Annotated in this window: 31 protein-coding genes (1 of these 31 cut by a window edge); 10 read left to right on the top strand and 21 right to left on the bottom strand. The window is 67.1% G+C overall.

The annotated features are described in order from the left end of the window. Positions 1–153 precede the first annotated feature (153 nt). The 5 genes from gatB to gatC all read right to left on the bottom strand — a co-directional run bounded on the left by gatB (position 154) and on the right by gatC (position 5,003). Positions 154–1,614, bottom strand: a complete 1,461-nt coding sequence (gene gatB / locus AC07XB_RS07420) for an Asp-tRNA(Asn)/Glu-tRNA(Gln) amidotransferase subunit GatB (RefSeq protein ID WP_492376565.1) — start codon at positions 1,612–1,614, stop codon at positions 154–156. Positions 1,615–1,691: 77 nt separating this feature from the next. Continuing rightward, positions 1,692–2,642: a dienelactone hydrolase family protein gene (locus AC07XB_RS07415; protein ID WP_492809321.1), complete on the bottom strand. Its 951-nt coding sequence runs from the start codon at positions 2,640–2,642 to the stop codon at positions 1,692–1,694. After that, a complete protein-coding gene (locus AC07XB_RS07410; protein WP_492376563.1) occupies positions 2,639–3,106 on the bottom strand; it encodes a hypothetical protein in 468 nt (155 codons plus the stop codon). Before AC07XB_RS07410 ends, AC07XB_RS07415 begins: the two co-directional genes overlap by 4 nt. Further along, a complete protein-coding gene (gene gatA / locus AC07XB_RS07405; protein ID WP_253932840.1) occupies positions 3,103–4,608 on the bottom strand; it encodes an Asp-tRNA(Asn)/Glu-tRNA(Gln) amidotransferase subunit GatA in 1,506 nt (501 codons plus the stop codon). The genes AC07XB_RS07410 and gatA overlap by 4 nt, the downstream gene beginning before the upstream one ends. Positions 4,609–4,703: 95 nt before the next feature. Next, complete coding sequence (gene gatC, locus AC07XB_RS07400; RefSeq protein WP_492831523.1) at positions 4,704–5,003, bottom strand: Asp-tRNA(Asn)/Glu-tRNA(Gln) amidotransferase subunit GatC; 300 nt, start codon at positions 5,001–5,003, stop codon at positions 4,704–4,706. 652 nt (positions 5,004–5,655) lie between these two features. Between gatC and AC07XB_RS07395 the strand changes: the two genes are divergently transcribed. The 6 genes from AC07XB_RS07395 to AC07XB_RS07370 all read left to right on the top strand — a co-directional run bounded on the left by AC07XB_RS07395 (position 5,656) and on the right by AC07XB_RS07370 (position 12,871). Continuing rightward, positions 5,656–6,699 (top strand): rod shape-determining protein, encoded by a 1,044-nt coding sequence (locus AC07XB_RS07395; protein ID WP_035859663.1) that lies wholly within the window; start codon positions 5,656–5,658, stop codon positions 6,697–6,699. Between the two features lie 202 nt (positions 6,700–6,901). Continuing rightward, positions 6,902–7,966 (top strand): rod shape-determining protein MreC, encoded by a 1,065-nt coding sequence (mreC, locus tag AC07XB_RS07390; RefSeq protein ID WP_492831522.1) that lies wholly within the window; start codon positions 6,902–6,904, stop codon positions 7,964–7,966. Then, positions 7,963–8,475, top strand: coding sequence for a rod shape-determining protein MreD (gene mreD / locus AC07XB_RS07385; RefSeq protein ID WP_150992634.1), 513 nt, complete (start codon positions 7,963–7,965; stop codon positions 8,473–8,475). Before mreC ends, mreD begins: the two co-directional genes overlap by 4 nt. 72 nt (positions 8,476–8,547) lie before the next feature. After that, entirely contained in the window at positions 8,548–10,866 is a 2,319-nt protein-coding gene (gene mrdA, locus AC07XB_RS07380) for a penicillin-binding protein 2 (protein WP_492831521.1), read from the top strand. A gap of 12 nt (positions 10,867–10,878) precedes the next feature. Continuing rightward, positions 10,879–12,021, top strand: a complete 1,143-nt coding sequence (rodA, locus tag AC07XB_RS07375; RefSeq protein WP_492376560.1) for a rod shape-determining protein RodA — start codon at positions 10,879–10,881, stop codon at positions 12,019–12,021. An 82-nt stretch (positions 12,022–12,103) separates the two neighbouring features. Further along, a complete protein-coding gene (locus AC07XB_RS07370; RefSeq protein WP_492376559.1) occupies positions 12,104–12,871 on the top strand; it encodes a ParA family protein in 768 nt (255 codons plus the stop codon). Between the two features lie 953 nt (positions 12,872–13,824). Here AC07XB_RS07370 and AC07XB_RS07365 read toward each other — a convergent pair. The 6 genes from AC07XB_RS07365 to AC07XB_RS07340 form a co-directional block, all read right to left on the bottom strand. After that, on the bottom strand, positions 13,825–14,763 hold the full coding sequence (locus AC07XB_RS07365; protein ID WP_492387268.1) for an alpha-E domain-containing protein: 939 nt from the start codon (positions 14,761–14,763) through the stop codon (positions 13,825–13,827). A gap of 78 nt (positions 14,764–14,841) precedes the next feature. Further along, positions 14,842–15,768, bottom strand: a complete 927-nt coding sequence (locus tag AC07XB_RS07360) for a transglutaminase family protein (protein WP_492831524.1) — start codon at positions 15,766–15,768, stop codon at positions 14,842–14,844. 20 nt (positions 15,769–15,788) lie between these two features. Beyond that, positions 15,789–18,443, bottom strand: a complete 2,655-nt coding sequence (locus AC07XB_RS07355; RefSeq protein ID WP_492376276.1) for a circularly permuted type 2 ATP-grasp protein — start codon at positions 18,441–18,443, stop codon at positions 15,789–15,791. 26 nt (positions 18,444–18,469) lie between these two features. Then, complete coding sequence (locus AC07XB_RS07350; RefSeq protein ID WP_416050160.1) at positions 18,470–22,012, bottom strand: transglutaminase family protein; 3,543 nt, start codon at positions 22,010–22,012, stop codon at positions 18,470–18,472. Between the two features lie 131 nt (positions 22,013–22,143). Then, positions 22,144–22,890 (bottom strand): tetratricopeptide repeat protein, encoded by a 747-nt coding sequence (locus AC07XB_RS07345; RefSeq protein ID WP_492376274.1) that lies wholly within the window; start codon positions 22,888–22,890, stop codon positions 22,144–22,146. A 92-nt stretch (positions 22,891–22,982) separates the two neighbouring features. Further along, on the bottom strand, positions 22,983–23,570 hold the full coding sequence (locus tag AC07XB_RS07340) for a MarR family winged helix-turn-helix transcriptional regulator (RefSeq protein WP_492376273.1): 588 nt from the start codon (positions 23,568–23,570) through the stop codon (positions 22,983–22,985). A gap of 283 nt (positions 23,571–23,853) precedes the next feature. Between AC07XB_RS07340 and AC07XB_RS07335 the strand changes: the two genes are divergently transcribed. From AC07XB_RS07335 to AC07XB_RS07325, 3 genes are all read left to right on the top strand, one after another. Beyond that, a complete protein-coding gene (locus AC07XB_RS07335) occupies positions 23,854–24,801 on the top strand; it encodes a Bug family tripartite tricarboxylate transporter substrate binding protein (RefSeq protein WP_492376278.1) in 948 nt (315 codons plus the stop codon). A 142-nt stretch (positions 24,802–24,943) separates the two neighbouring features. Beyond that, complete coding sequence (locus AC07XB_RS07330) at positions 24,944–26,503, top strand: sulfatase-like hydrolase/transferase (RefSeq protein WP_492376272.1); 1,560 nt, start codon at positions 24,944–24,946, stop codon at positions 26,501–26,503. Between the two features lie 225 nt (positions 26,504–26,728). Then, positions 26,729–27,388, top strand: a complete 660-nt coding sequence (locus AC07XB_RS07325; RefSeq protein WP_492831520.1) for a response regulator transcription factor — start codon at positions 26,729–26,731, stop codon at positions 27,386–27,388. On the opposite strand, the gene AC07XB_RS07320 is transcribed toward AC07XB_RS07325, so the two are convergent. Further along, positions 27,355–29,391 (bottom strand): sensor histidine kinase, encoded by a 2,037-nt coding sequence (locus AC07XB_RS07320; RefSeq protein ID WP_492831519.1) that lies wholly within the window; start codon positions 29,389–29,391, stop codon positions 27,355–27,357. The genes AC07XB_RS07325 and AC07XB_RS07320 overlap by 34 nt on opposite strands. A 353-nt stretch (positions 29,392–29,744) precedes the next feature. Here AC07XB_RS07320 and AC07XB_RS07315 point away from each other — a divergent pair, with 353 nt between their 5' ends. Then, on the top strand, positions 29,745–30,914 hold the full coding sequence (locus AC07XB_RS07315; RefSeq protein ID WP_492831518.1) for an isoprenylcysteine carboxylmethyltransferase family protein: 1,170 nt from the start codon (positions 29,745–29,747) through the stop codon (positions 30,912–30,914). 56 nt (positions 30,915–30,970) lie between these two features. Here the strand turns inward: AC07XB_RS07315 and kdpE are convergent, their stop codons facing one another. From kdpE to AC07XB_RS07270, 9 genes are all read right to left on the bottom strand, one after another. Beyond that, positions 30,971–31,666 (bottom strand): two-component system response regulator KdpE, encoded by a 696-nt coding sequence (gene kdpE / locus AC07XB_RS07310; RefSeq protein ID WP_492376268.1) that lies wholly within the window; start codon positions 31,664–31,666, stop codon positions 30,971–30,973. A 1-nt stretch (position 31,667) separates the two neighbouring features. Next, the gene (locus AC07XB_RS07305) at positions 31,668–34,601 is read right to left on the bottom strand and encodes a DUF4118 domain-containing protein (protein WP_492809317.1); all 2,934 of its coding nucleotides are present in this window, start codon (positions 34,599–34,601) and stop codon (positions 31,668–31,670) included. 326 nt (positions 34,602–34,927) lie between these two features. Beyond that, a complete protein-coding gene (kdpC, locus tag AC07XB_RS07300; protein WP_492831517.1) occupies positions 34,928–35,545 on the bottom strand; it encodes a potassium-transporting ATPase subunit KdpC in 618 nt (205 codons plus the stop codon). Positions 35,546–35,593: 48 nt separating this feature from the next. After that, positions 35,594–37,813 carry a potassium-transporting ATPase subunit KdpB gene (kdpB, locus tag AC07XB_RS07295; RefSeq protein ID WP_174425654.1) on the bottom strand — a complete coding sequence of 740 codons (2,220 nt, stop codon included), beginning with the start codon at positions 37,811–37,813 and terminating at the stop codon, positions 35,594–35,596. 11 nt (positions 37,814–37,824) lie between these two features. Continuing rightward, a complete protein-coding gene (kdpA, locus tag AC07XB_RS07290) occupies positions 37,825–39,645 on the bottom strand; it encodes a potassium-transporting ATPase subunit KdpA (RefSeq protein ID WP_492831516.1) in 1,821 nt (606 codons plus the stop codon). After that, positions 39,645–39,734 (bottom strand): K(+)-transporting ATPase subunit F, encoded by a 90-nt coding sequence (gene kdpF, locus AC07XB_RS07285; RefSeq protein WP_006164365.1) that lies wholly within the window; start codon positions 39,732–39,734, stop codon positions 39,645–39,647. The genes kdpA and kdpF overlap by 1 nt, the downstream gene beginning before the upstream one ends. Further along, a complete protein-coding gene (locus AC07XB_RS07280) occupies positions 39,734–39,901 on the bottom strand; it encodes a hypothetical protein (RefSeq protein WP_170301836.1) in 168 nt (55 codons plus the stop codon). The genes kdpF and AC07XB_RS07280 overlap by 1 nt, the downstream gene beginning before the upstream one ends. A gap of 309 nt (positions 39,902–40,210) precedes the next feature. Next, positions 40,211–42,298: a hypothetical protein gene (locus tag AC07XB_RS07275; RefSeq protein WP_492831515.1), complete on the bottom strand. Its 2,088-nt coding sequence runs from the start codon at positions 42,296–42,298 to the stop codon at positions 40,211–40,213. 289 nt (positions 42,299–42,587) lie between these two features. Then, positions 42,588–43,513 carry the 3' portion of a magnesium and cobalt transport protein CorA gene (locus tag AC07XB_RS07270; protein ID WP_492376215.1) on the bottom strand. The gene runs 46 nt beyond the window's last position, so 926 of the gene's 972 nt are visible here — the last part of the coding sequence; its start codon lies beyond the right edge, outside the window; the stop codon is at positions 42,588–42,590.

The following is a 43,513-nucleotide window of genomic DNA, read 5'->3' as shown; positions in this document are numbered from 1 at the left end:
TCTCGTTAGTCTTCTTTGCCGACGCAAAGAAGAGTGACCGGCAGCCCCCGCAGGGGGATGTCGTACGGCTTTTGGGTGCAAGAGCCAACACCGCTCAAAGAAAAAGCGAAAGCCCCCCAAAAGCCACTACCCCCCCTACACCCCCTCCCCCCCTTACGCCCCCAACTTCCTCTTCAGCAACTCATTCACCTGAGCAGGATTCCCCTTGCCCTTGGTGGCCTTCATGGCCTGCCCCACCAGCGCGTTGAACGCCTTCTCCTTGCCAGCACGGAACTCCTCCACCGACTTCGCATTGGCAGCCAGCACGTCGTCGATGATCTTTTCCAGCTCGCCCGAGTCGGACATCTGCTTGAGGCCCTTGGCCGCGATGATGGCGTCGGCGTCGGCACCTTCTTCGCCTGCCCACATGGCCGGGAAGACATCCTTCTTGGCCGTGTTGTTGGACACCGTGCCATCGGCAATGCGCACCAGCAGCTTGGCCAGCTGGGCCGGCTTGACCGGGGCGGCTTCCAGCGCGATGCCTTCGCGGTTGAGCAGCGACGACACGTCGCCCATCAGCCAGTTGGCAGCCGGCTTGGCATTGGCCGCGCCAGCTTCAGCGACCACCGCCTCGAAATAGTTCGCGAGCGACTTGGAGGCGGTCAGCACGCTGGCGTCGTAGGCGGACAGGCCGTATTGCGACACCAGGCGCGCTTGCATGGCCACCGGCAGCTCCGGCAGCTCGGACTTCACGCGCGCGATCCAGGCGGCGTCGATCTCCAGCGGCAGCAGGTCGGGGTCGGGGAAGTAGCGGTAATCGTGCGCGTCTTCCTTGGTGCGCATGGCGCGCGTCTCGCCGGTGTCCGGGTCGAATAGCACGGTGGCCTGCTGGATTTCGCGGCCATCCTCGATCTCGGCGATCTGCCACTGGACTTCGTAGTCGATGGCCTGCTGCAGGAAGCGGAACGAGTTCAGGTTCTTGATCTCGCGGCGCGTGCCCAGCTTGGGACTGCCATAGGGGCGCACCGACACGTTGGCGTCGCAGCGGAAGCTGCCTTCCTGCATGTTGCCGTCGCAGATGCCCAACCACATCACCAGCGCGTGCAGGGCCTTGGCGTAGGCCACGGCCTCGGCCGAGCTGCGCATGTCGGGCTCGGTGACGATCTCCAGCAGCGGCGTGCCGGCGCGGTTCAGGTCGATGCCGGTCATGCCGGCGAAATCTTCGTGCAGCGACTTGCCGGCGTCTTCCTCGAGGTGGGCGCGCGTGAGCTGCACGGTCTTTTCGTAGGTTTCGCCCTTCTTGCCTTCGACCTGGATGCTGATGCTGCCGCCCTGCACCACCGGCAGCTCGTACTGGCTGATCTGGTAGCCCTTGGGCAGGTCGGGGTAGAAGTAATTCTTGCGCGCGAAGATGCTGCGCGGCGCGATGGTGGCGCCGATCGCCAGGCCGAACTGGATGGCGCGCTCGACCGCGCCGCGGTTAAGCACCGGCAACACGCCGGGCAGCGCCAGATCAACCGGCGAGGCTTGCGTGTTCGGCGCCGCGCCGAAGGCGGTGGAGGTACCGGAAAAAATCTTGGAGGCCGTCGACAACTGCGTGTGCGTCTCGAGGCCGATCACCACTTCCCATTGCATGGCGGTATTCCTGTTCGTGTGCTGTATGTGTTGCTACTTGTTTGCTACGTGTGGCTATGTATGGCTACGGTGTTCTTTCACGGATTCGGGCTGGCCAGCCATGAATCCAGTTGCGCCAGCGCCGCATCGCGCGAGATCGGGTCGCCGCCCACGGTCACGCCCTGGCCGTGACGCGAGCCGTTAGGCACATCGCGCCGCACCCGCAGCGGCTCGGTGCCATCAAAGCCGTGATACGCGCCGGGGTAGATCTCCAGGCGAAAACGCGCATCCGGCTGGCGCGCCGCGACCGCCTCGCGCAGCATGGCGCAGCGGGTGGCGGGGGTCCAGTCGTCGGCGCCGCCGGTCAGCAGCAGCAGGGGCGTGCGCAGGCGGTACTCATGCCGCTGCACCGCGCTCTTGCAGCCAGGGTAAAAAGCCACGGCGCGCTCGATCGCCGGTGCGCCCGCCGGCCAGTCGCGGCTGGCGTCGATGGCACTGAGCACCGCCTGCGCGCCGTTGGACCAGCCCAGCAGCACGATATGCGCGGTGTCCACGCCGGGCTGCTGGGCGAGCCACTGTAACGCCGCCAGCACATCGCCGCGCCGCGTGGCGTCGTCGATGTCGCGGCTGTCCATGCGTTCGGTGCAGATGCCATCCGGTTTGCCGCGCGGGCCGAAACTGTCGGGCAGCAGCACCGCGTAGCCGCGCGCGGTCAGCCACTGCACGTACTCGCGGTAACGGCTCTGGAGCGCTGCCGCATCCGCGCCGCCACTGCGGTGCAGCCCGCCGCAGCCGTGCAGCGCAATCACCACGCGTACGGCCGGGACCGGGGCCGCGGCGCTGCGCTGCGGCACGAACCAGTAGCCGCTGAGCGGCTGGCCGCCGTCGGCGCCCGGGAAACGCACCGTCTGCGCCGCCGGCATGGAAGCCTGCGCCAGCACGGCGTGGCTTGCCAGCAGCAAGGCGCATGCGCCCAGGCTGAAGAAGGCCTTCAGGCGAGCGGCGATGCAACCGTGGGCGGCTCGGGACATGGCGTTGAGCGGGTTCATCGGGTCTGCGCGCAACCGCCGCCGCCAGGCTCGAACATCACCGGCCAGGCTTCTTCGTAGATGCCCGGCGAGCAACGCGCCTCGCAATTGGCGTGCGCGAGCGTGACCCGGCGCGGATCCTGCCAGATCATCAGCTTGCAGGCGCTGCCGTCGTTGGCGCGCAGCTCGATATGCGGCTTCTTCTGGGTCTGGCGGAATTCGGCCAGGTTGAAGCTGCACGAGCCGCGCTTACCCACCCACAGCTTCCATGACAACTGCTGCACGGTGTTGTCCGTCACGCGCACCTGCGCATCCTCGCGAAAGCCGTCTTCCTCGGTGCGGCGGCAATCGCCGGCGAGGTCGATGTCGCGGCTGGCAATCGGCGGGGGCTTGCCGCCAAAGCGCGGCAGCGGGATGCAGGCCGCCAATGCAGCGGCCAGCCCGATGCCGAGCACGATGCGGGACAGCCAGCGCGCTGCGATCATGCCTGCGCGGGCCGGCGCAGGTGCCAGTCCGTTGCCTGCTGGAAGGCGTGCGCCGTTTGCAGCAGCTCGGCCTCGCCAAAGTAGTTGCCGATCAACTGCAGGCCAACCGGCATGCCACCCTCGCCCAGCCCGCAGGGCACGCTCATGCCGGGCAGGCCGGCCAGGCTGGTCGACAGCGTGAAGATGTCGGCCAGGTACATCTGCACCGGGTCCGCGCTCTTCTCGCCGAGCTTCCACGCCACCGTGGGTGCCACCGGGCCCATGATCACGTCGCACTGGGTGAAGGCGCGCTGGAAATCGTCAGCGATGATGCGGCGGATCTTTTGTGCTTGCAGGTAATAGGCGTCGTAGTAGCCGTGCGACAGCACGTAGGCGCCCACCATGATGCGGCGCTTGACCTCGGGGCCGAAGCCTTCGGCGCGGGTCTTCTTGTACATGTCCATCAGGTCGCGGTACTCGGCGGCGCGATGGCCAAAGCGCACGCCGTCAAAGCGCGACAGGTTGGACGATGCCTCGGCCGGCGCGATCACGTAGTACACGGGGATCGACAGCTCGGTCTTGGGCAGCGACACCTCGACCAGCGTGGCGCCCAGCTTTTCGTACTCGGCAAGCGCCGCGCGCACGGCTTGCTCCACGTCCGCTGCCAGGCCCTTGCCGAAATATTCCTTCGGCAGGCCGATGCGCAGCCCTGACAGCGGCTTGCCGGCGCTGGCGCCCACCCGCGCCTGGCCCAGCAGGCGGGTGTAGTCCTCGTCGACGCCGCCCAGGGCGGGCGCAACGCTGGTGGAGTCGCGCTCGTCGAAGCCGGCCATGCCGCCCAGCAGCATGGCGCAATCCTCGGCGGTATGCGCCATCGGGCCGCCCTGGTCGAGCGAGGAGGCGAAGGCGATCATGCCGTAGCGCGACACGCGCCCATAGGTAGGCTTGATGCCGGTGATGCCGGAGAACGAGGCCGGCTGGCGGATCGAGCCGCCGGTGTCGGTGCCGGTGGCGGCAGGCGCCAGGCCGGCGGCCACGGCGGCCGCAGACCCGCCCGAGGAGCCACCCGGCACGCGGCTGGCGTCCCAGGGGTTCCTGACCGGGCCGAAGTGCGAGTTCTCGTTGGACGAGCCCATCGCGAACTCGTCCATATTGGTCTTGCCCAGCGTGACCATGCCAGCGGCGGCGAGGCGCTCGACCACGGCCGCGTCGAACGGGCTTTCGTAGTTGGCCAGCATGCGCGAGCCCGCCGTGGCGCGCCAGCCACGGGTGACGAACACGTCCTTGTGGGCGATCGGCACGCCGGTCAGCGGGCCGGCTTCGCCGCGCGCGCGGCGCGCGTCGGCGGCGCGGGCCTGCGCCAGGGTGAGTTCGGGGTTGACGTCGACAAAGGCGTTGAGCGCACCCGCCTGCTCGATGCGGGCCAGGTAATCGCGCGCCAGTTCTTCGGCGGAGACGGAGCGTGCCGCCAGCGCGTCGGAAAGCTCGCGCAGGGAGGTCACGGAAGTTGCGGAAAAGGGCATGTCGGTCGGTTTGGCTTGGCAGGTGATGGCTGCCGGCGCAGCCTGGAGGCGGCGCGGCGCAGCCGCTGGGTCGAGGGCCGGGGTGCGTCTGACCTTTATTCGATGACCTTGGGCACCAGGTAGAGGCCGCCATCGGTGGCCGGGGCGGGACGCTGGTAGTCCTCGCGGCGGCTGGGCTCGGTGACCACGTCGTCGCGCAGCCGCTGCGACATCTCGCGCACCGCGGACAGCGGGTGGGCCAGCGGCACGATGCCGGTGGTGTCGACCGCCTGCATCTGTTCGACCAGGGAGAAGAATTGATTGAGCTGCACAAGCGTCTGCCCGGCCTCGGCATCGTTGATTTCGATGCGGGCAAGGTGGGCGATGCGCTTGACGTCGGATAGGTCGAGAGCCATGGCTTGGGGTCGGTGCGAAAGGCGATGCGGGCGCGGCCGGGGCGGGCCGGGCAAGTGCTGCCGGGAGCGCCCGGGAATCGTCAAAGTTACAGGTTTTTTCGAGGAAGAAGCCCCCGAAACAGGGGGAATTATAAGGTATCATTGCGCGTTGCCATCCTTTGGCCGCGCCTTCGTCACATTGGTGCAAAACCGCCTCCTCCGGAGCATTTCGAGACACTCCGGCGAGACACTCCGGCGGGACACCCCGGCGGCGCACTCCGGCACCCGGGCCAGCCAGCACTGGCCGCGTGGCCCGACCGGCCCGCGCCGGCGCAGGCTTGAAGGCCCCCAAGGGATGACAGACAGGTTCCTCCGATTAGGCCGCCCCCGCCAGCAATTAATTTGTAATTGCAGCGCCGTTCCACCGAACTTTCGCGCGTGGTCTAATCAAAGGTTCCCGTAGAGGCTGCTTTCGCCACCTGGCAAAGCGGCCTTGGCTGGCGGCCCTGGCCCTGGCAGTTCGCAGCGGATGACAACGCGGACTGGCAACGGCGCCGGCCCCACCGGACGACCGGGGGCCTTAATACTACCCGTCGCTATGAATATCGTGGCTGGCCCCGCAGCGGCGCCGGCCACTTCGCATACTCGCGAACCACCAGAAACAGGATTCCTGATGTTCGGATTTCTCCGCAGCTACTTCTCCAACGATCTCGCGATCGACCTCGGCACCGCCAACACCCTGATCTATATGCGTGACAAGGGCATCGTCCTTGACGAGCCGTCCGTGGTCGCCATCCGCCAGGAAGGCGGACCCAACGCCAAGAAGACGATCCAGGCAGTGGGCAAGGAAGCCAAGCAGATGCTGGGCAAGGTGCCGGGCAACATCGAAGCGATCCGCCCGATGAAAGACGGCGTGATCGCCGACTTCACGGTCACCGAGCAGATGCTCAAGCAGTTCATCAAGATGGTGCACGACACCAAGCTGCTGCGCCCCTCGCCGCGCATCATCATCTGCGTGCCCTGCGGCTCGACCCAGGTCGAGCGCCGCGCCATCCGCGAATCGGCGCTGGGCGCCGGCGCCAGCCAGGTGTACCTGATCGAGGAGCCGATGTCGGCCGCGATCGGCGCCGGCCTGCCCGTGTCGGAGCCGTCGGGCTCGATGGTGGTGGATATCGGCGGCGGCACCACCGAGGTGGGCATCATCTCGCTGGGCGGCATGGTCTACAAGGGCTCGGTGCGCGTGGGTGGCGACAAGTTCGACGAAGCCATCGTCAACTACATCCGCCGCAACTATGGCATGCTGATCGGCGAGCAGACCGCCGAAGCCATCAAGAAGGCCATCGGTTCGGCTTTCCCCGGCTCAGAAGTCCGCGAAATGGAAGTCAAGGGCCGCAACCTGTCCGAAGGCATCCCGCGTGCCTTCACGGTGTCGTCCAACGAAATCCTGGAAGCCCTGACCGATCCGCTCAACCAGATCGTGTCGGCCGTCAAGATCGCGCTGGAACAAACCCCGCCGGAACTCGGCGCGGACATCGCCGAGCGCGGCATGATGTTGACCGGCGGCGGCGCGCTGCTGCGCGACCTGGATCGCCTGCTGGCCGAGGAAACCGGCCTGCCGGTGCTGGTCGCCGAAGACCCGCTGACCTGCGTGGTGCGCGGCTCCGGCATGGCGCTCGAGCGCATGGACAAGCTCGGCAGCATCTTTTCTTACGAATAAAGCGTAAGCAGAGGATTCGCACGTGGCGCGACGCGGCCTGCCGGACTACCTGGTCGAGGCAGCGCCTTGCCGCGCTACCCTCCCGACCCCGCCAGTCCCCGTGCACCACACCGCGCCGCGACGCCCCAGCCACTCCGGCTGGCGTGCCGCGGCGCGGTCGTGCCTGTGGCACCGGGGGACCTTTCTGCCAGCGCACGGGTAAATGGATTACACTCCGCCGCCGCTCTTCAAGCAGGGCACTTCCGCCGTTGCGCGCCTCGTCTTCTATGTGACGATCGCGCTGGCGCTGCTCATCGTTGATGCGCGCTTTGACGCCCTGCGCGTGGTGCGCCAGGTTGCCGCCACCGTGCTGATGCCGGTGGAGCGCGCGGTGCTGGTGCCGCGCGACGCGCTGCGCGCCACCTTCGACTACGCCCAGTCATCCGCCACCCTCGCCAGCGAGAACCGCGAGATCAAGCGCCGCATGGTGACCGAGGCCGAGGGTTCGGTGCGCCAGTCCCAGCTCGAGGCCGAGAACAACCAGCTGCGCAAGCTGCTTGGCCTGGTACAGCAGTCGGCCACGCCGGTGACGGCGGCCGAGATCCTGTACGACGCCCGCGACCCTTACAGCCAGCGCATCGTGATCGACCGCGGCAGCCAGCATGGCCTGCGCGCGGGCTACCCCGTGATCGACGAACGCGGCGTGATCGGCCAGGTCACGCGGGTTTCGCCGTTCCAGTCGGAGGTCACGCTGCTGACCGACAAGGAACAGGCCATTCCCGTGCAGGTAGTGCGCAACGGCTTGCGTAGCGTGGCCTTTGGCGGCGCCCGCGCCGGCCTGCTCGACCTGCGCTTCATGGCCGCCTCGGCCGACCTGCAGCAGGGCGACCTGCTGGTGACCTCCGGCCTGGACGGCACCTACCCGCCAGGCCTGCCGGTGGCCAAGATCGTCCAGATCGAGCGCAAGGCCGATACCGCCTTCTCGCGCGTGTACTGCGAACCGGTGGCCGGCGTGCGTTCGCACCGCCAGTTGCTGGTGATCCGCTACGAAGCGCAGTTGCCGCCGCGCGAGTCCATCGACGGCCCACGCGACGCCAAGGAAGCGCGAAGCGTCAGGGCGAACCGCCCGGGCGTGCGGGATGCCGAACGCTCAGGAGAGCGGCCGGCCGACAAGCCCGCCGACAAACCCGCAGTAAAGCCCGCTGACAAGCCCGCTGACAAGCCCGCTGACAAGCCGGCGCAAAGGCCGGCCGACAAGCCCGCCCCGGCCAAGGAGCCCAAGCGTTGACCAATCCCCAATACCTGCTGCGCCCGGTCAACCCCGCGTTTATCGCGCTGAGTTTCGTGCTGGCCTTCCTGTTCAACCTGATGCCCTGGGGCACCACGCTGTGGGTGCCCGACATGGTGGCGCTGGTGCTGGTGTTCTGGAACATCCACCAGCCGCGCAAGGTCGGCATGGGTGTGGCCTTCGCGCTCGGCCTGCTGATGGACGTGCATGACGCGCGCCTGCTGGGCGAGCACGCCATGGCCTACTCGCTGCTGGCGTACTTCGCCATCACCATCCATCGCCGCGTGCTGTGGTTCACGGTCTATACCCAGGCGCTGCACGTGCTGCCGCTCCTGTTCATCGCCCACGCTGTGCCGGTGCTGATCCGCCTGGCCATGGGCGCGCCGCTGCCCGGCTGGCAATTGCTGCTGGCGCCGGGCATCGAAGCGCTGCTGTGGCCGCTGGCCACCGGCATGCTGCTGGCGCCGCAGCGCCGCAGCGCCGACGTGGACGAAACCCGGCCAATCTGACGCTTTACCCCAACCGAAGTCCCGCCGTGCCCCCTTGGGGGGCGCGGCAAACCGCAAGGCTGACGCAGTACCATGACCGAAATACGCAATGTCGAACAGGAGCTCGGCCGCTTCCGCATCCGCGTAGCGGCGGCGGGCCTGTTTGCCGTGATCTGCTTCGGCCTGCTGTTCAGCCGTTTCCTGTGGCTGCAGTGGTACAAGCATGACCAGTACTCGGCCAAGGCCGAGGACAACCGCATCTCGGTGGCGCCGATCGAGCCCAACCGCGGCATCATCATGGACCGCAACGGCGTGGTGCTGGCGCGCAACTATTCCGCCTACACGCTGGAAATCACCCCGTCCAAGCTGTCCGACACGCTCGACAACACCATCGAGGAACTGGCCCAGCTGATCGACATCCAGCCGCGCGACCGCCGCCGCTTCAAGCGCCTGATGGAGGAGTCGCGCAGCTTCGAAAGCCTGCCGATCCGCAGCCAGCTCACCGATGAGGAAGTGGCGCGCTTCTCCGCCCAGCGCTTCCGCTTTCCCGGTGTGGACGTGCGCGCCCGGCTGTTCCGCCAGTACCCGATGGGCGAGTCCGCCTCGCACGTGATCGGCTACCTGGGCCGCATCTCGCAGCGCGACCAGGAACGCATCGAGGCCATGGACGAGGCCAACAGCGCCGAAGGCGCCAAATACGATCCGCGCAAGGACGCCGACAACTACAAGGGCTCCAACTACATCGGCAAGATCGGCATCGAGCAAAGCTACGAGACCGAGCTGCACGGCCTGACCGGTTTCGAGGAAGTGGAAGTGAGCGCGGGCGGACGGCCCATCCGCACGCTGTCCACCTCCCCCGCCACGCCCGGCAACAACCTGATCCTGTCGCTCGACATCCGCCTGCAGCAACTGGCCGAGGCGCTGTTTGGCGACAAGCGCGGCGCGCTGGTGGCAATCGAGCCGGCCACAGGCGACATCCTGGCCTTTGTCTCCAAGCCGACCTACGACCCCAACCTGTTCGTCGAAGGCATCGACACCAATACCTGGAACGAGCTCAACGGCTCGCCCGACAAGCCGCTCCTGAACCGCCCGCTGCGCGGCACCTACCCGCCCGGCTCCACCTACAAGCCGTTCATGGCGCTGGCGGCACTCACCACCGGCAAGCGCACCGCGGCCTGGGGCTTCCACGATCCGGGCTCGTTCACGCTCGGCAACCATACCTTCCGCGACGACAAGCCGGGCGGCCACGGCTGGGTGGACATGAACGCCTCCATCATTCAGTCGTGTGACACCTATTACTACATGCTGGCGCGCGACATGGGCGTCAACGGCATCCACGACTTCATGAAGCCGCTGGGCTTCGGCCAGATCACCGGCATCGACATCGAAGGCGAGAGCCGCGGCATCCTGCCCTCCACCGACTGGAAACGCCGCGCCTACCGCAAGCCCGAGCAGCAGAAATGGTATGACGGCGAAACCATCTCGCTGGGGATCGGCCAGGGCTACAACAGTTTCACCATCCTGCAGCTGGCCAACGCCACCTCCATCCTGGTCAACAACGGCATCGCCATGAAGCCCCACCTGGTCAAAGCGGTGGAGGATTCGGTCAGCCGCGAGCGCGAGCTCACCGTGCCCAAGGAAAGCTACCGCCTGCCGCTCAAGCAGTCGGATATCGACGTGATCAAGCGCGCCATGGTCGGCGTGACGCACTCGGGCACCGCCGCCCGCGCGTTCGCCGGCGCCGCCTATGAGTCCGCCGGCAAGACCGGGACGGCGCAGACCTTCACCATGGGCAAGAACGAGAAGTACAACCACCACGCGCTGGACGAGCGCAAGCGCGACCACGCGCTCTATACCGCGTTCGCTCCCGCCGACAACCCGAAGATCGCGCTGGCGATGATCGTGGAAAACGCCGGCTTCGGCGGTGCCGTGGCCGCGCCGATCGCACGCAAGGTGATGGATTACTATTTGACGGGCAAGTGGCCGGAAGAACTGGCGAACATCGCCCCGCCCGCGTCCGAACGCGCCGGCGGCAAGCCGCCCGTGGATACGCCCAGCGTGTTTACCACCGGCCACACCGCCAGCATCGCCAGCGCCACCGTCATGGGCGCGAGCGAAGCCGCCGCCACCAGCGAAGGCGCCAGCGTGCCGGCGGCGCGGGTGGCAGCCCGCGCCGGCGCCTCCGCCACGGCCGCCTCTGCCGTGGTGGCGCCGGTGATCGACCCCGCCGCCATCCCGCCCGCCTCGGCGGTGCAGACGCTGGACCAGCGCATGGCGCAGGCCCTCGGCCACAGCCGCCCGGCGCCGCCCCCCGCTCCGGGCGCCTCGCCAGTCATGGCGCCCGCCAGTTCGAAACCCCGCGCCAAACCGGCAACCGCGCCCGCCGCGGCCGGCGGCAACGCTTCACGCTGAAGGAGACGCGCCATGGATCGCCGCCGCGTCCTATCGTTCATCAAGACGGCCCTGACCGGCTTTGACAAGCCACTCGCGCTCATCGTCTTCCTGCTGTTCGCCACCGGCATCGTGGCGCTCTACTCCGCTGCGATCGACATGCCCGGCCGGGTCGAGGACCAGTTGCGCAACATCCTGCTGTCCTACCTTGTGATGTGGGTCATCGCTTACCTGCCAACCCAGACGCTGATGCGGGTGGCGGTGCCGCTCTATACGATCGGCGTGGCCCTGCTGGTGGCGGTGGCCATGTTCGGCCTGATCCGCAAGGGCGCGCGGCGCTGGCTCTACGTCGGCATGGTGATCCAGCCCTCCGAGATCATGAAGATCGCCATGCCGCTGATGCTGGCGTGGTACTTCCAGAAGCGGGAGGGCTCGATCAGGTGGTTCGACTTTGTGCTGGCGCTGGTGCTGCTCGGCGTGCCCGTGGGCCTGATCGCCAAGCAGCCCGACCTCGGCACCGGCCTGCTGGTGATGGCCGCCGGCCTCTACGTGATCTATTTCGCCGGCCTGTCGTGGAAGATCATCCTGCCGCTGCTCGCCATCGCGGTGGTCGCCATCACCGCGCTGGTCAGCTTCGAGCACGATATCTGCGCCCCCGGCGTGAACTGGCCGATCCTGCACGACTACCAGCAACACCGCATCTGCACGCTGCTGGACCCCACCACCGACCCGCTCGGCAAGGGCTTCCACACCATCCAGTCCATCATCGCCATCGGCTCCGGCGGGGTGTTCGGCAAAGGCTGGCTCAAGGGCACGCAGACGCACCTCGAGTTCATCCCCGAGAAGCACACCGACTTCATCTTCGCGGTGTTCTCCGAAGAGTTCGGACTGATCGGCAACGCCGTGCTGCTAGTGCTCTACCTGCTGCTGATCTTCCGCGGGCTGTACATCGCGGCCAACGCGCCGACGCTGTTCTCGCGGCTGCTGGCGGGATCGATCACACTGATCTTCTTCACCTATGCCTTTGTGAACATGGGCATGGTGAGCGGCATCCTGCCCGTGGTGGGCGTGCCGTTGCCGCTGCTGAGCTACGGGGGAACGGCGCTGGTGACGCTGGGCATGGGCATCGGGATCCTGATGAGTATCTCGCGGCAAAAGCGGCTGATACAAACATAGCCTGGCGTGCGATTTGGCCGCTGAAATGACACCTTGCTAAGGTATCCTCTCTCCTTTGGAACGTTCACCTCCAAGGGCTCAAATGCGGCGCGTCGTATTCAATCAGAAAGGCGGAGTCGGTAAGTCGACCATCGTCTGCAACCTGGCGGCCATCAGTGCCAGCGAAGGCCTGCGCACCCTGGTCATCGACCTCGATGCGCAAGGCAACTCCAGCCAGTACCTGCTCGGCGCGCACGCTGCCGAGGCCACCCCGACGGTGGCCGACTTCTTCGAGACCGCGCTCACATACAGCTTCAAGCCGCTGGATGTCACCGCGTTCATCCACGCCACGCCGTTCGAAAACCTCGATGTGATGCCTGCCCATCCCGAGCTCGATACGCTGCACGGCAAGCTCGAATCCCGCTACAAGATCTACAAGCTGCGCGACGCGCTGATCGAGCTGGAAGACGCGTACGACGCCATCTACATCGACACCCCGCCCGCGCTGAACTTCTACACCCGCTCCGCGCTGATTGCCGTCCAGCGCTGCCTGATTCCCTTTGACTGCGACGACTTCTCCCGCCGCGCGCTCTACACGCTGCTCGACAACGTGAAAGAGATCCAGCACGACCACAACGCGGACCTGGAAGTCGAAGGGATCGTGATCAACCAGTTCCAGCCGCGCGCCACCTTGCCGGTGCAACTGGTGGAGGAACTGGTCGGCGAAGGGTTGCCGGTGTTGAATTCACGGTTGTCGTCGTCCGTGAAGATCCGGGAGTCGCATCAGCATGCGATGCCGATGATTCACCTGGATCCGAGGCATAAGTTGGCGTTGGAGTATTTGGCGTTGCATCGGGAGTTGGTGGGGTAGCTTTTTTGCTGCGGCGTTGGCCTTTGGACCCAAGGGCCATACGACATCGCCCTGCGGGGTTGGTCGCTGTTTCTTTGAGCGGCGATGGCTTTTGGACCCAACAGCCGTACGACATCCCCCTGCGGGGGCTGCCGGTCACTCTTCTTTGCGTCGGCAAAGAAGACTAACGAGAAGAAAGCCGACCCTGCCGGGCGCAGAGCAATCGCGGGTGCGAGGGACGCTGGTTTCGTCGTATGGCCTCAGTTCTGCGGGCATCTGCCGGTACCGGTTTGAAGGGCCACGACGCTGCCGATTTCCGGGATGCGTGGTGCGGCCCCCGGTAGTGGAGTCTGTGCCCATTCGCCAATCTGCCGTTACCGGCGCGCGCCATCACGATACATCGCCTACCAATGGTTTCGTGGTGGGGCGGGCGCGGTGGTCAAGGTCTCGGGCTAATCAAGGCGGTGCCACCGCGCCCACGACGGAACCGGTGCGCTTGCAACTTCGTGGCCAGCCACGCCGCGAGCGACAGACGGTTTGAAGCAAGTGATGTCTGCTACCGGGGGCCTCACCACACTCACGGCGCTCGTCCTCCGAGACAAAACCACGAAACCAGCCACGCCCGAAACGGCGCAGCCCCTCGCACCGCGAACGGCAGATCTGGGAATGGTCACCGCAAGCGAGGTCAGGGGCTGCACGACGTAACCCATGGGTCATGCAAGTGCGATGACCTTCGAGCCGATAGGATCCGCCAGCCAACACTCTGGGCCGTACGACGAAACCACCGACGCCAACAAGCCTGATTGCTCTGCCCCCGGCAGGGTCGGCTTTCTTCTCGTTAGTCTTCTTTGCCGACGCAAAGAAGAGTGACCGGCAGCCCCCGCAGGGGGATGTCGTATGGCCCTTGGGTCCAAAAACCATCACCGCTCAAATAAACAGCGAAAGCCCCCCAAAAGCCACTACCCCCTTACCCCCTACCCCCCCACCCCCTTCATCAAAAAATCCCGACTAACCCCACCCCCAAGCTCATGGATCCTGCGAAGAAAATCGCTAAGCCACCCATGAATCCCGACAGAAAAAATATCCTCGATCCGAGTGAATTTAAGCTCGGCATGCAGTTTCCCCGCCCGCCGCTCCGTCTCCACTGACTGCCCATTGCGCACCTGCGCCAGCAACGAAACCACCTCCCGCAAACTGGCCGCCAGCGACCGCGGCATATCCGGATGTACGATCAGCAACTCGGCCACGCGCTCCGGCGTGACCACCGAGCGATAGACCTTGCGATACATCTCCAGCCCCGACACGGAGCGCAATACCGCGGCCCACTGGTAGAAATCGTCTTGCTGCAGGCCGAGGTCGGTGGCCTGGAACTTGACGTCGAGAATGCGCGCGGTGTTGTCGGCGCGCTCCAGGAAGGTGCCCAGCCGCATGAAACAGTAGGCTTCGTCCTTGAGCATGGTGCCGGCTTCCACACCACGCGTTAAGTGGGAGCGGAACTTGACCCACTCGAAGAACTGCGCCGGATCTTGGCGCAGGATGCCGTCGGCAACCATCTGCTGGACATCGAGCCAGGTGGTGTTGATGGTCTCCCACAGCGGCGTGGTGAGTGCGCCGCGCACGGCGCGGGCGTTTTCGCGGGCGGCGCGCAGGCAGGACATGATCGACGCCGGGTGGCTCAGGTCGCGCACCATGAAATCGATCACTTCCTCGTGCACGACCGCGCCGTGGTGCGCGGCGAATACCGGCGTGAGCTCCGTCACGTCGAGCATCGCCAGCCAGCCTTGCTGTGCCACCTCGGGTGATTGCGGCAGCATCGAAGCCTGGTAGTTGACGTCGAGCATGCGGGCGGTGTTTTCCGCGCGCTCGGTGTAGCGGGCCATCCAGAACAGGTGGTCGGCGGTGCGGCTTAGCATGATGATTCCCCCTTTTCTCGGCAAACCCAGGCTACTGACAAGCAATTGGCTTGCCAGCCGCTGACCGCGGCGCGGTGCCTACTCGACCGGCAGCACGCTGACCTCCACTTCCACATCGTGCGCGCCGCCGCCCACGATGACGCCGCGCAGCAGCGAGACATCGCTATAGTCGCGCCCGAACGCCAGCGTGACGTGGCTGGTGTCGGCCAGCACGTCGTTGGTGGGATCGAGGTCGACCCAGCCGGCCAGCGGGCAGTACACCGACAGCCACGCATGGGAAGCGTCGGCGCCGATCAGCCTGGGCTGGCCGGGTGGCGGCTCGGTGCACAGGTAGCCGCTGACGTAGCGCGCCGCGAGGCCGAGCGAGCGCAGGCAGCCGATCATGACCTGGGCGAAATCCTGGCACACGCCGCTGCGCAGGCCGAAGGCTTGCAGCGCCGGGGTATCGACCTCGGTGGCCGTGGTCTGGTATTCGAAGTCGGCGTGCACGCGATGCATCAGGTCGATGGCGCCGGCCACCACGGGCACGCCGGGCGCGAAGCTGGCGAGCGCGTAGGCCTTGAGATCGGGATGCAGCGCCACGTTGGGCGAGGCGAAGCAGAACTCGCTTTCCGGCAGGAAGGGCTGCCCGGCGCGAAAGCGCAGCGCGGCGACGGCCGTCTCCCACGGCATGCTGGCGGCGGGGTCGAGCGACGCCCAGCGCGGCGTGACGCTGACTGTGCTCTCGCAGGCGAGCTGCATATAGTCGTGCGGCACGTCGATGGTGAAGTACAGCACGTTGTTGCCGAAGGCGTCGATGTCCGCATGCTGGTGCGACGGCGGCGGCTCGATCTGCGTGCTGTGCGCGTGCACCGCCTGCCATGGGCAGGTCACCGGAAACACCACGGCGCGCTGCTGGGCGTTCTCCACCGGCGCGGAGTAATCGTAGATGGTTTTGTGATGAATCGTCAGCACGGAGGCCACGCCTTCTGGCGCGGGCTCGGCAACGTCTTGCGCCTGGCTCATCGTCGCATTCATGGTTGCGCTCATGGTTGCGCCCCGACGCGGGTGCCGGCCATGCCGGCATGGCTGAAGTAGCGCGCACTGATTTCGTCCGAGAGCTGCACCATCATGTCAGTCAGTTGCTCGCACAGTTGCACCAGATTGGTGTATTTCCCGTCGGCGCCGCGCTGGCATAGTGCTTCCCAGCCGGGCAGCGTCTCCACGGTGGGCAGCCATTGCGGCAGCGGCACGCGCCCTGTGCCGGCCGGGCTGGCCGGCGGCGAGATCTGGCCGAGCTTGACGCGCAGCCGCGCCAGCAAGCCGTAGAGCCCGCGCGGGTTGGTCGGCTCGATCACCAGCTGGTCGACCAGCGCGGGCACATCGGAGCGGCCCGGGTACAGCGCGCGGAAGGTCAGCGTGCTGTCGAACAGGTGCAGCAGCAAATCGAAGCAGGTCCGGTGCAGCAGCGCGCCGTTGTGCGCAAACACCCGCAGGAACGTCGAGAGCGTGGCCACGCGCTCGATATGGCGGCCGATAAACAGCAGGCGCCAGGCTTCGTCGCGGGTCATGCGGTCGCCCTGCGCGCCACTGATGGCGGCGAGCTGCATGGAGAGGTGATCCAGCGCCGCCAGCACGCGCGGACGGTCGTAGATGCCCGCGTCGCCGCCACCGCCGGGACTCCCCGCGCAGGCCGCCTCCATGGCATCGCCGAAATCGTTGCGCGCGGCCAGGATGGTGCGCCAGTGATCGTTGGACAGCCGGTTGCGGATTTCGGTGGCGGCGTGCACGTGGCTGGCCAGGTTCTGGCCCACGCTGGTCCAGCCGGCGCTTTGCGCCAGCGCGGACACCAGGCTGCGCTCGAACACACGCAGCGAGGCGCGCGGCTGCGGCGCGCCGGTCGGCAGCAGGCCGCAGGCGAGCACCAGTTCGCCGATCACGTCGAGCGCGCTGTCGTCGCGGTCGTCGCTGCTTTCGATCGAGCCCAGCACCAGGCGGCACAGGCGTACGTTGTTTTCCGCGCGCTCGGCATAGCGGCCGGCCCAGAACAGGTTCTCGGCGGCGCGGCTGGACACCGCCAGCGGCTTGGCCGCCGGCCCGCGCGCCGCGCCGGCCATGGGGAACTGCAGCGGCGTGGCGCCCGGCTGCGCCGGCTGGCTCGACAGCACCCAGGTGTCGACGCTGGAGCCGCCGAGCTGCATCGATACCGCCGGCTGCCCCTCGCCCGCAAGCCGGGTGAAGCCGCCGGGCATCACCTGCCAGCCGCCCCGCCCGTCGGCAATGGCATAGACCCGCAGCATGGCAGCGCGCGAGCCGATATGCGGCCCTTCCCAGCGTGGTGCGTGCGACAGCGGCAGGTCGGCCTGGATGGTGAACAGATCCGGCACCTGCTCGATGCGCTCGCGCCAGTCCGCCAGGCGCTGCAGCCCGCGCTCCATGCCCAGGCGCGGGCCTTCCCACGGCTGCGCCATGCCGCGCGGGTAGGTTGGCATCAGGAAGGCTTCGGTGAATTCCCCGAGCGCCTCCTCACGCGCCGTGGCCTCGCCGCACCACCAGCTGGGCACGCCCGGCAGCAGCAATTCCTCGCCCAGCAGCGCGCGGGAAATGGCCGGCAGGAAGCCGTGGATGGCCGGCGTCTCCAGGAAGCCCGAGCCGGGCGCGTTGGACACCAGCACATTGCCCGCGCGCATCGCCTGCAGCAGCCCGGGCACGCCGAGCGTGGAATCCTGGCGCAGCTCGACCGGATCGCAATAGGCGTCGTCCAGGCGGCGCAACACCACATCGACGCGCTCCAGCCCGGCCAGCGTCTTCAGGTACACCACGTCGTTGCGCACCGTCAGGTCCTTGCCCTCGACCAGCGTGATGCCGAGGTAGCGGGCCAGGAAGGTGTGCTCGAAATAGGTTTCGTTGTAGGGCCCCGGGGTGAGCAGCACGATGTGCTTGCTGACCGAGGCGGCGGCGCCCGCCGCGGATTCCGGCGCGGGTGGCTGCGCCGCGGGCTGCTGCGCCAGCGTGGCCACCAGCTGCGAGAACGCGGCGGGCAGGCGCCGCACGCGCAGCTCGCGAAAGGCATCGGCGAACAGGCTGGAGATGATGAGGCGGTTCTCCAGCGCGTAGCCCATGCCGGAAGGCGTCTCCGTGCGGTGGGCCATCACCGTCCAGCCGCCCTCCAAGGTATGCGCGAGGTCCACCGCGACGATGTGCAGGAAGTTGCCGCCCGGCGGCTGGTAGCCCTTGAGCGGGCGCAGGTAGCCGGGATGGCCAAAGACCAGGCCGGCCGGCAGCAACCCCTTGGACAGCAATGCCTGCGGCCCGTAAATGTCGGCCACCATGGCGTTGGCCAGCTCAGCGCGCTGCGCCACGCCGCGCTCGATCCGCTGCCAGTCTTCCTCGCTCACCAGGAAGGGCAGCAGGTCCAGCGCCCAGGCGCGCGCACCGGCCTTGTCCGTGTTGTCGGCGTAGACGTTGTAGGTCACGCCGTTGTCGCGGATCTGGCGCGCCATGGCGGCAGCCTGCTGGTCAAGGCCGTCGATCCCTTCCTCGCCCAGTATCTGGAAAAAGCGCGCCCAGGGCTCGCGCAACCCGTCCCCGCATGCCCCCAGTTCATCAAGGTGCCCGGGCGGCACCGGCCGCGCGCGGTGCATCACCGCGTCGACGGCAGGGGCGGTTTCATCAAAAGGCAGGGACGGCTGAAGAGACACGGGGCGCGGCTTTGGGGGCTGCCGGATCAGCGTTGTCGCAAATCCAGCGTGAACGGAAACTCGAGGCTGCGCCGGGGCGGTTCCACGCGCATCACGCCCGGCGTGTGGCCAAGCGTGAAGAAGCGTGTCAGGCGCCGGCTCTCAGCCTCGTACGCATTAACCGGGAAGGTCTCATAGCTACGCCCGCCCGGATGCGAAACATGATACTGGCATCCACCGATGCTGCGCCCCATCCATGTGTCGACAACGTCGAAAGTCAGCGGCGCATGCGAGGCAATGGTGGGGTGCAGCGCAGACGGCGGCGCCCAGGCGCGGTAGCGCACCCCGGCCACGAACTCGCCGACGCGCCCGGTGGGCTGCAGCGGTACCGCGCGGCCATTGACGGTGACCACATGGCGGCTGTCGTTCATGCCCAGCACGCGCACCTCGATGCGCTCGAGCGACGAATCCACATAGCGCACGGTGCCACCGGCACTGCCCTCCTCGCCCATCACATGCCAGGGTTCGAGCGCGGTGCGCAACGTCAGCGACAGGCCGCCGGCCGCGAGCTCGCCCACGCGCGGGAAGCGGAACTCGAAGTGCGGCGCGAACCAGGCGTTGTCGAACGCGAAGCCGGCTTCGCGCATCTCGGTGAGCACGTCCTCGAAGTCCATCTGCACGAAGGTGCCGAGCAGGAAACGGTCGTGGAGCTCCGTGCCCCAGCGCGTGAGCCGCCCGCGATAAGGCTCGCGCCAGAAGCGGGCCACCAGCGCGCGCAGCAGCAACTGCTGCACCAGGCTCATGCGCGCATGCGGCGGCATCTCGAACGCGCGCAGCTCCAGCAGGCCGAGCCGGCCGGTGGGGCCGTCGGGCGAATAGAGCTTGTCGATGCAGAACTCGCTGCGGTGGGTGTTGCCGGTGACGTCGATGAGGATATTGCGCAGCGCACGGTCGACCAGCCACGGCGGCATGTGCGCGCCGACCCCACCCTCGGCGCCGCAGAGCCGGTCGAGCTGGTGCTGCAGCTCGGCAAAGGCGATCTCGAGCTCGTAGAGCTGGTCGTTGCGCGCCTCATCCACGCGCGGCGCCTGGCTGGTCGGGCCGATGAACATGCCCGAGAACAGGTAGGACAGCGAGGGATGGTTGTGCCAGTACGCAATCAGGCTGGACAGCACATCGGGGCGCCGCAGGAAGGGGCTGTCGGCCGGCGTGGCGCCGCCCAGCACGAAGTGGTTGCCGCCGCCGGTGCCGGTGTGGCGCCCGTCGAGCATGAACTTCTCGGTGCTGAGGTAGGTCTCGTGGGCGGCCTGGTAGAGGAATTCCGTATGGTCGACCAGTTCGTCCCAGTTGGCGGCCGGATGGATGTTGACCTCGATCACGCCGGGATCGGGCGTGACCTGCAGCAGCTTGAGGCGCACGTCGCGCGGCGGCGGGTAGCCTTCGAGCACGATCTTCACGCCCAGCCCGGCGGCGGTGGCTTCCACCGCCGCCAGCAGCTCCAGGTAGTCCTCCAGCACGGTCAGCGGCGGCATGAAGACGTAGAGCATGCCGCGCTTGTCGCCCGCGGCCGCTCTCTCGGCCTTGGGGCCGGCGGCGCGGCTGGGATGGCGCACTTCCACGCACAGCGCAGTACGCGTGATCCAGCCCGCGGATTCGCCGCGCTCGGGCACGCGCGCCAGGTCCGCGGCCAGGGCAGCGGGCGCGGCCGTGCCACCGATCGTGCCCGCCCCCGGCTTGGCCCCGGCAAGCTTGCCGGCACGCGCGGCCGCGGCCGAGCCGGGCGCGGGATAGGCCGCGGTGCTGGCACGGAACTCCGCCGCCTGGCCGGGCTCGGCGCCTTGGCCGGCAAGCCCGGGCAACTGCGCGCGCAGCTGCGCCCCGGTGGGCAGCGGCGAACGCGCCGCGAACGGGTCCTGGTCGAACTGCCACGGGTAGTCGGCCTCGCTGACCCAGGGCAGGGCATCCAGCGGCAGGCGGTAGCCCATCGGCGAATCGCCGGGCAGCAGGTACATGCGGTCGTCGCGGAAGAACCACGGCCCGCTGATCCAGCGGTGGGCGGCCAGCGCCGGGCCATCTTCCAGGCCGGTGCGGCGCAGCGGCAGCACGTAGCCGGTGGGCCGCGCCAGGCCGCCATCGAACACGCGGCGCAGGCGCATGCGCTCCATCTCATCGTCGAGCCGCGCCTCCAGCGGGTCGACGTTGACCGGCAGGCGGCGCTCGCGCCAGAGGTAGTACCAGGTGTCCTCATAGCCGGGCTGCACAAAGCCGGGGTTGAGCCCGAGGCGGTTGGCCAGGCTATCGAGGAAGCGGTGCGCGTCGGCCTCGGTATAGTCGGCCGGCTCGCGCTCATCGGCGAACAGCGACGGGTCCTGCCAGCAGGGCTGGCCGTCGGCGCGCCAGCAGATCGACAAGGCCCAGCGCGGCAATTGCTCGCCCGGGTACCACTTGCCCTGGCCAAAGTGCAGGAAGCCGCCCTTGCCATAGCGCGCGCGCAGTTTATGCACCAGTTCAGTGGCATAGGCGCGCTTGGTGGTGCCGAGCGCATCGGTGTTCCATTCCGCGCCGTCGCGATCCTTGACCGCGACAAAGGTCGGCTCGCCGCCCATGGTCAGGCGCACATCCTGTGCGTTGAGCTGGATATCGACCTCGGCGCCCACGGCCGCCACCGCCTGCCACTGCGCCTCGGTATAGGGCTTGGTCACGCGCGGCGATTCATAGATGCGGGTGATCGACATCTCGTGGTGGAAGGTCACCTCGCTCTTGTCGACCGCGCCGCTGACCGGCGCCGCGCTGCCCGGCTCGGGCGTGCATGCCACCGGGATATGGCCCTCGCCGGCCAGCAGGCCGGAGGTGGGGTCGAGCCCGATCCAGCCCGCGCCCGGCAGGTAGACCTCGCACCATGCGTGCAGGTCGGTGAAGTCCACGTCGGTGCCGCTGGGGCCGTCGATGGATTTCACGTCAGGCGCCAGTTGCAGCAGGTAGCCGGACACGAAGCGCGCGGCCAGCCCCAGGTGGCGCAGCGTCTGCACCAGCAGCCAGCCGGAATCCCGGCACGAGCCGGCGCCCGTCTCCAGCGTCTGCTCCGGCGTCTGCACGCCAGGTTCCATGCGGATCAGGTAGCGGATGTCCTCTTGCAGGCGCTGGTTCAGGGCCACCAGGAAATCGCTCGTGGTCTGCTTGTTGCGCGGAATGCTCTCCACGAAGGCGGCAAAGCGCGGCGTCAGCTCGCCCTTGACCATATAGGGCGCCAGCTCGTAAGCCAGGCCGGGCTCATAGGTGAAGGGAAAATTCTCCGCGTAGGGCTCGAGGAAGAAGTCGAACGGGTTGTAGACCGCCATCTCGACCACCAGGTCGACGGTGATCTTGAACTCGGTGGTCGGCTCGGGGATCACCAGCCGGGCGAGGTAGTTGGCGAACGGGTCCTGCTGCCAGTTCACGAAATGCTGCTCGGGCTCGATGCGCAGCGAATACGAAAGGATCGGCGTGCGGCAGTGCGGGGCAGGACGGAGCCTGACCACCTGCGGCGAAAGCTTCACGGGCCGGTCGTACCGGTAGTGGGTGACATGGTTCAGTGCGACGTGTGTTGCCACTAGTGCCTCCCATTGGCGCAGGTTTCGTGTGGTTCTCTCAAGCAAGAGTTGTACCGCCCCCGGCGGCGCACCCCAGATAGCGGCCGGCGGCGGCCGCCCTTGCATGGCAACATGCCCAGACTACCGCAGCATTACATGGCGCCAGCCTGTTTTGCCTTCAGTCCCTGCTCGATCAGCGAGCGCAGCTTGGCCAGCGCCCCGGGGTCGCCGTGCGCGGCGGCGCGGGCGTACCAGATCTTGGCCTGCTCGATGTCCTTCTCGACCACGCCGGGCTCGCCACGCTCGTAATAGCTGGCAACGATGTACTGGGCACCGCCGTCGCCCGCCGTGGCGGCGCGCGTGTACCACTCGAAGGCCTTGCCGTAGTCCCGCGCGATGCCCCGTCCGGTGAAGTAATTGGTCGCCAGTTCCACCTGGGCCTGCACATGGCCGCCTTCGGCCGCGCGGCGGTACCACTGGTTGGCGGACTCCAGCGAGCGCGGCACCAGCTCGCCGTGCTCGTACATCTCGCCAAAGGTGAACTGGGCCTGCGTCATGTCATTCTCGGCCGCGCGGTGCAGCCAGATCAGCGCCTCCTCCTGGCGCACCGGCGTGCCCTCGCCGCGCAGCAGCATCATGGCGTAGTTGTACTGCGCAAGCCGGTTGCCTTGCTGGGCCGCCTTGGCGAAATCCCGCAAGGCCGAATCGAAGGCGCCGGCGTCGTAGGCGGTCACCGCCTGGCGCGTGAGTTCCTGCGCCGGCGCCGGGGGCTGGCGCGCGGCCTGGGCGTGCTGGAAGGCGAACAGGCAGAGGGGAAGCAGCGCGGCAATGGCGGCGGCGCGCAATCGCGAAGGAAAGCGGGCAGGAAGGTAGGCAGGAAAGCGACGGACAAGCGGCATGGCAGGCTCCAGGCAGGGCACGCGCTGACTCCAAGTCTACAAGTGTAGGACTCCGAAGCCGACAGGTGCAGTCGGAAGCGGCCGGCCAAACCTTACGGTTGGCGCCACCAGTTCTGCGCCGGTTCCGCAGGCGCGGGTACGCTGCTAGGCAGCGCTTGCGCCTGCGCCAGCAGGGCCTCGGCCTGCGTGTGCAGCCTGGACAGGCAACGCGCCAGCACCCGCGCCTCCTCCGGATCCAGGCAGGCGGCCAGGCGGGCGTTGAAGGCCTGGGCCTGCGCAAAGGCAAGCTGGTAGACCGCCTCGCCCTGCTCGCTCAGGGCAAACGCCGCAGCCCGCTTGTCCTGCTCGCGCGTGGCGCGCTGCACCAGCCCGCGCGCCATCAGGGCGTGCACGGCGCGGCTTGCCAGCACCTTGTCCAGCCCGGCGCTTTGCGCCAGCTCCGTCAGGCGCGTGCCTGGCTGCTCGCCGAGAAAGGACAGCATGCGCCACTCACGCCGGCTCACCCCGGCTGCGGCGCGCAGGTGATGCCCGCTGGCTTGCAGGGCAACGCGGGTCAGGTGATAGAGGCGGTAATTGAGGAAGTCCGCCAGACGGGCGGGATGCCGCAGGGTTTCGCCGGCGTCCCGCCCCTGGTCCTCCTGGTCCTCCTGCGCCTGCTCGCCCGCCTGGCTGCCGTTCATGCCGCACCCGCAAATTTAGTTGATTTTGTCAATTATATGGCTGGGTGTTAGCGTCTGTGCCGCTGCCTAAGAACTGGCGGGCGCGTGCCAAGCGCATCCGCCGGGGTACGGCCGGGCAGCCATGCGCCCAGGAACGAAACGCGCACATCGATGCGCGAAATCCTTCTTTGGCGCCCGCGGGCCGTATCGATAAATTGGCCGGCTTCCCGCCGATGCCGAACCAACAGGAGAACCCGTGAAACCCGCCAAACTGCTGCGCGCGCTAGTCCCCACCCTCGCCACCATGACCGCACTGGCCGCCGTGTGCCTGGCCAGTGCGCCGGCCAGCGCCCAGAACGACCGCCCGCTGCGCATCCTGGTGGGCTATCCCGCCGGCGGCACCGCCGACCTGGCCGCCCGCCTCATCGGCGACAAGCTGCGCGAGGAACTCAAGCAAACCGTGGTCATCGAGAACAAGCCCGGCGCTGGCGGCCGCCTGGTCATGGACTATGCGCGCACCCTGCCCGCCGACGGCAACACGCTGGTGGTCGCCAACTCCGCGGTGATGACCATCGCCCCGCTGACCTACCGCAAGCTGAACTACGACATCCAGCGCGATTTCGTGCCGGTGGCACAAACCGCCAACTTCCAGCTGGCCCTGGCCACCGGCCCCGGCACGCCGGCCAAGACGCTGAAGGAGTACATCGAGTGGCTCAAGGCCAGCCCGGCCAAGAACAATTCCTACGCCTCGCCGGCGCTAGGCAGCATTCCTCACTTCTTTGGCTTGCTGATCGGCAAGCAGGTGGGCGTGGAGATGTTGCACGTGCCGTTCAACGGCTCGGCACCGTTGATGAATGCGCTGGTGGGCGGGCAGGTGCCGGCCTCGGTCGATACGCTCGCCGATCTCACCGAGATGCATCGCGCGGGCAAGATCCGCGTCCTGGCGAGCTCGGGGACGCAGCGCTCGGTGGCATTGCCGGATGTGCCCACGTTTACCGAGCTTGGCTACAAGGACATCGAGGGGCTTGGCCGCTACGGGTTCCTGGCGCCGGCCGGCGTGCCGAAGGCAACGATCGACCGGCTGAATGCGGCGATCGTGCATGCGGTGCAGTCGGCGGATCTGAAGGAGCGGTTCCTGAAGCTGGGGCTGGAGCCGCAAACCGGGAGCGCGGAGCAGTTCGGCAAGGTGCTGGCGGCGGATGCCGGACGGTGGGGACCAGTGGTCAAGGCCTCTGGCTATACCGGGGATTAAAAATACCCAGTCGTATTTCATCAAATTTATTCACTCCATGAATGTTATTTTCCACATGGATTGAATAACAAAAAAACTACATCACGTTATTTACCTAATTGATGCCGATCAGGTCAGCGGCCCGACCGGCATCGACAAAGCCATGCCCACCAGAAACACCCTCTTCATCATGTGCGACCAGCTGCGCCAGGATCACCTGGCGTGCTACGGCCACCCCACGCTGCGCACAAAGCACATCGACGCCCTGGCCGCGCGCGGCGTGCGCTTCACCAAGGCGTTCGTCACCTCCGGCGTTTGCGGCCCGAGCCGCATGAGTTTCTACACCGGGCGCTACCCCAGCAGCCACGGCGCCACCTGGAACCGCGTGCCGCTGTCCGTTGGCGAAGTCACGCTGGGCGAATACCTGAAGGACAGCCACCGTGCGCTGGCGCTGGCCGGCAAGACGCACGTGATGCCCGACAACGCCAACATGAAGCGCCTGCATCTCGATGGTGGCAGCGAGCTGGAAACGCTGCTGCGCAGCGGGCACTTTGTCGAAGTCGACCGCCATGACGGCCACCACGCCGAGCCGCACAGCGCTTATGCCGAGTGGCTGCGCAAGCAAGGCTACGACAGCGCCGACCCGTGGACGGACTACGTGATCAGTGCCGAGAATGCGCAGGGCGAGATCGTGTCGGGCTGGCAGATGCGCAATGCCGGCCTGCCGGCACGCGTGGCGCAAGCACATTCGGAGACGGCTTATACGGTGGGCCAGGCAATGCAGTACATCGCCGCGCGCGGCGACGACCCGTGGGTGTTGCACCTGTCGCTGGTCAAGCCGCACTGGCCCTATATGGCGCCCGCGCCCTACCATGCGGCCTACTCGCTGGACGACTGCCTGCCGCTCAAGCGCCACGAGGCGGAACTGGACAACCCGCATCCAGTGCTCGACGCGTACCGCACGCAGGAAGAATGCGCCAACTTCATGCGCAGCGAAGTCTCGGACACGGTGCGTCCCGCCTATCAAGGCCTGGTGCAGCAGATCGATGATCGCCTGGGCGAATTGTGGGAACAACTGGAGCGCCTGGGCCGCTGGGAAGACACGCTGATCGTGTTCACGGCAGACCACGGCGACTTCCTGGGCGACCACTGGCTCGGCGAGAAGGAGCAGTTCTACGACACCGTGCAGAACATCCCGCTCATTGTCTACGACCCCTCGGCCGAAGCCGACGCCACCCGCGGCAGCGCGGATGCGCGCATGGTCTCGGCCGTGGACGTGGTGCCGACCGTGCTGGACGCGCTGGGCCTGCCGCCGGCCGACCATCGCGTGGAAGGCCGCTCGCTGCTGGACCTCACGCGCGAGCGCGGCAATGGCCAGTGGCGGGATTTCGTGGTGTCGGAGCTGGACTACGCGTATCGCGGCGCGCGGATCGCGCTGGGCCGGCAGCCAGGCGAGTGCCGGGCGTGGATGGTGCGCAATGCGCGCTGGAAGTATGTGCACTGGCAGGGTTTCCGCCCGCAGCTGTTCGACCTGGAACGCGACCCGGACGAGTTCTTCGACCTGGGCGAGGATGCCGGCCACGAAGCCATCCGCTCGACGATGCGGCTGCACCTGCTGGAATGGTTCTGCACCCTCAAGCCGCGCACTACGGTGAGCAACGACGAGGTGGCGGCCAAGACCAATGTCTACAAGCAGGCGGGCGTGTTTTTTGGCGTTTGGTGAGGTGGCTTGAATCGTGGCATGCCGCGCCGGGATAGCGCCCGGGATAGCGCCCGGGGTTAAAGATTCCTGCCGGTCTGGCCGTAATACCGGTTAAGCCACCCTGGGCGCTAGTGCCAGGGCAACGGCCAGTAGGGGGGAGCCCGGGCTGACGCCGTAGAATCTTGTCAGGCAAGCAGGGAGATTCCTCGCCACGATCATCGAACGCAACCGCTGCAAGGTTTTGAAATGGGCAATGTAGTCCTGCTCGAGGATGAGGTCGAGCTGCGCGAGGAAATAGCGGCTTTCCTGCAAAAGCGAGGCTGGAAGGTCAGCCAGGCCGGCAGCCTGGCGCAATTCCTGCCGCTGGCCGCGCAGGCCGACATCGCCGTCATCGACGTCATGCTCCCCGACGGCACCGGTTTCGATGCGGCCAGCCGCCTGCGCCGCGAGCGCCCCGGCTGCGGCATCGTCATGCTTACGGCCCGCGGCGAAACGCAGGACAAGCTGCACGGCCTGAACGGCGGGGCGGACCATTATCTGGTCAAGCCGATCAAGCTGCTCGAATTCGACGCCATCCTGCGCGCCTTGAGCCGCCGCGTCATCTCCAACTGGTGGCTCGACCGGCAGGCCAGCACGCTGGTGGCGCCGGCGGGAGCCCGCCTGGCCGTGTCGTCCAACGAGAGCAAGCTGCTCGAAATGCTGGCGCTCCATCCCACCCAGCCCGTCGATCGCCGCCAGATCGCCGAAGGCTTCGGCTTTGACTGGCTGAGCTACGACGAGCGCCGGCTGGAGACCATGGTCAGCCGCCTGCGGCAACGCTGGCGCAGCGAATCGGGCAGCGAATTGCCGCTCAAGACCGCCCACCGCAAGGGCTATACGTTCGCCGCGCCCATCGCGCTGGCCTGAGCCTGCACGCCCGGCGGCACCGACGGCAGAAAAATCGTGGCGCGGCAGCCCTGCCCGGGCGCACTGTCCAGGGTCAAGGTGCCACCCTGCATTTCCACCATGCGCCGGGCCAGCGACAAGCCAAGCCCGGTCCCCGGTTTCTGGCCGGCATTCTGGCCGCGATAAAAGCGCTCGAATACGCGCGGCAGGTCCGCCGCCTCGATGCCGGGACCGTTGTCCTGCACTTCCAGCACCACGCCTTCGGCCACCTCCCGGCCCCGCAGGACCACCCGGCAGCCCGCGGGCGTGTACTTCACCGCGTTGTCGGCCAGCGTGCGCAATGCCAGCCGCAGCAGGCTGGCGTCGCACGGGAAGGCTTCTGGCAAGCGTTCCCCATCCACCTCCAGCCGGTGCCCCTCCGACAGCAGTTGCGCTGCTGCCGCGGCGTCCTCCAGCAAGTCCGCCAGGCTGGTGGGTGACGGCCGGGAGCCATGCCGCAGCAATTCGAATCCGTCCTCATGCAGGGAGTCATTGAGCAGCATGGTCAGGCGTTGCGTGGCGCGCAGGATCTTCTGGTACCGGGCCGAGGTCTGCGGGTCATCATGGGCATCGTCCAGGTCCAGGTTCTGCGCCGTGGCATCGATCACCGCCAGCGGCGTGCGCAGTTCATGCGAGACCGTGGACAGGAACTGCCGCTGCTCCTCCTGCGCGCGCCGCTCCAGCGACAGCGACGCTTCCACCTGCGCCATGGCGCTTCTGAGCGCCTGGGTGCGCAAGGCAACCTTGACCTCCAGGTCGCGCTCGGCCTGGCGGGCCACGCGCAAGGCTTCGGCCTGTGCGGCCTCCTTTTCGGCGCGCATGTCGGTGTAGCGCCAGCTGATGGCCGAATTCATGATGAGCAGGAACGCCATCATGCCCAGGTAGTTGGCGTTGTCGACGAACGCGCCGGGATCGATCGCGCCGACGTTGCGCGCCAGGCGCAATACGGTGCCGCCAAAGAGCAGAATCAGGACGAACAAAAGCACACGCGCGGCCTTTTGGCCGCGCCAGGTCATCGCCGCGGAAGCGATCAGCAGTATGCCCATGGTGACAAGGCCCCAGAGCAGCGCCAGTGGGCGTATCCACCAGACGTTGCCCAGCAGCAAGCAGGGCGTCATGACCAGCGCCACCCCCCAGGCCAGCAGCGAAAAACCGATCGCCCAACGCCGCCACGGCGACTCGTACAGGCCCAGGTAGTGCGCCGTGAACAAGGTGCCAAGCGGCGTCGCAAAAAACCAGCTCACCACGTAGACGGCATCGCTCGTCAGCGGCCACCCAGGCAGGAGGTACTGATACGTGAAGCCCTCGGCGGACAGCGAGGTGAACAGATTGGCCAATACCGTCAGGCTGAACAGGCCAAAGGAAAGATTACGCGTGACCCAATAAAACCAGACGCTGGTAATCAGCAAGACCAGGTGCGCTGCGTAGAACAAGCCAAACAGAAGCAGCTCGGTGCCGATAAAGGAAATGAACGCTTCCGGCGACCACGCCACCAGGGGAAAGCTCATCGTGCTGGTACTGCGCACGCGCAAATACAGCGTGACCGGCTTGTCCACCGGCAAGTCGAGCTGAAACACCGGATTGCGGTAATCCACGTCGCGCCCCGCCACCGGCCGCCTGTCGCCGGACACCCGCTGCGCGTATCCGCCCGCCGCTAGCGGCTCGAACAGCGTGACGTCGTCCAGCAACGCCGAGCGCAGCTCCAGCAACCATACCGGCGCGGCTTGCTCCGGGCGCGTCAGGGTGATGCGCAGCCAGACGGCCCCCTTCACGTAGCCAAGGGCGGGAGGGGAGTACTGGGGCTGGAAAGCCGCCGCGAACTCGGGCCGCGATAACTGCTCGATGGTCAGCGCATCCTGCGGATCGCGCAGCAGCTCCCAATGCTCGCCCAGAGAGACCTCTCCCGCCGGCGGCAGACGCATTTCCGCCCATGCGGCGGAGTGGCCGATCCAGCACAAGAGAACGATCCAGAATAGCCGAAGCATTGTCCCTTCCAGTCGTGTTTCGCGACAAAAGGCCACGACTATAGCCCAGCAAGGATCGGGCTTTTTCACTTTGCCTGGCAATGTCAGGATTTGTCAGTTTTGCGGTGATTCCATTGGATAGGATCGGCGCTGATAAAAGCACTCGACTCCTATTCGCCATGCGTAATCCAGCCCTTCGCGCCCACTGCGATATCCATCATGGCGTCACCGAGGGGAACCAGTCAGCGACGACACCGCAAGACAAAGCGCGACGGCCCCGCTCAGCCACCCACGGCGCCGTCGCCGTCGTGGGCCTGGCAGCGTTCCTGCTTGCCGTTACCATCGTGAGGACCGACCGGCCCTTCGGCGATAACATGGTCCACTCGGCCCTGTTCATCGTCGGGGTGACGGCGGCGGCCATCTTCTTGCTCGACCTGATCTGGCAGAAGGTGCACTTGCGCGCCGCCACCGGCCTGGATTTTTCCCGGGACAATCCGTCGTGGCACCGCAGCCTGACCAAATTTGCGGGCCTGCTTGGCAGCATGGGCTTTGTCGGCCTGCTGTACTGGCTGTTCCCCGAATACCATGCGGCCTTCTACGAGCGCTACTTCTCCATGCTGGCAATCGTGCTGCCGGCCTGGGTCGCGCTGGCGCTGCCCTATTTCTTCTTTGTCGACCGCAAGATGGCCCGGCCCATGGACGGCTACTGGCACATGGGCAAGCTGGTCACGTTGCAGTGGGACAAGACGGGTGGCAAGGTGGTGGGGCAGCATCTGCTCGCCTGGTTGATCAAGGGCTTCTTCCTGCCTCTGATGTTCACCTATATGTGCAATGACCTGGCGCGCTTCATCGCCGCCGACTTTGCGCTGCTGACGAGCTTCAAGGCCTGGTTCGACCTGCTCTACGGCTTGCTGTACTTCATCGATGTCGGCCTGGTGGTGATGGGCTACCTGATGGCGCTGCGCATCACCGACACGCACGTGCGCTCGGCTGAGCCGTCCATGCTGGGCTGGGCGGTGGCGCTGATATGCTACGAGCCGTTCTGGTCGCTGATCGGGCGGCAGTACCTGCATTACGAGACCGGCCTGCAGTGGGGCGCGTGGCTTTGGAACACACCGCTGCTCTATGGCATCTGGGGCGGTGCGATCCTGGTGCTGACGGCGACCTACGTCTGGGCGACGGTGATCTTCGGCGCGCGGTTCTCGAACCTGACCCACCGGGGCATCATCACCAACGGGCCTTACCGGTGGACCAAGCATCCCGCCTATGTGGCCAAGAACCTGTCCTGGTGGATGATCTCCATCCCCTTCATGGCCCAGGGCTCAGCGGATGAAACGCTGCGCCACTGCCTGCTGCTGCTGGCCTTGAATGGCATCTATGCGATGCGGGCCATGACGGAAGAGCGGCATTTGTCCCAGGATCCGGACTATGTGGCTTACGCCAGATGGATCGACCACCATGGCATGTTCCGCTTCCTGCGGCATCTGCCGGTGCTGGGGAATCTGCGCTACAGGCCACCGGTGCCGCTTGAGCCGACCGCCTGACTACCTGACTACCTGACTATACCCATCGGCCGGCACCCTGTTGCCGGCCGATGGCATCACCCCACAAACCGATATCCCACCCCCACCTCCGTCATCAGGTGCGAGGGTTGCGCGGGATCGGTTTCCAGCTTGTGCCGCAAGTGCCCCATGTACACCCGCAGGTAATGGCTGCTCTCCGAGTGCGCCGGCCCCCAGACTTCGCGCAGCAGTTCGCGATGCGTCATGACCTTGCCGCGATGCGCGATCAGCACGGCGAGCAGCCGATACTCGATCGGCGTCAGGTGCACATCCTGCCCGGCGCGGGTGACCACGCGGTTGGCCAGGTCGATCTGCACCTCGCCAAAGCCGATCTGCGGCGTGCCTTGCGGATTGGTCTTGGCGTGGCGGCGCAGCAGCACGCGCACACGCGCGATCAGCTCGCCCACGCCGAAGGGCTTGGTCAGGTAGTCGTCCGCGCCGGCGTCCAGCGCGGCGATCTTGTCGTCCTCGCCGGAGCGCGCCGATAGCACCAGCACCGGCACTTCGGTCCAGGTGCGCATCTCGCGGATCAGCGTCATGCCGTCGCCATCGGGCAGGCCCAGGTCGAGGATCACCACGTCGGGCTGGCGCGTGCCGGCATCGATCAGGCCGCGCTTGAGCGTCTCGGCCTCATGCACGGCGCAGCCTTCTGCCTGCAGCGCCTCGCGCACGAAGCGCCGGATGTGCGGCTCGTCTTCGACCAGCAAGACAGTCGGCGAAAATTCAAATGCCATTTCAGTTGGACTCCTTGTTTGCTGCATCGTGCGCAACCAGCCCGGCGCCGTTGCCGTGCGTGGCTAGCAGCGCCGATTCAAGTGCCTCGGGCGGCTCGGGCTCGATCGCAGGCGGATTGCCGCGCGGCAGCGCCACGACAAAGCGCGCGCCGGTGTGGTCCGCGTTCACGCTCTCCACCCAGATGCGCCCGCCGTGCGCCTGCACGATGGCCTCGCACACGGCCAGCCCGAGGCCAACGCCCGCGGTCGCGGACTCGCGCTCGCCGCGCGTGAATTTCTGGAAGATCGAGAGCTCTTGCCCGCGCGGCACGCCGGGGCCGTCGTCCGCTACCGCGAGCCGCACCTCCGCTTCGACCACTTCGCCGGAGATGCGGATGCCGGTACCCGGCGGCGTGTACTTGGCAGCGTTCTCCAGCAGGTTGCACAGCACCCGCTCCATCAGCACCGCATCGCACTCCACCAGCGGCAGCGCCGATAGATCCGCGACCGACACGCGGTGCCGCGACAGCGCATCGCGCATGCCGGCAAGCGCCGCGCCGACCAGCTCTTCGAGCGACTGCCACTCCTTTTGCATGCGCACGTCGCGGCTTTGCAGCCGCGCCATGTCGAGCAGGTTGACCACCATGGTGCGCATGCGCAGCGCTTGCTCGCGCATGGCATCGACGGTTTCCGACAGCGACGGCGGCAGCGGCGGCTCGGTGCGCTGCATGGTCTCGGCCATGCCGATCAGGCTGGTCAACGGTGTGCGCAGATCATGCGAGACGGCGGCCAGCAGCGAGCTGCGCAAGCGTTCCGACTCCATCGACACCAGCGCCTGCTGCGCGACCTCCACGTAATGCAGCCGCTCGATGGCGATGGCGATCAGCGTGGCGAACACGTCGATCTGGCGGCGCCGCTCGGGCCGCGCAAAGGCGCGCCACTCCTGCGGCTCCACCGCCAGCACGCCGCGCGTCTGCATCGGCGCCTTGAGCGGCAGGTAGAGCACGGTGCTGCCCGGCAGCGTATGCGTGCCGGTGCCGGCGGGCTGGCCGTGATCGAACACCCATTGCGCCAGCACGGGATCGATCGCGTCATTGCCGCGTTGCGTGGGGTTGATCACCGGCGGCATCAACCGCCCCTTGGGCGAGACGAGGAAGAACGCCGAGCGCGCGCCAAGCGCGGCTTGCAGGAAGCGGCTGCTGATATCGATGATCTGCTCGGGCATCAAGGCAGCGGACAACTCGCGCGCCAGCTCGTACAGGGTGCGCGCATCGGTCTCGCGCTCCACCGACACCTGGGCCTGCTCGCGCAGCCCGGCGGTAAGCTGGCCGATCACCAGGCCCACCGTCAGCAACACCGCGAACGTCACGAGGTACTGCACGTCGCTCACCGCGAAGGACATGCGCGGCGGCACGAAGAAAAAGTCGAAGGCCGCCACCGACAGCACCGAGGCCAGCGCGGCGGGGCCGCGGCCGTGGCGCAGCGCCACGCCGACCACGGCCGCGAGGAACAACATCGCGATATTGACCAGGTCGAACCACGGCCGCGTCAGCGCCGACAACAAGCTGGCGCCCCCGCACCATGCGACCGCCCACAGGTAGTCGATGCGGTGCGCCACCACGCTGCTGTCGTCGTTGCGCGCCGGATCCTCGCGCACGTCGGCGCGCCCGCCCGCCGGTTGCGCGCGGCCGCGCGTATCGGCGCCCATGGCGTCGGCGGCCACGCGGATCACGTCGATCTCCGGGCAGCCGAGCGCCAGCGAATCGGCAAAGCTATGGCGCCCGAACAGCCAGGCGCGCGCGCCCAGGAACGGCGACAAGCCGAGTGCCAGCAGCGCCCGGCCGCGTGCCAGGAGGCTGCCGCCGCTGCGGCGCCAGTTGCCGGGAGCCCGCCCGACCACCACCTTGGTAAGGTTGTGGCGCCGCACATAACCCGCCACCGCCTGCACGATATCGCTGCCGGCCAGCGTCTCGGTGCGCGCGCCCAGCTCTTCGGCCAGCCGCATCGCCTCCTCGATATTCGCGCGCTCGTGCTCGGCAAGCGGCGCCAGGCGCGGCGTGGCCACCGTGACCACATGCCAGTCGCAATCGAGTTGCCCGGCCAGCCGGCGCGCGCTCTTGACCACCTGCGCGGCATCATCGCCGGTGCCGATGCACGCGAGCACCGCCTCGCGCGTGCGCCATACCGGCCGGATGGATTCGGCATGGCGGTATGCGCGCACGTCGTCGTCGACGCGGTCGGCGGTGCGGCGCAGCGCGAGCTCGCGCAACGCGATCAGGTTGCCCTTGCGGAAAAAATTGGTGGCCGCGGTGCGCGCCTGCTCCGGCAGGTAGACCTTGCCGTCGCGCAGGCGCCGCAGCAATTCGTCGGCGGGCAGGTCCACCAGGATGACTTCGTCGGCGTCATCGAAGACCGTGTCGGGTACCGTCTCCCACACCCGGATGCCGGTGATGCCGCCCACCGCCTCGTTGAGGCTGTCCAGGTGCTGCACGTTGACAGTGGTCCACACATCGATGCCGGCCGAGAGCAGCTCCTCGATGTCCTGCCAGCGCTTGGGGTGGCGGCTGCCGGACGCGTTGGAGTGCGCCAGTTCGTCGACCAGGATCAGCGCCGGGCGCCGGGCCAGCGCGCCGTCCAGGTCGAACTCCTGCAGCACACGGTCGTCGAGCTTGTGATGCGGCATGGCCTTCATCGGCAGCCGCTCCAGCCCCGCGATCAGCGCCTCGGTCTCGGCGCGGCCATGGGTCTCCACCACGCCGATCACGACATCGCTGCCTTGCTCGCGCAGCGCACGCGCTGCGCTCAGCATGGCGAAAGTCTTGCCCACGCCCGCGGAGGCGCCGAAATACACCCGCAGCTTGCCGCGCGCGGCGCGCTCGCCCTCTTGCTGCATGCGTTGCAGCAAGGCATCGGGATCGGGCCGGCCGGGGGCGTCGCGCTGGGCGGTGTCAGGCATGGTGGGGGTCATTGCCCGGGAGGAGGATGGATGAAAACGATTGTGCCACGCCTGAGGTCAAACACCGGCACGAATAACGCACTTCGGGCGCGGGCCGAAGCCGCCGAACGGGCCAAAGCCGCGCGCCATGACGACGGCTGTCTCTCCCTCTCCCCTCATGGGGAGAGGGCCGGGGAGAGGGGCGGTTTGGCTAGGAGCCACTTGAAGCGAAGCCAACGGTTTCATCCGGCCCGCCCCCTCCCCCAGCCCCTCGCCCGCCATGCGGGAGAAGCGAGCAAGCCAGCCGACATGGTTTGCGCACCAACACCTCCCAGACCTGCCAAACCTCACCGCTTCTCGGCATCCAGCGCCAGGTTCAACTGGAGCACATTCACCACCGGATCCCCCATCACTGCAAGCAGCGGCTTTTCCGTGTTGGCCGCAACCAGCGCTTCTACGCGCTCCAGCGGCAAGCCGCGCAACCGGGCCACGCGTGCCGCCTGGTACTGCGCCGCGGCCGGGCTGATCTGCGGATCGAGGCCACTGCCGGAAGCCGTGACCAGATCCACCGGCACGGGCGCCTTGTTGCCGGGGTCCGCCTCGCGCAGCGCGTCGATACGGGCGCGAGCGGCATCGGTCAGGGCCGGGTTGCTCGGGCCGAGGTTGGAGCCGCCGGAAGCTGCCGCGTTGTATGGCATGGGCGCGGTGGCCGACAAGCGGCCCCAGAAGTACTTCGGATCCGAGAACGGCTGGCCGATCAGTTCCGAGCCGATGACGCGGCCGTCCTTGACGATCAGCGAGCCGGCCGCTTCATGCGGGAACACGGCGCGCGAGATGCCGGTGATCACGCCGGGGTACAGCAGGCCGGTAACGGCCGACAGCACGACGAAGATCATCAGCATGGGGCGCAGCAGGCCACCCTGGATGGGCGTGGCGGGCTGGGCGGGTTGGACTTGCGTATTCATGGATGGCTCCGTTTATGTTCAGCGCGTTCGATGCGTTCGATGCTGCGCTCAGACCCAGCCGAACAGGGTCAGGATCATGTCGATCACCTTGATGCCGACAAAGGGCACCAGGATGCCGCCGAGGCCGTACACCAGCAGGTTGCGCCGCAGCAAGATGGCCGCGCCGAGCGGCCGGTACACCACGCCGCGCAGCGCCAGCGGGATCAGCACCACGATGATCAGCGCGTTGAAGATCACCGCCGACAGGATGGCCGAGGCCGGCGTGGACAAGCCCATCACGTTGAGCTGGTTGAGCTGCGGGTACGTGGTGGCGAACGCTGCCGGGATGATGGCGAAGTACTTCGCCACATCATTGGCCACGCTGAAGGTGGTGAGCGAGCCGCGCGTCATCAGCATCTGCTTGCCGATCTCGACGATTTCGATCAGCTTGGTCGGATTGCTGTCGAGGTCGACCATGTTGCCGGCTTCTTTCGCCGCCTGCGTGCCGCTGTTCATCGCCACCGCCACGTCGGCCTGCGCCAGCGCCGGTGCGTCGTTGGTGCCGTCGCCGGTCATCGCCACCAGGCGGCCTTCGGCCTGGTAGTCGCGGATCAGCTTGAGCTTGGCTTCGGGTGTGGCTTCGGCAAGGAAGTCATCGACGCCGGCCTCCGCTGCGATCGACGCGGCGGTGAGGCGGTTGTCACCGGTGATCATCACCGTCTTGATGCCCATCTTGCGCAGCTCGCCGAAACGCTCGCGAATGCCGGCCTTGACGATGTCCTTGAGTTCCACCACGCCAAGCACGCGTACGTGCTCGCCATCGGTGCTGGACTCCGCCACCACCAGCGGCGTGCTGCCGGCGCGGGCCACGTCGTCCACCGCCTGCATCACGGCGTCGGGGAACTTGCCGGCGCGCTCGGTCACGTACTTGCGCACGGCATCGGCGGCGCCCTTGCGCACGCTGCGCCCGCCGGCATCCACGCCGCTCATGCGGGTCTGCGCGGTGAACGGCACGAAGATCGGGCGCAGTGCGCTGATATCGGGCGTGGCGGCGCCGGCCTGCTGGCGCGCCAGCGTGACGATGCTGCGGCCTTCCGGCGTTTCATCGGCCAGCGATGACAGCCACGCGGCTTCGGCCAGTTGCTGCGCCGACACGCCGGGCGCGGCGATAAAGCGCGAAGCCTGGCGGTTGCCATGCGTGATGGTGCCGGTCTTGTCGAGCAGCAGCACATCCACGTCGCCAGCGGCTTCCACCGCGCGGCCCGAGGTGGCAATCACGTTGGCTTCCATCATGCGGCTCATGCCGGCCACGCCGATGGCCGACAGCAGGCCGCCGATGGTGGTCGGGATCAGGCACACCAGCAGCGCGATCAGTACGGTGATGGTGACGGGCATGCCGGCCTTGGCAACGAACACGCTGTACACCGAGAACGGCTGCAGCGTGGCAGTGGCCAGCAGCAGCACGATGGTCAGGCCCACCAGCAGGATGGTCAGCGCCAGTTCGTTCGGCGTCTTCTGGCGCTTGGCGCCTTCCACCATGGTGATCATGCGGTCGATGAAGCTCTCGCCCGGATTGGTGGTGATGCGCACCACGATCCAGTCGGACAGCACGCGCGTGCCGCCGGTGACCGAGGAAAAGTCGCCGCCGGATTCGCGGATCACGGGAGCCGATTCGCCGGTGATGGCGCTCTCGTCCACCGAGGCCACGCCTTCGATCACGTCCCCGTCGCCGGGCACCATGTCACCGGCCTCGACCAGCACCACGTCGCCACGGCGCAGCGCGGCGGCGCCCCGCGCCTCGGTGGCGCCGGCGGCGCGGTAATCGCGCCGGCCTTCCTTGACCAGCTTGGCGGTGACAGTGGTCTTGAGCCCGCGCAGCGCTTCGGCTTGCTGCTTGCTGCGGCCCTCGGCCAGCGCTTCGGCAAAGTTCGCAAACAGCACGGTGAACCACAGCCACACCGACACGGCCAGGATAAACCCGGCGCTCTCGCCACCCGCCGTGGCGGGCGAGAACAGCGCGCGGAAGAACAGGATCGTGGTCAGGATGCTGCCCGCATAGACCACGAACATCACCGGGTTGCGCAACTGGTCGCGCGGCGAGAGCTTCTTCACCGAATCGAGCAGGGCCGGCTTGACGAGCTCGGGCGCGAACATGCCGCCGCGCGGGCGATGATGGCCGCCGCTCTTTTGCGCGGCCAGGGCCGGCGTGACCACGCTGGTGGCCGGGGTAGTGTTTGCCGGTGCCGCGCCGGCGTTCTTGCTGCGCGTCACCATGGATTCTTGTTGCATGCGTTTCTCCATTACTTGCTAGCCGCCGAGACCACCGGCGCCTGCAGCTGCTCCGCCACCGGGCCCAGCGCCAGCGCCGGGATATAGGTGAGCGCGCCCACCATCAGCACCGAGCCGACCAGCAGCACCACGAACAGCGGGCCGTGCGTGGGCATGGTGCCGCCCGTCACCGGCAGCCTGCGCTTGGCCGCCAGCGAGCCCGCCATGGCCAGGATCGGCACGATGATCCAGAAGCGGCCGAACCACATCGCCGCGGCCAGCGCCACGTTGTAGAAGGGCGTGTTGGCGGACAAGCCGCCGAAGGCGCTGCCGTTGTTGTTGGCAGCCGACGAGAACGCATAGAGGATTTCCGAGAAGCCGTGCGTGCCTGGGTTGAACACACCGGCGCGGCCCGGCTCCACCATCACCGCCACCGCCGTGCCCAGGAGCACCAGCAGGGGCGTGACGAGGATCGCCACCGCGGTCATCTTCATCTCATAGGTCTCGATCTTCTTGCCCAGGTACTCCGGTGTGCGGCCGATCATCAAGCCCGCGATGAACACGGCGAGCACCGCATACACCAGCATGCCGTACAGGCCCGAGCCCACGCCGCCGAACACCACTTCGCCAAGCTGCATCAGCAGCATCGGCACCAGCCCGCCGATGGCGGTGAAGGAGTCGTGCATGGCGTTGACCGCGCCGCACGACGCCGCCGTGGTGATGGTGGCGAACAGCGCGGTGGCGGCGATGCCAAAGCGCGTTTCCTTGCCTTCCATATTGCCGCCCGCCTGCAGCGCGCTGGCCGCGTGGTCGATCGGCAATCCCGCCAGCGCGGCGTTGGCCTGCTGCTCGGAGGCTGCGGCGACGCATGCCATCACGATAAAGATCACCGCCATCGAGGCCAGGATCGCCACGCCCTGGCGGCGGTCCTTGACCATCTCGCCGAAGGTGAAGCACAAGGCCGCCGGAATCAGGAAGATGGCCAGCATCTGGATCAGGTTGGCGAGCTCCGTCGGGTTCTCGTAGGGATGGGCCGAATTAGCGTTGAAGAAGCCGCCGCCGTTGGTGCCGAGCATCTTGATGGCTTCCTGCGAAGCCACCGGGCCCATTGCCAGCGTCTGCTTGTCGGTCTTCATGGCCTCCATCACCGGCGCGCCCTTGGCGTCGAGCACCGGCTGGCCGGCTGCGTCCACCTTGGGCTGGCTGTATTCGACCGGCGTGACCAGGCTGACTTCCTTGTAGCTGTCGAAATTCTGGATCACGCCCTGGCTAACCAGCGCCAGCGCGATCGCCGCGGAAATCGGCACCAGCACGTAGAGCGTGCAGCGCGTCATGTCGACCCAGAAGTTGCCGATGGTGGCCGCGCTCTGGCGCGCAAAGCCGCGGATCAGCGCGAACACCACTGCGATGCCGGTGGCCGCCGAGAAGAAGTTCTGCACCGTGAGCGCCAGCATCTGCGTGAGATAGCTCATGGTGGACTCGCCCGCATAGCCCTGCCAGTTCGTGTTGGAGACGAAACTGACGGCGGTATTGAAGGCGGAGTCCGGCGTGATGGCGCCAAAGCCTTGCGGGTTGAGCGGCAGCCAGACTTGCACACGCTGCAGCACGTAGACGGCCACCACGCCCAGCATGTTGAAGGCGATGACCGCGATGGCGTATTGCTTCCAGCCCATCTCGGCATTGGCGCGCACGCCCGCCACGCGGTACAGCACGCGCTCAAGCGGGCGGCCCCAGGCCGTGGCGAGGTAGCGGTCGTCTTCCATCGCGCGGCGGATATAACGCCCCACGAAGGGCGCGAGCGCCAGCAGGATGGCTAGGTAGAGGACCAGTAGTCCCAGGAATTCGGTGGACATCAGAATTTCTCCGGCCGGAACAGGGCGATCAGGAGGTAGATAAAGACAGCAACGGCGAGCACGCCGCCCAGCAGGTCAGCCCAGTCCATCACAGCCTCCTGTCGGTGGCGCTGTCCTTGCGGCGCGCGTCGGCGGCTTCTGCGCCCGGCCCCTCGGCCGCTCCCGGCGGTTTGCCTGCGAGCGCGGCGCACAAGAGCAGCAGTGCGCCAGTCAGCGCACCAAACAGCAACAAACCAATGAAATAGATCCCGTCCATGGCAACACACCGTGAGTGATTCACAGATGGCAGATTAGGGATCGAGTGGTAAAAACGGGATAGAGAGGGACGGCGGGGGTGTAAAGAAGATATAAAAATCGCGTAAAAACGGTGCGAGAGCCCGTGGCGGCGCCCATCCCGCTTGCCGGGCATCGGCGCCAGCCAAGAAAAAGCCCCGCAGGCTGTTGGCCTTGCGGGGCTATGCAGGTCGCCGAAGCCGGCTGTGGCGCCGGCCGCGTCAGGAGCGCCTGATCCGTTACGTCAGTTGCATGGTCGGTTGTACGGTTAGTTGTACGGTTAGTTGTACGGTTAGTTGTAGGTAAAGACCGCCGACTTGTTGCTGTTATCCAGCATGCGGTACCCGAACAGCAGCCCGCGGTTGGTGGTGGCCGTGAACGCCGGCACCGCCGCGTTGACCACGATCGAGGTCGCGCCCCTGGGTGCCGACGTGGAGGTGCTCCAGGTACCGTTGTTGTCGACCGTGGCGGCAACGCTGCCGATCTGCTGGGCGGAGACATTCTGCACCCAGTCCGCCGTCAGCGACGTCTGCGCACCGGCCAGGCTGGCGTTGGACGGGTCCAGTGCGGCCAGCGATTTGCTGCCCAGCGTGTTCCACGGCAGGTTCACCCCTTGGGTGGCCGGCACGAGGTCGCTCAGCAGGGTCTTGTTGTAGCTGTAGGTCGGCGTGGTGTTGGTGCCATGGAACAGCTCGATGCGGTACTTCGCACCCTTGACCACCTTGGAGGCATCCGCGTTGTCCGCCGCTTGCGCCCATACCAGGCTGGCAGGATTGCCCGCCAGGGTGCTGGCCGCGCTACCGCTGAGGCCCGCGGTCCGCGAGAACCAGAAATTCGGGCAGTTGTACGACGGCGAGGGCGGGCTGAACTCGTTGCCGCACTGGGCGGTGCCGGGCACCGTGCCGGTCTTGTTGCTCACGTCCATATAGGTCTGGCCCACCTCGGCCGGGACCGGCGCGATATAGACGATGCCATTGCTCGGCAAGCCGGGCCCGGTCACGCGCGCATAGCTCAGGGGCGCGTTGTTGACGACGCTGCCCGGGCCCTTGGCGTTGATCATGAACTGGATGCCGCTCTGGAAGTGGCTGTAGTTGTTGTTGCTCTTGTTGAAGCCCGGGTTCATCTGCTCAACGCGCCGGATCTGGAGCTTGAGCGTGACGTCGACCGGCTGCTGGTTGCCGACCAGCCACCAGCTCGACGGATGCGCGCTGGTGGCGCCGCCCGCGATATCGCGTGCCGTCGTGATGATGTTGCCAGGGTTGCCGCTGGCGTCCAGGTACCGGATGTTGAAGATGGCTTCGTCACGCCCTGAGGCCGTCGAGGCGGCGGGATAGAACGCCATGATTTCCGGCACGCTGAACTGCGCGCCCGTCATGGTGTCGCTGGTCAGGATGCCGTAGAGCAATTGCCCGAAGTAGAAGCCATTGTGCAGGAAATCGACACCGGCCGCGTTGCTGATGTCGGCAGCGATGTTCTGGCATGCGGACGCCACCCCATCGACTTCCGGGCCGCCCTGCGACGCGCTCAGGCTGGTATTGGAGGACGTCACGCGCTGCGCGACGGGCAGCGCGAAGCAGGCTGAGAGCCCCTTGGCGACCGCCTGCGCTGCCTGCGGCAGGGCCGCAACGGCGACTGCCGGCGCGGCGAGCGTGCCGCCCGTGCTGGTGGCGGTGGCGATGGCCACGGGCGTCGGGTTGTCGACGGTGGCCAGCGCCAGCTTGCCGGTGGCCGGATCCGTGACCACCTTGACGATATCGAGCACCTGGTCGGCGGTATTGCCCACGCCGGCGGCCGTGGCGGCGGTGATGGCGGTCGAGAACGGATCGTAATTGGCGGGCGCGCCGATGGCGGCGAGCACGCTGGCGAGCTGCGCGACCACGTTGGCGGTGACTTTTTGCAAGGCGGCGGCGTCCACCGTCTTGCCGCTGACGAGAGTCAGCGGATTGCCGTCGGCGGCGAGTTGCGCCACGATGGCCGTGGTCAGCGGCGTGGCGTTGATGGTCAGCTTGGCGCCGGCAGCCGGCGTGACGGTGCTCACGCTGACCAGCGGGGCCGTGTTGCCCGTGGGGTCCGTGACGACCACGAAGAACGGCGCCACCTCGCCCGTCTTCAGGGTGCAGGTGTAGCTGCCCAGGGCGCTGGTGGTGATCGCGGCTTCCTGGCAGGGCGATGCTCCCGCGCTATCGGTAATGGCCACATTGGCGTTGGCCAGCGCCGCGCCGGTGGCGGCCGTGCCGGTCACCGCAGCTGCGGCCAGGACCGGCTTGTCGCCGGCGGAGCCGCTGCTTGTGCTATCGCTGCCGCCGCCACCGCAGGCGGCCAGCGCCAGCAGTGCCGCGCCGCTCAGCGCGACCCCGAATGTCTGAAGTTGAAGCTTCATTGGATTTTCCCCCTGAGAATGGATTCCGGTGTTTCTTCTGCTTTTCGTTTTTTTGCCAGCGCCGTGCCGGCAACTTGATTTACGGCAGGACCCTGTTATTCGTTAGCCGGCCGATGGCAGCGGTCTCGCGTCCCCCGGCAGGGCAAGACTAAGCAGCCGGCAAGCAGGTGGGAATCCCATAAACATGGCATGGCGCCCCGCCCCGGACTGCGCAGGGAGGAATGGCGGGGAAAAACGGGGGCGCCGTGGGGGCGGCAGGCGTGGCAACCGGGTTGCCACGCCGCGCGGCTCAGATCCAGCCGGACTTATGCAGCTTGCGCCAGAGCCCGCCGCAGGCGAGCGCGGTCACCCCGATCACGGTCGGATACGCATAGTGGAATTTCAGCTCCGGCATGAAGTTGAAGTTCATGCCGTACAAGCTGAACACCACGGTGGGAATCGCCAGGATGGCGCCCCAGCCGGCCAGGCGCTTGACCACTTCATTCTGGCCCACCGTGACCAGCGCCAGGTTCACCTGCACCGCGGTGGTCAGCATCTCGCGCACCACGTCCAGGGTGCGCACCAGGCGGCTGGCGTGGTCCTCGATGTCGCGGAAGTACGCGCGCAGCTCCTTGGGCACCAGGTCCTCGTGCAACCGGATCAGTTGTCCGCAGATCTCCTCGATCGGGTAGACCGCATTGCGCAGGCGCAGCACCTGGCGCTTGATGTGATACAGGTGCTCGATCGCGGCACGGTCAAATTCGTCGCGGAAGATGCCTTGCTCGAGCTGCTCGAAGCCATCCTCGAGCCGGGTGACGATGGGCATGTAGTGGTCGACCACGAAATCCATCAGCGCGTAGAGCACGTAGCCCGGGCCGTTGGCCAGCGCGCGCGCGTCGCTCTCGCAGCGCTCGCGCACCGGCGCGTAGCTGCTGCTCACGCCGTGACGGACCGACACCACATAGTTGGGGCCGACGAACAGGTGGGTCTCGCCCACCACCACTTCGTCGTCCACCAGTTGTGCGGTGTTCAGCACGATGAAGATGGAGTCGCCGTAGGTCTCCAGCTTGGGGCGCTGGTGGGCATCAAGGGCATCCTCCACCGCCAGGTCGTGCAGGCCAAACTCCTGCTGCACCTTGCGCAGCAGCGGCAGGTCCGGTTCGTGCAAGCCCAGCCAGACGAAGGTGCCCGGGACCGAGATTGCGTCGCTGATCTGGTCCAGGGCGACATCTCCCA

This window comes from Cupriavidus sp. GW821-FHT02F09 (assembly GCF_059421605.1).
Note: the sequence above shows the minus strand (reverse complement) of the source record. Positions and strands in the feature narration are given on the sequence as shown.

Bases quoted from the DNA above. Each gene is read 5' to 3' on its own strand.
- gatB (WP_492376565.1), bottom strand. From the start codon at position 1,614: ATGCAATGGGAAGTGGTGATCGGCCTCGAGACGCACACGCAGTTGTCG.
- AC07XB_RS07415 (WP_492809321.1), bottom strand. From the start codon at position 2,642: ATGAACCCGCTCAACGCCATGTCCCGAGCCGCCCACGGTTGCATCGCC.
- rodA (WP_492376560.1), top strand. From the start codon at position 10,879: ATGGATCGCCGCCGCGTCCTATCGTTCATCAAGACGGCCCTGACCGGC.
- kdpF (WP_006164365.1), bottom strand. From the start codon at position 39,734: ATGGACTGGGCTGACCTGCTGGGCGGCGTGCTCGCCGTTGCTGTCTTT.
- AC07XB_RS07340 (WP_492376273.1), bottom strand. From the start codon at position 23,570: ATGAACGGCAGCCAGGCGGGCGAGCAGGCGCAGGAGGACCAGGAGGAC.
- kdpE (WP_492376268.1), bottom strand. From the start codon at position 31,666: ATGGCATTTGAATTTTCGCCGACTGTCTTGCTGGTCGAAGACGAGCCG.
- AC07XB_RS07335 (WP_492376278.1), top strand. From the start codon at position 23,854: ATGACCGCACTGGCCGCCGTGTGCCTGGCCAGTGCGCCGGCCAGCGCC.
- AC07XB_RS07305 (WP_492809317.1), bottom strand. From the start codon at position 34,601: ATGCCTGACACCGCCCAGCGCGACGCCCCCGGCCGGCCCGATCCCGAT.
- mrdA (WP_492831521.1), top strand. From the start codon at position 8,548: ATGACCGAAATACGCAATGTCGAACAGGAGCTCGGCCGCTTCCGCATC.
- AC07XB_RS07370 (WP_492376559.1), top strand. From the start codon at position 12,104: ATGCGGCGCGTCGTATTCAATCAGAAAGGCGGAGTCGGTAAGTCGACC.
- kdpC (WP_492831517.1), bottom strand. From the start codon at position 35,545: ATGAATACGCAAGTCCAACCCGCCCAGCCCGCCACGCCCATCCAGGGT.
- kdpA (WP_492831516.1), bottom strand. From the start codon at position 39,645: ATGTCCACCGAATTCCTGGGACTACTGGTCCTCTACCTAGCCATCCTG.
- gatC (WP_492831523.1), bottom strand. From the start codon at position 5,003: ATGGCTCTCGACCTATCCGACGTCAAGCGCATCGCCCACCTTGCCCGC.
- AC07XB_RS07325 (WP_492831520.1), top strand. From the start codon at position 26,729: ATGGGCAATGTAGTCCTGCTCGAGGATGAGGTCGAGCTGCGCGAGGAA.
- AC07XB_RS07360 (WP_492831524.1), bottom strand. From the start codon at position 15,768: ATGAGCCAGGCGCAAGACGTTGCCGAGCCCGCGCCAGAAGGCGTGGCC.
- AC07XB_RS07280 (WP_170301836.1), bottom strand. From the start codon at position 39,901: ATGGACGGGATCTATTTCATTGGTTTGTTGCTGTTTGGTGCGCTGACT.
- AC07XB_RS07395 (WP_035859663.1), top strand. From the start codon at position 5,656: ATGTTCGGATTTCTCCGCAGCTACTTCTCCAACGATCTCGCGATCGAC.
- mreC (WP_492831522.1), top strand. From the start codon at position 6,902: ATGGATTACACTCCGCCGCCGCTCTTCAAGCAGGGCACTTCCGCCGTT.
- gatA (WP_253932840.1), bottom strand. From the start codon at position 4,608: ATGCCCTTTTCCGCAACTTCCGTGACCTCCCTGCGCGAGCTTTCCGAC.
- AC07XB_RS07330 (WP_492376272.1), top strand. From the start codon at position 24,944: ATGCCCACCAGAAACACCCTCTTCATCATGTGCGACCAGCTGCGCCAG.
- AC07XB_RS07410 (WP_492376563.1), bottom strand. From the start codon at position 3,106: ATGATCGCAGCGCGCTGGCTGTCCCGCATCGTGCTCGGCATCGGGCTG.
- AC07XB_RS07320 (WP_492831519.1), bottom strand. From the start codon at position 29,391: ATGCTTCGGCTATTCTGGATCGTTCTCTTGTGCTGGATCGGCCACTCC.
- AC07XB_RS07345 (WP_492376274.1), bottom strand. From the start codon at position 22,890: ATGCCGCTTGTCCGTCGCTTTCCTGCCTACCTTCCTGCCCGCTTTCCT.
- kdpB (WP_174425654.1), bottom strand. From the start codon at position 37,813: ATGCAACAAGAATCCATGGTGACGCGCAGCAAGAACGCCGGCGCGGCA.
- AC07XB_RS07275 (WP_492831515.1), bottom strand. From the start codon at position 42,298: ATGAAGCTTCAACTTCAGACATTCGGGGTCGCGCTGAGCGGCGCGGCA.
- AC07XB_RS07365 (WP_492387268.1), bottom strand. From the start codon at position 14,763: ATGCTAAGCCGCACCGCCGACCACCTGTTCTGGATGGCCCGCTACACC.
- AC07XB_RS07315 (WP_492831518.1), top strand. From the start codon at position 29,745: ATGGTCCACTCGGCCCTGTTCATCGTCGGGGTGACGGCGGCGGCCATC.